The 57671-nt window shown below is 66.5% G+C and carries 43 protein-coding genes, 1 tRNA gene and 1 other RNA gene (1 of these 45 running past the window's edge); 24 read left to right on the top strand and 21 right to left on the bottom strand.

Annotated elements, in window-relative coordinates; all coding sequences use genetic code 11:
- Positions 1-703: the 3' portion of a formate/nitrite transporter family protein gene (locus tag SOM61_RS14660; RefSeq protein ID WP_320474762.1), read on the top strand. 146 nt of this gene lie to the left of the window's left edge; 703 of the gene's 849 nt are visible here — the last part of the coding sequence; the start codon falls outside the window, past its left edge; its stop codon occupies positions 701-703.
- On the opposite strand, the gene SOM61_RS14655 is transcribed toward SOM61_RS14660, so the two are convergent.
- Both SOM61_RS14655 and SOM61_RS14650 read right to left on the bottom strand, forming a co-directional pair.
- Positions 684-3593 (bottom strand): M16 family metallopeptidase, encoded by a 2910-nt coding sequence (locus SOM61_RS14655; protein ID WP_320474761.1) that lies wholly within the window; start codon positions 3591-3593, stop codon positions 684-686. The two genes, SOM61_RS14660 and SOM61_RS14655, sit on opposite strands and share 20 nt — an antisense overlap.
- Before the next feature lie 104 nt (positions 3594-3697).
- The gene (locus SOM61_RS14650) at positions 3698-6388 is read right to left on the bottom strand and encodes a two-component system response regulator (RefSeq protein WP_320474760.1); all 2691 of its coding nucleotides are present in this window, start codon (positions 6386-6388) and stop codon (positions 3698-3700) included.
- A 329-nt stretch (positions 6389-6717) separates the two neighbouring features.
- On the opposite strand from SOM61_RS14650, the gene ribBA reads away from it, so the two are divergent.
- Genes ribBA through nusB form a run of 3 tightly spaced genes read left to right on the top strand, consistent with a single transcriptional unit; the run spans position 6718 to position 8832 of the window.
- Entirely contained in the window at positions 6718-7830 is a 1113-nt protein-coding gene (gene ribBA, locus SOM61_RS14645) for a bifunctional 3,4-dihydroxy-2-butanone-4-phosphate synthase/GTP cyclohydrolase II (RefSeq protein WP_320474759.1), read from the top strand.
- A 32-nt stretch (positions 7831-7862) separates the two neighbouring features.
- A complete protein-coding gene (gene ribH / locus SOM61_RS14640; protein ID WP_005671273.1) occupies positions 7863-8342 on the top strand; it encodes a 6,7-dimethyl-8-ribityllumazine synthase in 480 nt (159 codons plus the stop codon).
- A 19-nt stretch (positions 8343-8361) separates the two neighbouring features.
- Complete coding sequence (gene nusB, locus SOM61_RS14635; RefSeq protein ID WP_320474758.1) at positions 8362-8832, top strand: transcription antitermination factor NusB; 471 nt, start codon at positions 8362-8364, stop codon at positions 8830-8832.
- A gap of 290 nt (positions 8833-9122) precedes the next feature.
- Here nusB and SOM61_RS14630 read toward each other — a convergent pair whose 3' ends face one another.
- Positions 9123-9974: a transglycosylase SLT domain-containing protein gene (locus SOM61_RS14630; RefSeq protein WP_320474757.1), complete on the bottom strand. Its 852-nt coding sequence runs from the start codon at positions 9972-9974 to the stop codon at positions 9123-9125.
- A gap of 572 nt (positions 9975-10546) precedes the next feature.
- Between SOM61_RS14630 and ubiD the strand changes: the two genes are divergently transcribed.
- From ubiD to SOM61_RS14600, 6 genes are all read left to right on the top strand, one after another.
- The gene (ubiD, locus tag SOM61_RS14625) at positions 10547-12031 is read left to right on the top strand and encodes a 4-hydroxy-3-polyprenylbenzoate decarboxylase (protein WP_320474756.1); all 1485 of its coding nucleotides are present in this window, start codon (positions 10547-10549) and stop codon (positions 12029-12031) included.
- 298 nt (positions 12032-12329) lie between these two features.
- An RNA gene (gene ffs, locus SOM61_RS14620) (signal recognition particle sRNA small type) lies at positions 12330-12428 on the top strand.
- Between the two features lie 160 nt (positions 12429-12588).
- Positions 12589-14742, top strand: a complete 2154-nt coding sequence (locus tag SOM61_RS14615) for a DNA polymerase III subunit gamma/tau (protein WP_320474755.1) — start codon at positions 12589-12591, stop codon at positions 14740-14742.
- 49 nt (positions 14743-14791) lie between these two features.
- Positions 14792-15121 carry a YbaB/EbfC family nucleoid-associated protein gene (locus tag SOM61_RS14610; protein ID WP_123068667.1) on the top strand — a complete coding sequence of 110 codons (330 nt, stop codon included), beginning with the start codon at positions 14792-14794 and terminating at the stop codon, positions 15119-15121.
- Between the two features lie 48 nt (positions 15122-15169).
- Positions 15170-15760 carry a recombination mediator RecR gene (gene recR / locus SOM61_RS14605; RefSeq protein WP_147933438.1) on the top strand — a complete coding sequence of 197 codons (591 nt, stop codon included), beginning with the start codon at positions 15170-15172 and terminating at the stop codon, positions 15758-15760.
- Between the two features lie 103 nt (positions 15761-15863).
- Positions 15864-17057, top strand: coding sequence for a glycosyltransferase (locus SOM61_RS14600; RefSeq protein WP_320474754.1), 1194 nt, complete (start codon positions 15864-15866; stop codon positions 17055-17057).
- On the opposite strand, the gene SOM61_RS14595 is transcribed toward SOM61_RS14600, so the two are convergent.
- Positions 17048-17365, bottom strand: coding sequence for a hypothetical protein (locus tag SOM61_RS14595; protein WP_320474753.1), 318 nt, complete (start codon positions 17363-17365; stop codon positions 17048-17050). The two genes, SOM61_RS14600 and SOM61_RS14595, sit on opposite strands and share 10 nt — an antisense overlap.
- A gap of 281 nt (positions 17366-17646) precedes the next feature.
- Between SOM61_RS14595 and SOM61_RS14590 the strand changes: the two genes are divergently transcribed.
- Positions 17647-20094, top strand: a complete 2448-nt coding sequence (locus SOM61_RS14590; RefSeq protein WP_320474752.1) for a penicillin acylase family protein — start codon at positions 17647-17649, stop codon at positions 20092-20094.
- Positions 20095-20299: 205 nt separating this feature from the next.
- Here SOM61_RS14590 and SOM61_RS14585 read toward each other — a convergent pair whose 3' ends face one another.
- From SOM61_RS14585 to SOM61_RS14570, 4 genes are all read right to left on the bottom strand, one after another.
- Positions 20300-22444, bottom strand: coding sequence for a putative bifunctional diguanylate cyclase/phosphodiesterase (locus tag SOM61_RS14585; RefSeq protein ID WP_320474751.1), 2145 nt, complete (start codon positions 22442-22444; stop codon positions 20300-20302).
- Between the two features lies 1 nt (position 22445).
- On the bottom strand, positions 22446-25325 hold the full coding sequence (locus SOM61_RS14580) for a hybrid sensor histidine kinase/response regulator (protein ID WP_320474750.1): 2880 nt from the start codon (positions 25323-25325) through the stop codon (positions 22446-22448).
- A gap of 221 nt (positions 25326-25546) precedes the next feature.
- Positions 25547-25741, bottom strand: coding sequence for a YbdD/YjiX family protein (locus SOM61_RS14575; RefSeq protein WP_123070577.1), 195 nt, complete (start codon positions 25739-25741; stop codon positions 25547-25549).
- Positions 25741-27807, bottom strand: coding sequence for a carbon starvation CstA family protein (locus SOM61_RS14570; RefSeq protein WP_320474749.1), 2067 nt, complete (start codon positions 27805-27807; stop codon positions 25741-25743). Before SOM61_RS14570 ends, SOM61_RS14575 begins: the two co-directional genes overlap by 1 nt.
- Before the next feature lie 203 nt (positions 27808-28010).
- On the opposite strand from SOM61_RS14570, the gene SOM61_RS14565 reads away from it, so the two are divergent.
- From SOM61_RS14565 to tssA, 7 genes are all read left to right on the top strand, one after another.
- On the top strand, positions 28011-29375 hold the full coding sequence (locus SOM61_RS14565) for a cache domain-containing protein (RefSeq protein ID WP_320474748.1): 1365 nt from the start codon (positions 28011-28013) through the stop codon (positions 29373-29375).
- A complete protein-coding gene (locus tag SOM61_RS14560) occupies positions 29372-30007 on the top strand; it encodes a response regulator transcription factor (protein ID WP_414674993.1) in 636 nt (211 codons plus the stop codon). The genes SOM61_RS14565 and SOM61_RS14560 overlap by 4 nt, the downstream gene beginning before the upstream one ends.
- A gap of 92 nt (positions 30008-30099) precedes the next feature.
- The gene (locus SOM61_RS14555) at positions 30100-31275 is read left to right on the top strand and encodes an HDOD domain-containing protein (protein WP_320474747.1); all 1176 of its coding nucleotides are present in this window, start codon (positions 30100-30102) and stop codon (positions 31273-31275) included.
- Positions 31268-33331 (top strand): putative bifunctional diguanylate cyclase/phosphodiesterase, encoded by a 2064-nt coding sequence (locus SOM61_RS14550; protein WP_320474746.1) that lies wholly within the window; start codon positions 31268-31270, stop codon positions 33329-33331. Before SOM61_RS14555 ends, SOM61_RS14550 begins: the two co-directional genes overlap by 8 nt.
- Before the next feature lie 162 nt (positions 33332-33493).
- A tRNA-Ser gene (locus SOM61_RS14545) sits at positions 33494-33583 on the top strand.
- 404 nt (positions 33584-33987) lie between these two features.
- Entirely contained in the window at positions 33988-34392 is a 405-nt protein-coding gene (locus SOM61_RS14540) for a type IV toxin-antitoxin system AbiEi family antitoxin domain-containing protein (protein ID WP_320474745.1), read from the top strand.
- Between the two features lie 115 nt (positions 34393-34507).
- Positions 34508-35716: a type VI secretion system protein TssA gene (gene tssA, locus SOM61_RS14535; protein ID WP_320474744.1), complete on the top strand. Its 1209-nt coding sequence runs from the start codon at positions 34508-34510 to the stop codon at positions 35714-35716.
- A 24-nt stretch (positions 35717-35740) separates the two neighbouring features.
- Here the strand turns inward: tssA and ptsJ are convergent, their stop codons facing one another.
- The 10 genes from ptsJ to SOM61_RS14485 form a co-directional block, all read right to left on the bottom strand.
- Complete coding sequence (gene ptsJ / locus SOM61_RS14530) at positions 35741-37036, bottom strand: MocR-like B6 salvage transcription factor PtsJ (RefSeq protein WP_320474743.1); 1296 nt, start codon at positions 37034-37036, stop codon at positions 35741-35743.
- 63 nt (positions 37037-37099) lie between these two features.
- The gene (locus tag SOM61_RS14525; protein ID WP_320474742.1) at positions 37100-38272 is read right to left on the bottom strand and encodes an aspartate aminotransferase family protein; all 1173 of its coding nucleotides are present in this window, start codon (positions 38270-38272) and stop codon (positions 37100-37102) included.
- Between the two features lie 4 nt (positions 38273-38276).
- Positions 38277-38516, bottom strand: coding sequence for a cytoplasmic protein (locus SOM61_RS14520; RefSeq protein WP_320474741.1), 240 nt, complete (start codon positions 38514-38516; stop codon positions 38277-38279).
- Between the two features lie 24 nt (positions 38517-38540).
- Positions 38541-39263 carry a glutamine amidotransferase gene (locus SOM61_RS14515; RefSeq protein WP_320474740.1) on the bottom strand — a complete coding sequence of 241 codons (723 nt, stop codon included), beginning with the start codon at positions 39261-39263 and terminating at the stop codon, positions 38541-38543.
- A gap of 40 nt (positions 39264-39303) precedes the next feature.
- Positions 39304-39462 (bottom strand): hypothetical protein, encoded by a 159-nt coding sequence (locus SOM61_RS14510; protein WP_320474739.1) that lies wholly within the window; start codon positions 39460-39462, stop codon positions 39304-39306.
- Between the two features lie 210 nt (positions 39463-39672).
- Positions 39673-42684 carry a sensor histidine kinase gene (locus SOM61_RS14505; protein WP_320474738.1) on the bottom strand — a complete coding sequence of 1004 codons (3012 nt, stop codon included), beginning with the start codon at positions 42682-42684 and terminating at the stop codon, positions 39673-39675.
- 120 nt (positions 42685-42804) lie between these two features.
- A complete protein-coding gene (locus SOM61_RS14500) occupies positions 42805-43740 on the bottom strand; it encodes an SAM hydrolase/SAM-dependent halogenase family protein (RefSeq protein WP_320474737.1) in 936 nt (311 codons plus the stop codon).
- A gap of 18 nt (positions 43741-43758) precedes the next feature.
- A complete protein-coding gene (locus SOM61_RS14495; RefSeq protein WP_320474736.1) occupies positions 43759-46254 on the bottom strand; it encodes a TonB-dependent receptor plug domain-containing protein in 2496 nt (831 codons plus the stop codon).
- 96 nt (positions 46255-46350) lie between these two features.
- Positions 46351-47790: a carboxylesterase/lipase family protein gene (locus SOM61_RS14490; RefSeq protein WP_320474735.1), complete on the bottom strand. Its 1440-nt coding sequence runs from the start codon at positions 47788-47790 to the stop codon at positions 46351-46353.
- A 51-nt stretch (positions 47791-47841) separates the two neighbouring features.
- The gene (locus SOM61_RS14485) at positions 47842-48732 is read right to left on the bottom strand and encodes a LysR family transcriptional regulator (protein ID WP_320474987.1); all 891 of its coding nucleotides are present in this window, start codon (positions 48730-48732) and stop codon (positions 47842-47844) included.
- Positions 48733-49068: 336 nt separating this feature from the next.
- Between SOM61_RS14485 and SOM61_RS14480 the strand changes: the two genes are divergently transcribed.
- The 4 genes from SOM61_RS14480 to SOM61_RS14465 all read left to right on the top strand — a co-directional run bounded on the left by SOM61_RS14480 (position 49069) and on the right by SOM61_RS14465 (position 53212).
- The gene (locus SOM61_RS14480) at positions 49069-50757 is read left to right on the top strand and encodes a diguanylate cyclase domain-containing protein (RefSeq protein ID WP_320474734.1); all 1689 of its coding nucleotides are present in this window, start codon (positions 49069-49071) and stop codon (positions 50755-50757) included.
- Positions 50758-50777: 20 nt separating this feature from the next.
- Complete coding sequence (locus tag SOM61_RS14475) at positions 50778-51515, top strand: helix-turn-helix domain-containing protein (RefSeq protein ID WP_320474733.1); 738 nt, start codon at positions 50778-50780, stop codon at positions 51513-51515.
- Positions 51516-51721: 206 nt separating this feature from the next.
- Entirely contained in the window at positions 51722-52690 is a 969-nt protein-coding gene (locus tag SOM61_RS14470; protein ID WP_320474732.1) for a porin, read from the top strand.
- An 87-nt stretch (positions 52691-52777) separates the two neighbouring features.
- Positions 52778-53212, top strand: a complete 435-nt coding sequence (locus SOM61_RS14465) for a hypothetical protein (RefSeq protein WP_320474731.1) — start codon at positions 52778-52780, stop codon at positions 53210-53212.
- Here SOM61_RS14465 and SOM61_RS14460 read toward each other — a convergent pair.
- The 3 genes from SOM61_RS14460 to SOM61_RS14450 form a co-directional block, all read right to left on the bottom strand.
- Entirely contained in the window at positions 53174-54193 is a 1020-nt protein-coding gene (locus SOM61_RS14460; protein ID WP_320474730.1) for an SDR family oxidoreductase, read from the bottom strand. The two genes, SOM61_RS14465 and SOM61_RS14460, sit on opposite strands and share 39 nt — an antisense overlap.
- A 256-nt stretch (positions 54194-54449) precedes the next feature.
- The gene (locus tag SOM61_RS14455) at positions 54450-55451 is read right to left on the bottom strand and encodes a sulfate ABC transporter substrate-binding protein (protein WP_320474729.1); all 1002 of its coding nucleotides are present in this window, start codon (positions 55449-55451) and stop codon (positions 54450-54452) included.
- A gap of 123 nt (positions 55452-55574) precedes the next feature.
- Positions 55575-55787 carry a hypothetical protein gene (locus tag SOM61_RS14450; protein ID WP_123069738.1) on the bottom strand — a complete coding sequence of 71 codons (213 nt, stop codon included), beginning with the start codon at positions 55785-55787 and terminating at the stop codon, positions 55575-55577.
- A gap of 139 nt (positions 55788-55926) precedes the next feature.
- On the opposite strand from SOM61_RS14450, the gene SOM61_RS14445 reads away from it, so the two are divergent.
- Entirely contained in the window at positions 55927-56676 is a 750-nt protein-coding gene (locus SOM61_RS14445; protein WP_320474728.1) for a phosphatase PAP2 family protein, read from the top strand.
- 26 nt (positions 56677-56702) lie between these two features.
- A complete protein-coding gene (locus SOM61_RS14440) occupies positions 56703-57539 on the top strand; it encodes a metallophosphoesterase family protein (RefSeq protein WP_320474727.1) in 837 nt (278 codons plus the stop codon).
- The last annotated feature ends 132 nt before the right edge of the window (positions 57540-57671 follow it).

Genomic DNA, 57671 nt, shown 5'->3' with positions numbered 1-57671 from the left:
CATCCTGGCCGGCGCCTTCATCGGACTGGGCGCGCTGTATTACGTCCTCGTCCGTTCCGATCCCACGCTCGGCTTCGCGGCCAGGCAGGTGCTGGGTGGCGGCGTGTTCTGCCTCGGGCTCGTCATGGTAGTGATCGCGGGGGCCGAGCTTTTCACCGGTAATAATCTGCTGGTGATGGCCAGGGCACACGGGTTGATCACGACCGGCCAGGTGCTGCGCAACTGGACCATCGTCCTGTGCGGCAACCTGGTCGGGGCGGTCGGGCTGGCCGTGCTGGTCCACCTGGCAGGTCAGGCTGCGATGAACGATGGCGCGGTCGGCGACACCTACCTGGCGATCGCCGCCGGCAAGGCCGGGCTGCCGTTCTGGACCGCGTTTTTCAGGGGTGTGCTGTGCAACGCGCTGGTGTGCCTCGGGGTATGGATGAGCATGGCGGGGCGCAGCGTGATCGACAAAGTGGTCGTGCTGATCTTCCCCATCTCCGCCTTCATCGCCGCCGGCTTCGAGCACAGCGTCGCCAACCTGTACTTCTTTGCGATGGCGCTGCTGCTCGAAGGCGGGGCGGATGCGGCGCTGGCAGCCGGCATGGCACGCAACCTCGCCGCCGTCGTGCTGGGCAATGCCGTCGGCGGCGGCGTGCTGGTCGGGCTGGTGTACTACCTCATCTACGTCAGGGGCTTGACTAGCGGGAGGCGTTCCTAGTGCCCGCACCCGGTGCGCTGGCTACCTTGGCCGCCGCCTGCGTTTCCGGATTGAGCACCACCTGCACGTAGTTGTTCGTGTTGAAGTAACGGCGCGCCGCCGTCCTGATGTCTTCCGCCGTCAGGGCCTGCACCTGCTTCTCCACCGAGAGGATCGAGGCCGGATCGGTGCCCTCGGTCAGTGCCGACTGCAGGTTCGCCACCCAGTAGCCGTTCTCGCGCAGCGAGCGCCGGTGGTTCTGGATCCAGCCGGTCTTGACCTTGTCCAGCTCCGCCGCGTCCGGGCCGTGTTCCTGCAGGCGCGCGATTTCGGCGAAGGTCGCGGCGATCACCTTGTCCACGTGTTCCGGTCCGGTCGGCAGGCTGATGCCGACCGAGTAGTTCCCGTATGGGATCTTGCTCAGGGTGCCGCTGGCGCCGCCGCCATAGATCATCGCCATCTTCTCGCGCAGTACCTCGATGATGCGCAGATTGGTCACTTCGATCAGCGCCGACAGGCGCAGCTGCTCGGCTTCGGTGAATTCGGCCGGGCCGGTGAAGTTGAGCGCGATGCTGCTCTTCGGTTCCGACCCGCTGCGCACCTCGCGCTTGACCACGCCGGTGGCCGGGCGCAGGCCGACGTCGCGGAAGGCGACCGGGATGTCGGGCGTGGGCAGGGTGCCGAGATAGGTCGCCAGCAGTGGCCGGATCTTTTGCTCGTCGAAGCTGCCGACGAGGATGAAGGTCAGGTCCTTGGCGCTCGAGAAGCGCTGGCGGAAGATGTCGATGCTGCGGTCCAGGTCGATCTTGGCGTATTCCTCGGCATCGAGCGTGCGCGGTGCGCGCGGGTGGTTGTTGTACAGGGCCGCCACCAGCGCGTCGTTGAAGTAGCGTCCCGGCAGGCCGCTCTGGTTGCGCGCGATCTCGGCCTGCTTGTCGATGTAGGCGTGGAACAGCCCTTCGTCGCGGCGCACATCGGCGAACTTCAGCCACAAGAGCTGCAGCATGGTCTCGATGTCGGTGGCGCCAGACGCGCCCGCGATCACGTCGCTATAGCTGCCCAGGCCCACGGTCACGCCGGCCGCCTTGCCGGCCAGGATCTTGCGCATGTCGAGCGGAGAAAAGTCCTTCACGCCCATGCTGGCCACGATCGCGTTCGAGAAGCGCGCATTGAGGATGTCGCCGTCCGGGAACAGGCTCTGGCCGCCGGGACGGGCCGCGCTCAGCATCACCTGGTCGTTGCGGAAGTCGGTGGGCTTGAGGATCACCTTGACCCCGTTCGACAGGGTCAGGCGCGTCAGGCCCAGCGCCTTGTCGTGCTGCTCGGCGGTGATCTTGCCCGGCTGCGCCGGCCGTTCCATCAGGCGCGTCGCCAGCAGTTTTTCGTCGTGCCGCTCCACCGGCTGGCGCGCGGCCTCGCTGACCGCCGCCAGCAGCTGCGCGCCGGTCGGCGCGTCGGCTTGCTGGTCGCCTTTGCTGACGCCCGTGTACAGCACCAGCTTGCCCGAATCCGCCGGGATCGTGCGCTGTGCGTAATCGTTCATTTCGGCGACCGAAATGCCCGGCACCAGCTGCTGTACGTAGCGCCACTCGGTCTCGATGCCGGGGATCGCTTCGTCCTGCAGGAAGTTGCGGATGTATTCGGCGGCATAGGTCGCCGAGTCGCTTTTGGCGCGCTCGAGCCAAGCCTGCTCGTAGGTGCGCATCAGGTTTTTCTTGGCCCGCTCGAGCTCCTGCTCGCCGAAGCCGTGCTGGCGCGCGCGTTCGTTTTCCTGGACCAGGGCCGTGATCGCCGGCAGGGCGCCGCGCGGGCCGATGGCGGCCGACGAGTTGTAGGAATGGTAGCGCGGCGTCAGCTTGCCGAGCGAGCTGCCCGCGCCCAGGTAGGGCGCGTCGGGCAGCTGGGCCAATTCCGCCAGGCGCTGGTTGAGCATGGTCCCGAACAGCGATTGCACCAGTTCTTCGCGGTAGGCGCCGATGGTGCCCAGCTCGCGCACCGGCTGCACCGGGTAGCGGATCAGGACCGCATTGCCGTTGGCTTCCGGGTCGGTCACGACCAGCGCCTCGGTATCGGCGCGCGCCGGAATGGCGGCGTAGTCTCGTGGGCGCGGATTGGCCGGGTTCTTCAGGCGCGCGAAATGCTGTTTGACGAGCTTCTCGGCGCGCGCCGGGTCGACGTCGCCGACCACCACCACCGCCATCAGGTCGGGGCGGTACCAGTCGCGGTAGAAGCGCTTGAGGGTCTCCGGCTTGAAATTACGCAGCACGTCCTCTCGGCCGATTGGCAGCCGTTCGGCATACTTCGAGCCGTTGAACAGGCGCGGATAGATCTCTTTGCCCATGCGATCCGAGGCGCCTTTGCCGAGGCGCAGCTCTTCCAGCACGATGCCGCGCTCCTTCTCGATGGCATCGGCATCGAAGCGCACGCCATGGGCCCAGTCTTCGAGTACCTGGAAGGCCTTGCTCACGTGTTCCGGCTTGTCGGTCGGGATCGGGAGGATGTAGACGGTTTCGTCGAACGAGGTGTACGCGTTCAGGTCGGCGCCGAAGCCCACGCCGATCGACTGCAGATAGGACACCAGCTCGTGCTTGCGGAAGTTGGTGGTGCCGTTGAAGGCCATGTGCTCGACGAAGTGGGCCAGGCCGCGCTGGTCTTCATCCTCGAGGATCGAGCCGGCCTTGACCACCAGCCGCAGTTCGAGCTTGCGTTCGGGGCGCGCATTGCGCTGGATGTAGTAGGTGAGGCCGTTGTCCAGTTTCCCGACCTTGACTTGCGGGCCGACCGGGATGGGCGATTCCATCTGCAGCGTCGGCGCCTGGGCTGCCTGCGGCGCGCTCTGCGCAAGCGGGGACAGGCCCAGTATCGCGGCCAGCGCCATCAACGGCAGGCCGCGTACGAAGTTGTTGCTCATTCAATGGTTCCCGAAAGACTTGGTTATTGCATTCTACATGGCGCGAGGGCTGGCACGGATGAGCTTAAGTCTGCGCTAAACCTGGTGCCGAACCCGCGCTTGTTTCAGAGGATGACCCGCCCTTTCGCCAGCAGCTGGGCCATCTCGAAGGCCGGCACCGGCCGCCCGTACAGATAGCCCTGCAGGACGTCACAGCCGAGGGAGCCGAGAAAATCGCGCTGGCCGACCGTTTCCACGCCTTCGGCCACCACCGCCAGCGACAGGCCCTGGGCCAGGGCGATCGTGGCCTGGGCGATGGCGGCGCTGCGCTGCTCGGTGGCGATATTGCGCACGAAGGTCTGGTCGATCTTGAGTTTATCGAGCGGGAAGCGCGACAGGTAGCCGAGCGACGAGTAGCCGGTGCCGAAGTCGTCCAGCGACAGCGAGACCCCCATCGCGCGCAGCTCGGCCATCTGGGCCTCGGCCGCGACGCTGTCGCCCAGCATCACGCTTTCGGTCAGCTCGACCTCGAGCCATTGTGCTTCCAGGCCGCTGTCCTGCAACGCGGTGCGCACGACCTGGGCCACGCTGCCGGCCTTGAACTGGCTGGCCGAGACATTGACCGCCACCCGTACCGGGCCCAGGCCGGCGTTTTGCCAGGCCTTGTTCTGGAAGCAGGCCTGGCGGATCACCCATTCGCCGATCGGGTGGATCAGGCCCGTGTCCTCGGCCAGCGGGATGAAGTCGGCGGGCGAGACCGACCCGATCTCGTCGCTGCGCCAGCGCAGCAGCGCTTCCATGCCGACCACGCGGCCATCCAGGCGCGAGACCTGCGGCTGATAGTGCAGCGACAGCTCGTCGCGCTCGATCGCGCGTCGCAGGCGCGTCTCCAGCGCCAGCCAGCGCAGCGCCTCGGCGTTCATCTCGCCCTTGAAGAACCTGAAGCCGTTGCGGCCCGATTCCTTCACCAGGGTCAACGCGGCGTCGGCCGCTTTCAGCAGGTCGCCCGGGACGTCGCCGTCGCGCGGATAGACGCTGATGCCGATGCTGCCGGTGACCACCACGTCGTGCTCGCCGACCAGCAGCGGCTGGGACACGGCTTCCATCAGGCGCTGGGCGCAATAGATCACGTCGTCGGTGTCGTCGAAGCTGGTCAGCAGCAGCACGAATTCGTCGCCCGACAGGCGCGCCACGGTGTCGGTGGCGCCGGCCACCGCGCCGGCGCGGTGCGCCACCTCGCGCAGCACGGCGTCGCCGGCCGCGTGGCCCAGGCTATCGTTGATGCGCGACAGGCGGTCGACGTTAAACAGCAGCAGCGCCACCTGGGTCGCGTCCTTGCGCGCGGCGGCCAGCGCCTGCTGCATGCGGTCGTTGAACAGCGAGCGGTTCGGCAGCAGGGTCAGTGCGTCGTGGTTCGACAAGAAATCCAGCTGGTGGTGGGCCGCCTTGAGGGCCGACAGGTCGGTCGACACCGATACATAGGCCGTGATCCTGCCATCGTCGTCGCGCACCGCGCTCAGGCTGGTGCGTTCGGGGTAGATCTCGCCGTTCTTGCGGCGGTTCCAGACTTCGCCGCGCCACTGGCCATCCCGTTCCAGGCAGTCCCACATCGCGCGGTAGAAGGCGGGGTCGTGGCGCCCCGAGCGCAGCATGGCCGGGCTGCGCCCGAGCACCTCGGCTTCGCGGTAGCCCGTGATTTCCTCGAAGGCCGGATTGACGGCGACGATCCTGGCGTCGGCGTCGGTCATCAGGATCGCTTCCTGCGTGCTGTCGAACACCTGGCGCGCCAGTTCCAGCCGGTGCTCGCTGTCGCGCAGGGCGGCGTCGGAATCGGCGCGCGCCAGCGCCTCGAGCTGCAGCTGGGCGGCGTGGCGTTGCACGACTTCGTACAGGTTCAGGTTTTCGTAGGCCACCGCCAGCTGGGCCGCCAGGGCCGTGGCCCAGCGTTCTTCTTCGTCCGAGAACGGCGCCGCGCCGACCCGGCGCGTGCAATACAGCCAGCCGAGCGGATGCTGCAGGTCGTGCACCTGCAGGCCGAGCAGGTGGCCGACCTCGGGGTGGTGCTGGGGCAGTGTGGCCAGCAGGGCGTCGTCGCCGTCCAGGCGCAGCGGGGCGCGGGCGCGCAGCAGCACGCCGGGCAGGTCTTGCTCGTTCAGCGCGCAGGCATCGAGCAGGCCGCTTTCCACGCCATGGGTGGCCAGGTGGCGCACGGTGCACTCGGTGCTGGCCAGCAGGCACAGGGCGACGCAATCGGCGTCCAGCACGCGCCGCGCGGCGTCCACGAAGGCATCAGCCAGGGCCTCGACGCGGCGCTCGCCCACCAGCATCATGCACATGCGCTCCAGCTCGGACAGGCGCGCGCACAGGTCGAACGGCAGGTCGCGGTCGTGCTCGCGGCCGGAAGGCAGCGCCGGCGCCGGCGCGCCCTGCACCACGCCCAGTTCGGCAGCCACGGCTTCGAGGATACGCTGCGGTTCGGAAGGCTTGCCCAATACCGTGGTCACGCCGCAGCGCGCCGCCATGGCCATCGTCTCGCGCTCCGAATAGACGGCCGAGAAGAAGATGACGCGGGTCGCGCGCAGGGCAGGATCGGCGCGCAGCTGCTGGACGAACTCGTAGCCGTCCATGGTCGGCATCAGGATGTCGGTGATGATCAGCTCGGGGCGCTCGGCGCGCGTGATGGCGAGCGCGCGGGCGCCGTCCTCGGCTTCGAGGATCCGGTGCTCGGTATAGCCGAGCAGGGCGCCGAGATAGCTGCGGTTGCTCGGCCGGTCGTCGACGATCAGGATCGTGGCCATCAGCGCCGCCCTTTGCATGGGGCGGCGCCTGGATGGCTGGCGTGGACGGCTACCGGCATGGCAACTCCAAAAAATGGCCCGCACCGCCTGGACGGGCACGGTAAAGATGTCTTAATAATAATCCAGTTGTGTGTGGACACAGTACGATGTTGCACCTGAAAACATCGAGCTTAACAATTTAAAGCCGCAAAATCACTAGTTGTTGCTCAATCGTAACGCCAGTTGACGCGACAAGGCGGCTGTGCTGCCGAATTGGGGAGAGGCAGGGGCCGACAATGCGGTTGAAAGCCTGTAAATCCATTAAAATAGCGGATTACGCATAACTCTCCCGTTTCAAGGAATCCCGTATGTCTATTTCCAGCACCGAGGACATCGTTGCCGAACTGCGCGCCGGCCGCATGGTCATCCTGGTCGACGAGGAAGATCGCGAGAACGAAGGCGACCTCGTGCTTGCAGCCGACTTCGTCACGCCCGAGGCGATCAACTTCATGATCCGCCATGCGCGCGGCCTGGTCTGCCTGACCCTGTCCGAGGAAATCTGCGACCGCCTGGCGCTGCCGATGATGACCTCGCGTAACGGCACCTCGTTCGGCACCAATTTCACCGTGTCGATCGAAGCGGCCGAAGGCGTCACCACCGGCATCTCGGCGGCCGACCGCGCGCGCACCATCCAGGTGGCGGTGAACAAGGGCACGACCCCGGACGACCTGGTGCAGCCGGGCCATATCTTCCCGCTGCGCGCCCAGAAGGGCGGCGTCCTGATGCGCGCCGGGCATACCGAAGCGGGTTGCGACCTGACCCATATGGCGGGCCTGACCCCGGCCTCGGTGATCTGCGAGATCATCAAGGAAGACGGCACCATGGCGCGCCTGCCCGACCTGATCGAGTTCGCGAAAGAGCATAAGCTCAAGATCGGCACCATCGCCGACCTGATCCACTACCGCAGCCAGAACGAGTGCCTGGTCGAGCGCGTGGCCGAGCGTACGCTGTCGACCGAGGCCGGTGAGTTCCAGCTGGTCGCCTTCCGCGACGCGCCGAGCGGCAGCGCCCACCTGGCCCTGGTCCACGGCGAGCTGTCGCCTGAGAAGGAAGCGCTGGTGCGCGTGCACCAGCCGGTGTCGATCCTCGACCTGCTCGAGAACCGCGCTACCACCCACTCGTGGGACATGGCCTCGGCCATGAAGACGATCAAGGCCAGCGACGCCGGTGTGATCGTGCTGCTCAACTGCGGCGAAAGCGCAGACCAATTGTTCGCCCAGCTGGCGCCGCAGGACGGCAAGACCAGCCGCGCCGGCGCACGCGCCGCGTCGATGGACTTGCGCACCTACGGCATCGGCGCCCAGATCCTGCGCGCCCTGGGCGTGGGCAAGATGCAGCTGCTGGCCAATCCGCGCAAGATGCCGTCGATGACCGGTTTCGACCTGGAAGTGACCGGCTACGTACCGCGCCCGGAAGCCTGAACAATCAACCAATCAACAAGAAGAGGTCAGCCATGACGGTAGGAACTTTTGAAAGCAATCTGCAGGGCGAAGACCTGCGTATCGGTATCGTGCAGGCCCGTTTCAACGCCGACGTGGGCCACGGCCTGCTGTCGTCCTGCCTGGCTGAACTCAAGCGCCTGGGCGTGGCCGACGAAGACATCCTGCACGTGACCGTGCCGGGCGCGCTCGAAGTTCCGCTGGCGCTGCAGCGCATGGCTGTCACCGAGCAGTTCGACGCGCTGATCGCCCTGGGCGCGGTGATCCGCGGCGAAACCTACCACTTCGAGCTGGTGTCGAACGAATCGGGCGCCGGCATCACCCGCATCGGCCTCGACTACGGCATCCCGATCGCCAACGCGATCCTGACCACCGAGACCGACGAGCAGGCCGAGGTCCGCATGGCCGAGAAGGGCGGCGACGCCGCACGCGTCGCGGTCGAAATGGCCAACCTCCTGATGGCGCTGGACGAGCTGGTGCCAGAGGACGAATAACAGTAAAGGCAAGAAAACAATGACTGACAAGAGTACGCACGCCAACCCGAGCAAGAACCGCACGCCGCGCCACCGCGCGCGCGAGTTCGCGCTCCAGGGTCTGTACCAATGGCTGCTGAATAATGAACCGGCGCGGGTGGTCTCGACCAATATCCGCGGCGCCCACGGCTTCGACAAGGCCGACAGCGAGTTCTTCTCGGCGCTGCTCAATGGCGCGATCGGCACTTCGGTCGAGCTGCGCGAGTCGATCGCCCCGCTGATCGACCGCTCGATCGCCGAACTGTCGCCAATCGAGCACGCGGTGCTGCTGCTGGGCGCCTACGAGCTGAAGAACCATCCCGAGATTCCGTACCGCGTCGTGATCAACGAGGCGGTCGAATTGACCAAGTCGTTCGGCGGGATCGATGGGCACAAGTATGTCAATGGCGTGCTGGATAAATTGGCGTCGCGCATGCGGCCGGATGAAGTGGCGGCGAACGAGCGTCGCTGATCGTTTTGCTTTCAGCTTGACGAGAAAAAGCCACCGTGCGCGAGCAGGTGGCTTTTTTGTTGGGGGTGTGGTTTGCGGCGGGCTTGGGTTCCCGCCTGCGCGGGAACGACGTGCTTACGTACGTGTTCGAAGTCGCGTCAATGGCTGTTCGACCGACCCAATCAACGTCGTTCCCGCGCAGGCGGGAACCCAAGTCGCTTGCACAACCCACAGCGCTAACTATATATATATAGCGCAAACGCAAAAACCACCGCCTCAGCGGTGGCATCCAGGGAACTCCCCTCGTAACCTTACAGCCCGGCCAGCGGCTCCACATTCGGCACGTGCGCGCCGGTGGTGGAGGCGGTGGTGGTTTCCTGCAGCGGCTTCGCTTCAGGCTTGGCCGTGTCGGATTCGGTCTGCTTGGCGGCGACGATGGTCACCGGCGCCGGCGTCACGCGTGGGGTGCGCACCGGGACGTTCTGGCCTTTCGAGACCTTCTTGAGCAAACGGTACTCGGTCAGCACCTTGTGACCATAGCCCGAGTCGGTGTCGAAGTTGGCTGCGCCGACGTAGGTTTTCAGGCCGCCTTCGACCGAGCCGGTACGCTTGACGTAGTCCTTCAGGATCAGGGCGCCGACACGGATGTTGGCGACCGGATTCAGGGCCGCCTGCGGGCCGCCCACGTCCTCGAACTTGTCGTGATGGACCTTGGCCATGACCTGCATCAGGCCCTTGGCGCCCATCGCGCTTTCGGCGAACGGGTTCAGGCCCGATTCGATCGCCATCACCGCCAGGATCAGCAGCGGATCGAGTTTCAGCTCGTGCGCCGTCAGATAGGCGGTCGAGACCAGCATATTGGCGGCATCGCCGGCGACGCGATAACGCTTCGACAGCCAGGTGGTGACGTATTGCTGCTGCTTGCTGTCACCCAGCATGGCATGCGAATCGCGCAGGTGCGTCGTTTCGACGGCAACTGCTTCGGCCACGGCCTTTGGCGTGGGCGCGACGATTGCCACCGGCTCTGCAGCGGCGACGACGACTGGCTGCGGATGCAGCATTTCAGAAACGCGCTTGGCGAAACTGTCATTGGTGTACAGCAGCGCCAGCATGGCAACTGCGGTCAGACCGAATACGGTCAGGGTAGTGCGGGCGGTTTTCATGAAACCGCTTGCCGTTTTGCTCACGGAAGACCACGTGATTGGCTGGCTGGCCATGGATTGCACGAGCCTTGCGCTCGTGGTTAAACGATGAAACATCGAATTTTCCCCTTGTCGCGGCGAAAAGAATCCCGTCGTGTCGCTGTGAGCGAAACGCAGAATGTGTTTGCCGTGCATCAGAAAATCGTTTGTCGCCGCGACGCGGCCGACTAACGCCGTCATTGCTTTGCTTCAGCTGGCTGCTAACCCGTAGGGCAGGGACCAGTGGCTCAACAACTGTCTCGGGGGATATGGGCAGACGCCCAAAAAGAAAACACTCCTTAAAATGTCGTGTGGGGCCCCGACCCCGTGAATGCATGAGAACAGCTAAAATTGTGGCAAAAAAGGTAAGGCCGTCTCATCAAGTAGGACGGATTGTAGGGGCGGACCTTATATCAAGTCAACCCTAGCACGCCTGTCTCTTATTACTTTTGGTTCTGATGAAGTGGCCTTCCAAATAGAAATACTTGACGAATCAATCACTTGGCTCCACCCTCTCACTTACGTTCTGCAATCGAAGAAATGCTCAAAACTTGATGAAATATACAGACTTGCGAGATTTTATGGCCCAGCTTGAACGCATGGGCGAGCTCAAACACGTTGACATTCCGGTGTCAACCAACCTCGAAATGACCGAAATCTGCGACCGCACCCTGCGCGCCGAAGGTCCCGCGCTGCTGTTCCGGCAGCCGACCGGGCACACGATCCCCGTCCTCGGCAACCTGTTCGGCACCCCGAAGCGGGTGGCGCTGGGCATGGGGGCGCAGGATTTGAGTGAGCTGCGTCAAATTGGCCACGTGCTTGCGCGCCTGAAGGAGCCCGAGCCACCCAAGGGGTTCAAGGACATCATGGGCATGGGTTCGCTCGTCAAGGCGGTGTGGGATATGGCGCCGAAAGAAGTAAAAGGCGCGCCCTGCCAGGAAGTCGTCTGGGAGGGCCAGGACGTGGACCTCGCCCGCCTGCCGATCCAGCACTGCTGGCCGGGTGACGTCGCGCCCCTGATCACCTGGGGTCTTGTCATCACCAAGGGCCCGAACAAGAAACGCCAGAACCTGGGCATCTACCGCCAGCAGGTGCTGGGGCCCAATAAAGTGATCATGCGCTGGCTGGCCCACCGCGGCGGCGCGCTCGATTTCCGCGAGCACGCGCTGGCCAATCCGGGCAAGCCGTATCCGATCGCGGTGGCGCTGGGCGCCGACCCGGCCACCATCCTGGGCGCCGTGACGCCAGTGCCGGACACGCTGTCCGAATACCAGTTCGCCGGCCTGCTGCGGGGCAGTCGCACCTCGCTCACCAAGGCGATCGGCAGCGAGTTGATGGTGCCGGCATCAAGCGAGATCGTGCTCGAAGGGCATATCTATCCGGACGAGAACCACCCGTCCGGCTTCGAGCATGCGCTCGAGGGGCCGTATGGCGATCACACCGGCTACTATAATGAACAGGACAGTTTTCCGGTGTTCACGATCGACCGCATCACGATGCGGCGCGATCCGATCTATCACTCGACCTATACCGGCAAGCCGCCGGACGAGCCGGCCGTGCTGGGCGTGGCGCTGAACGAAGTCTTCATCCCGCTGCTGCAGAAGCAGTTCACCGAAATCACCGATTTCTACCTGCCGCCGGAAGGCTGCAGCTACCGCATGGCGGTGGTGCAGATGAAGAAGCAGTACGCGGGCCACGCCAAGCGGGTGATGTTCGGCGTCTGGAGTTTCCTGCGCCAGTTCATGTATACCAAGTTCATCGTCGTGGTCGACGAGGACGTCAATGTGCGCGACTGGAAAGAGGTGATCTGGGCCATCACGACCCGCGTCGATCCGACCCGCGACACGGTCATGGTCGACAACACCCCGATCGACTACCTCGACTTCGCTTCGCCGATCAGCGGCCTGGGCAGCAAGATGGGGATCGATGCCACTAATAAGTGGCCGGGTGAGACCAATCGCGAGTGGGGCACGCCGATCGTGATGGCGCCGGAGGTCAAGAAGAAGGTGGATGAGATCTGGGGTCAGTTGGGGATTTGAGGCTGGCGCACCTGCTCGTTCCGTTTCCGGCATCAGCTTGCCCCAGCACGTCGTTCCCGCGCAGGCGGGAACCTAAGCTCGTAAGGCAGCCACAAGCTCATGCTGTAGTGGCTGAGTATGAAACTTGGGTTCCCGCCTGCGCGGGAACGACGGGCGGAGGCTGCGCGGGAACGACGTGCGGAGGCTGCGCGGGAACGACGTGCGGAGGCTGGCGGTGAAACTGCTGCTGAGGCAATTTGCCGGACTGCGTACGCCTGCCATTTCCCCAAACGCCATACGCTAAGGTATAATGAGCGCTGGCGGGCCCCTGCGCATTGTGGCATGGTTTACCTGGTCAGGTCGGGAACGAAGCAGCCAAAGCCGTTCACCGCAAGTGCCGCAGATCAGGCTCGCCTCTTATCTCTTCTCCGTAGTATCTTCCGTAGTACCTTCCCCATATCTCTTCCCAGGCAGTAAGCTGCGCCCGTACGTCCGTCTCTCGCATTTTTCATGCCAGTTGCACAAGAGCCCGACCGTTGAATGTTCGCGACGACCGCCATCTGCGGTAAAATCGTGGCATGTCCTATCAAGTCCTCGCCCGCAAATACCGTCCCAAGAACTTCGAAACGCTGGTTGGCCAGGAGCACGTCGTCCGTGCGCTGACCCATGCCTTGCGCACGGAGCGGCTGCACCATGCCTATCTGTTCACGGGCACGCGCGGGGTCGGCAAGACCACCCTGTCGCGCATCCTGGCCAAATCGCTCAATTGCACCGGGCCGGACGGGCAGGGCGGCATCACCGCCGAGCCGTGCGGACAATGCGAGGCTTGCCGCGCGATCGATGCCGGCCGCTTCGTCGACTACATCGAGATGGATGCGGCGTCCAATCGCGGCGTGGACGAGATGGCCCAGTTGCTGGAACAGGCGGTCTACGCGCCGAGCAATGCGCGCTTCAAGGTCTATATGATCGATGAGGTGCACATGCTCACCAATCACGCGTTCAATTCGATGCTCAAGACGCTCGAGGAACCGCCGCCGCACGTCAAGTTCATCCTGGCGACCACCGATCCGCAAAAGATTCCCGTGACGGTGCTGTCGCGCTGCCTCCAGTTCAATCTCAAGCAAATGCCGCCGGGCCATATCGTCGGCCACCTGGAGAATATCCTGGGCCAGGAAGGCGTAAGCTTCGAGCAACCGGCGCTGCGCCTGCTGGCGCAAGGCGCGCACGGCTCGATGCGCGACGCGCTGTCGCTCACCGACCAGGCGATCGCCTATGCGGCCGGCCAGGTCACGCTCGATGCGGTGCAGGGCATGCTCGGCGCGCTCGACCAATCTTATCTGGTGCGCCTGCTCGACGCCCTGGCGGCGCAGGACGGCGCCGACCTGATGGCGGTGGCCGACGAGATGGCCAGCCGCAGCCTGTCGTACAACGGCGCGCTGCAAGACCTCGGCACCCTGCTGCACCGGATCGCGCTGGCGCAGTCGGTGCCCGGCGCCGTGCCGCAAGACCTGCCCGAGCTGGCCGACATCATGCGCCTGGCCGGCTCCTTCGAGCCGCAGGAAGTGCAGCTGTACTACCAGATCGCCGTGCACGGCCGCAACGAGATCGGCCTGGCGCCGGACGAATATGCCGGCTTCACCATGACCCTGCTGCGCATGCTGGCCTTTCGCCCCGGACAGGGTGGGGGAGAAGCATCGGCCGCTCCGCCCGCAGCCGCGCCGGTAGGCGCATCGCCTGCGCGCGCGGCGGCAGCCGCCGCGGCCAGCCATGCGGCGGTGACGCCGCGTTCGGCCTCACCTTCGGCCGCACCTTCGGCCGCACCGCCTGCACCTGTACCTCCGGCGCCTGTACAGCCCAGTGCGCCGACCGCAGCAGCAGCCCCCGGCGCGCCGGCAATGACGTCGGCGCGGGCCGCGATCAATGCGGCGCTGGAAGCGGCGCGCGCCGCGTCGGGCATCCGCACCCCACCCAAGCGTCCAGGGGCCGAGCCGGTCGCGCCGGCGCCAGCGGCGCCACCGCCCGCAGCGCCGCCGCCAGCCGCCCCCGGACCGTCGGCCGCGTTGCCGTCCGATGGCGTCGGCATGCAGGCACGCGCCGCGACCGCGCCACCGCCATGGGAGGGTGGACAGCCGCAGGCCATGGCCCAGCAGCCGCAGTCACAAGCAGCCATGCAGGCCCGCCAGCAACAGCCGCAGCAGGAAGATGATGTACCGTCCTGGGTCACCGATTTTTCCGATGATACCGCCGTCGCCGCCGAGGCGCCGGCCGTGGTCGTCCCCGCGCCCCAGGTGCGGGCCCCGGCCGCGCCGCCGCACGCCTATGTCGTCACGCCCGTGCCAGAGATCGCCTGGGACGGCAACTGGCCGGCGCTGGCCGGCGGCCTGCCGCTGCGCGGCGTGGCCCAGCAACTGGCGCTGCAGACCGAACTGGTCGCCTGCGTGGTGCATGACGGCGCGGCCACCTTCAAGCTGCGCGTGCCGGTCGATACGCTGCGCGCCAGCGGCAATAGCGAGAAGCTGGCGGCTGCGCTGCAAGAACATTTCCCCGACTTCCGCGTGAATGTGGAGTCCGAGATCGGCCCGGTGTGGTATACAGCCGGGGCCGAACAAAAAGCGGCGCGCGAAGAGCGCCAGCGCCTGGCCGAGTCCATCGTCGCCGCCGATCCTTTCGTGCAGGAGCTCGAGCGACGCTTCGACGCGTTCGTCGTGCCCGGCTCGGTCAAGGTCGCCTGAGCGCGTCGCTGCCGATCAATCACCCATCCGACTTTTGGAGAACCCCACCATGATGAAAAACCAGCTCGCAGGCTTGATGAAACAGGCGCAAGCCATGCAGGACAATATGAAGAAGGCGCAGGAGCAGCTGGCCCTGGTCGAAGTCGAAGGCCAGTCGGGCGCCGGCCTGGTGAAGGTCGTCATGACCTGCAAGAACGACGTCAAGCGCGTCACCATCGACCCGTCGCTGCTGGGCGACGACCGCGACATGCTGGAAGACCTGGTTGCGGCCGCGTTCAACGACGCCGTGCGCAAGGCCGAGGCGACCGCCGCCGAGAAGATGAGCGGCCTGACCGCCGGCATGCCGGGCCTGCCGCCTGGCTTCAAGATGCCTTTCTGACCCATTGAAAGCAGTCCCGGCCGGCGCCTCGCCGGCGGGACGCCCCACATGTCGACCTCGCTCGAATTTCTCATCGAATCGCTGCGCCGCTTGCCGGGCGTGGGTCCCAAGTCGGCCCAGCGCATGGCATTCCACCTGCTGCAGCACGACCGCGAGGGCGCCGCGCAACTGTCGCGCGCGCTCTACCAGGCGGTCGACACGGTGCACCACTGCGCCAAATGCAATACCTTCTCGGACATTGAAATTTGCGAGCTGTGCGCCGACCCGGAGCGCGACCACACCCTGCTGTGCGTGGTCGAGACCCCGGCCGACCAGATCATGATCGAGCAGACGCTCACCTGGCGCGGCCTGTACTTCGTGCTGATGGGCCGGCTGTCGCCGCTGGACGGCATCGGCCCGCGTGACATCGCCCTGGACAAGCTCGTCAACCGCGCCACCGATGGCCTCGTCGGCGAGGTGGTGCTCGCGACCAATTTCACCAACGAGGGCGAAGCCACCGCCCACTACATCAGCGAAATGCTCAAGGCGCGCGGCCTGAAGGTCAGCCGCCTGGCGCGCGGCGTGCCGGTGGGCGGGGAGCTCGAGTACGTCGACGCCGGCACGATCGCGCGCGCGATGCTCGATCGCCGCAGCGCATGATGTTCGCCGTCCAAGCGAGGTCCTGAACACCAGCGCGCACCCTGCGTGCGCGCAAGCCTGATGGCCGGGCCGCTGCTATCGTGGATTTTTCTGCGAGCCGGCCATGCACCTCGTCGACCTCACGATGTTCTATGCCGCCGAGGGCGGTGGCGTCAGCACCTACCTGAACGCCAAGTCGGCGTGGCTGGCGCGCCAGGGCCGCGCACGGCATACGATCCTGAGTCCGAACCGCGATGTGGAGACAGACGTCGCGCGTGCCACGCGCGCCGCGTCGGCATGCCTGCGCGTCCCCAGCCTGGCCTTGCCCGGCTTTCACGGCTACCGCATGCCGCTGTCGGTGGCCATCGTCGCCCGCCGCCTGCGCCGCTTGCGGCCCGACCTGGTCGAAGTGGGCGACGCCGGCCACTGCGCCTGGGCCGCGCTGCGCGCGCGCGACCGGCTGCGCATCCCGGTCGTGGCCTTCTACCATTCCGACCTGCCGCGCCTGGTCGAGAACCGTTTCGGCCTGCATGCCGCCCAGCTTACCCGGCGCTACCTGGCGCAGCTGTACAGCCAGTTCGACCTGGTGCTGGCGCCAAGCCGGCTGATGGTCGCTCAATTGCAGGCGATGGGGGTACAAGGCGCGCTGCACCAGCCGCTCGGCATCGATTGCACCATTTTTCACCCCGACCGGCGCGACGCCGCCGTGCGCGCCGAACTGGGTGTGGCGCCCGGGGCATGCCTGCTGGTGTATGCCGGCCGCTTTACGGCCGACAAGAAACTGGACGTTCTGCTGGCGGCCATGGGCCGGCTCGGCCCCGGCTTCCATCTGCTGATGGTGGGGCCGGGCGAGGCCGCGTTCGACGTCCCGGCGGGCGTCCGGATCAGCCGCCTGCCGTTCCAGCGCGACCAGCGCGCGCTGGCGCGCCTGCTGGCCAGCTGCGATTTGCTGGTGCATCCGGGCGATTGCGAAACCTTTGGACTGATCGTGCTCGAGGCCATGGGCTGCGGCCTGCCGGTGGTGGTGGCGGGCGCCGGCGGCCTTGCCGAACTGGTCGACGACGACACGGGCGTGCTGGCGCGCCCCAATTGCCCTGACAGCCTGGCCGAGGCGATCAGGCATGCGGCTACCCGCGACCTGGCGGCCCTCGGCGCCAATGCGCGGCGCAAGGTTGAATCGTCATTCGACTGGGAGGCGGTGTTTGACGGGTTACTGATGCACTACTGCAAGCTGCTGCCGCAGGATGCAGCGGGCTGCGCGGCCGTGGGCCGCGCGCTCGACGAACAATCCTATGCCCAGGCCGGGTTTTACCAGTAAGGACCCCAGTAGCCGCCGCGATAGCGTGGCCCCCAGGCGCCATATGCCCCGGCGCCATTGCCCATGCGCTGCAATTCCTCGCGCGTACCCAGGTGCAGCACGCATTCGCGCCAGGGATCGGTGTTCGCGCTATAGCCGAGCTGGCTGCATGCCGGACCATAGATATTCATGAGTTCCGCCATCTCGGACTGCGCGCGCGCCGATTTTTCTTGCGGCGTCGAACAGGCCGCGGCCAGCAGGGCCAGGCCGATGGCGGCGGATGTGCGCACGATGGCAGGCATTCTTGCGCCTTTGGTGACGTTTTGCATGACAGTTCCTCCCGCCGCATCGCGCGGCATGATTCCAGAATAGCATCGCCCGCACGCGCCGCGTGTGCGATGGCAAACGAAAAGTGAGATTTCTTCACATCCCTCATTATCGGATATTGGGGCGGATGTGTCCGCCTTCAACGACATCGGTAGCTACGGCGCCGGTGACGTAATGGATGCGCTCGTGACACCGCGTGCAATGAGGTATTTTTCTCGCACCAATTCGCTTTCGGCGTGAATTTTCTGGCAAGATACGCCCCCAAAAAGAGGAGACGCGACGTATGGACAAATCCTTGGGCAAGTCCCGATGGAAGACCTGGACCCTGCTCGGGGCCGGGGCGCTGCTGGCGCTCGTGTTGCTGGCAGTGCTGGCCACCTGGCTATTCCTGCGCGCCAGCCTGGCCCAGCTCGACGGCGAGCGCCGGGTGGCGGGCCTGGTGGGCGAAGTCAAGGTCGAGCGCGATGCCGGCGGAGTCCCCCTGATCAGCGGCGCCAGCCGGCTCGATGTCGCCTATGCGACCGGCTTCGTGCATGGACAGGAGCGCTTCTTCCAGATGGATTTGTTGCGCCGCACGGCGGCCGGCGAGCTGGCCGAGCTGTTCGGCGCGGCAGCGCTGCCCACCGATCGCACCCACCGCCTGCACCGCTTCCGCGCCCGCGCGCTGGACACGCTGGCGCGCCTGCCGGCGCCGGAACGCGCGCTGCTGGAACGCTATGCGCAAGGCGTCAACGAGGGCTTGGGCGCGCTCGGCGCGCGGCCCTTCGAATACGCACTGACCGGCGTGGCGCCGCGGCCGTGGACGGCGCCCGATTCGCTGCTGGTGGTGTGGGCCATGTACATCGACCTGCAGGGCGCCCAAGAGGCGCGCGAACTGGCGCGTGGCTGGCTGCGCGCGCACAGCGACGAGGCGCAGCTGGCTTTCCTGCTGCCCGAGGCGACGGCTTACGATGCGACCCTTGATGCGACCCTGGACCAGGGCGCGGCAAAGGTGGCTAGCGCGTTGCCGCCGCAGGCCCCGGCCTGGTGGGGCGCCGCGCCGGATGCACCCGGCGCACCGGTCAAGCTGGCCGGCCTGGAGGTCACCGATTCAGTCGGCAGCAACAACTATGCGCTGGCCGGCAGCCGGAGCAGCACCGGCGCGGCCATCGTGGCCGACGATATGCACCTGGGCCTGCGGCTGCCGAATATCTGGTATCGCCTTGCGCTGAGTTTCCCCGACCCGGGCGCGCCCGACGGCAAGCGCCGCCTGGCCGGCGTCAGCCTGCCCGGCGCGCCGCCGTCCGTCATCGTCGGCAGCAATGGCCAGGTGGCATGGGCCTTCACCAACAGCTATGCCGATTCGCTCGACCTGGTCGAACTGCGGCTCGACCCGGCGCGCCCGAACCAGGTAGGCCTGCCGGGCGGCTGGGAGACGCCGCGCGAGCACGTCGAGGCGATCGCCATCAAAGGCGCCGCGGCCGAGCGCATGGTCGTGCGCGAGACTTCGCTCGGCCCGATCCGCGAGGTGGCGGGCCGCAGCTACGCGCTGCACTGGATCGCCCACGATCCGGCCGCGCTCAATATGAACCACCTGAAGCTCGAGACGGTGGCCAACGTCGAGGATGCGCTGACGGCCGCCGCCGGCAACGGCATCCCGGCCCAGAACTTCGTCGCCGGCGACGTGCATGGGAATATCGGCTGGACCATCGCCGGCCTGCTGCCGCGCCGCGCCGCAGAAGGCTCTGCGGCCGCCCTTGCTGCTGGATTTCCACTCGCCGCCGGCAGCGGGGCGCAGACCTGGAGCGAGGTGCTGCCGTATGCCGAGTATCCGCGCGTCCTGAATCCCGCCGATGGCCAGATCACGACCGCCAATAGCCGACAGTTGTCCGGCGCGGGGTACGCGCTGCTGGGCGACGGCGGCTACGACCTGGGCCAGCGCAACCGCCAGTTGCACGAGGGCTTGCAGGCCATGGGCGACAAGGTCGACGTGCGCCGCGCCTTCGACGGCGCCCTGGACGACCGCGCGATCCTGGTCGGCCAGTGGCGCCAGCGCGCGCTGGCCGCGCTCGATGCGCAGGCGCTCGCCGGCCACCCACAGCGCGCCGAATTCCGGCGCCTGCTGGAGACCAGCTGGAGCGGGCGCGCCAGCGTGGAGTCGATCGGTTATCGCCTGGGGCGCGACTTCATGTGGGCCGTGCACGACCTGCTGTACGGCGGCGTCAATTCGGCGCTGAAGGAGATCGATCCGAAGGCCAGCGCGGCCGCGGCCAGCACGCGCTGGCCGGCGGTGGCGGCGCGCCTGCTGGACGAACGGCCGCCGGGCTGGCTGCCGGCAGGGCACGCCTCCTGGCGCGACCTGGAGCTGGCGGCGGTGGACCGCGCCATCGCGGCCCTGGTCGATGCCGGCACGCCGCTGGCCGAGGCCACCTGGGGCCAACGCAACACCGCCGACATCGCGCATCCGATCAGCATCGCCGTGCCCGCGCTGCGCCCCTGGCTCGCCGCGCCGAGCCAGCCGCTGGCGGGCGACGCCCACATGCCGCGCGTGGCCGGCCCGAAGTTCGGCCAGTCTGAGCGGCTGACCGTGTCGCCGGGGCGCGAAGAGGAGGGTTTGTACAATATGCCGGGCGGGCAGAGCGGGCACCCGTTGTCGTCGTTCTTCCTGCTGGACCACGCGGCCTGGGTCGAGGGCAAGCCGGCGCCGTTGTTGCCGGGGGCGGTGAAGCATACGTTGAGGTTTGTGCCGTGAGTCGAGGTGTAGCGTGATTTTTGTAGCAGCTTGAACCCGTCGTTCCCGCGAAGGCGGGAACCCAAGTTTGCTCGCACCCAGGCTGCGTTCGATGTAAGTGGCAGCGGTACGGACTTAGGTTCCCGCCTTCGCGGGAACGACGTGCTGGGGCTGCGGGCCGATGATGCAGCTCGTAGTCGCCGCTACTTCGAGCGCCTGCCCACCACTACTTCGCCGGCAAGGCCTGCTGCGCATGCTGCAGCATCTCGGTGATCTTCTCGGCGCTCGAGGGATGGCCGAGGTAGTAGCCTTGCACCATGTCGCAGCCCAGCTCCTCGAGCAGCAGCAGCTGCTCGCCGGTCTCGACGCCCTCGGCCACCACCACCATCTTGAGGCCGTGGGCCATGGCGATGATGGCGCGCGTGATGGCCGCGTTTTCCGAATCCTGGGGCAGGCCGGCGATGAAGCTGCGGTCGATCTTGAGGGCCCGCACGTCGAAGCGCTTCAGGTAATTCATCGATGAGTACCCCGTGCCGAAGTCGTCGATCGACAGGTGCACGCCGATGCCGCGCAGCTGCTCGAGCGTGACCAGCGTGGCGCGCGCATCGTCCATCAGGGTGCCTTCGGTCAGCTCCAGTTCCAGCAGGCGCGGTTCGAGCCCGGTCTCGGTCAGGGCCGACAGCACGATCTGCGACAGGTTCTCGTCCTTGAACTGCTTGGCCGACAGGTTCACCGCGATGCGCAGCAGGCGCCGCGTCAGGCGCTGCCAGGCGCGCGCCTGGCGGCAGGCGGTGCGCAGCACCCATTCGCCGATCGGGACGATCAGGCCGGTCTCCTCGGCCAGCGGGATGAACTCGGTCGGCGGCACCAGCCCGCGCTCGGGATGGCGCCAGCGCACCAGCGCCTCGACGCCCACGATCTCGGACGTGCGCACATCGCGCTGCGGCTGGTAGAGCAGGTACAGCTCGTCGTTCTGCAGCGCACGGCGCAGGCCCACTTCGAGCTTCACGTGGCTCATGATCTGCATCGTCAGCGAAGAGCTGTACAGCTTGGCGTTGTTCTTGCCGCAGTTCTTGGCGTGGTACATGGCCGTGTCGGCGAATTTCAGCAGCGAGCCGCAATCGTCGCCATCCTCGGGGAATAGCGAGATGCCGATGCTGGCCGTGACGAAGATCTCGTTGCCCTCGATGAGAAAAGGCCGCCGCATCGCTTCCTTGACGCGGGTGGCGACATTCAGCGCATGCTCGACCCGCTCCAGGTCGGGAATCAGGATGGTGAACTCGTCGCCGCCCAGGCGCGCCAGGCTGGCGGCATCGCGCTCGACGCCTTCGCCGCGCGAGACCAGGTCGCTCGGGCGGGTGGTCTCGCGCAGGCGTTCCGAGACCATCTTGAGCAGCTGGTCGCCGGCATTATGGCCCAGCGTGTCGTTGATGCGCTTGAAGGCGTCGAGGTCCATGAACAGCACAGCGAACTTCTTGTTGCCCATCTTGGCGCGCTGCAGCTCGCGTTCCAGCGTCTCGAGAAAGGCTTGCCGGTTGGGGATGCCGGTCAGGCCGTCGCAATAGGCCAGGCGCCGGATCTGTTCCTCGGCGCGCTTGCGCTCGCTGATGTCGCGCACCAGGCCCAGCACCTCGGACGGGCTGGTGGCCACCAGGCGCGCCTCGAAATGCAGCACGTCGCCGCAGTCGATCAGTTCGTACTCGACCGAGCGCACCTGCTGGGTGGCGAGCACGGTCCTCATCTGATCGAGCATGCGCGCCGCGATTTCGGGCGGCAGCGTGTCGGACAGGTGCTTGCCGATGAAGCGCGCGCTGGTCGGGGGCGCGCAGGCCGCGCGTCCCGGAAAAGACTGGCGCTCCTGGCCGGGCTCGTAGTCGAGATAGAAGCCGTCCGCATTCAGGCGAAAGAAGGTGTCGGGGATGGCTTCGAGCACGGCGCGGTTCTGGGCATCGGCGATGCGCAGGCGGGCGATGGCGTCGCTGGCGCGCAGCACGTACAGCACGCGGTGGCCGAGGATCGGCCAGTTGATCGGCTTGGAGACGAAGTCGGTGGCGCCGACCTCGTAGGCCTGGGTCACGGCCTCGACGTCGTCGCTGCCGGTGACCATGACGATCGGGACGCAGGCGCCGTCCTTCTCGGCGGCGCGGATCGTGCGGCAGGCCGTGAAGCCGTCCATGCGCGGCATGTCGACGTCCATCAGGATCAGGTCGGGCATGCGCGTGCGCGCCAGCTCGACCGCTTCCAGGCCGTCGCCGGCCTCGACGCCTTCCATTCCGACCTGGGCCAGCATCTCGAGCATCAGGAGGCGCATGACGGGATCGTCGTCGGCGACGAGCACCGTCCCGCGCTGGGTGGAGGCAAAGGCTGGCATGTCAGGATTCCTTTTCAAGCATGGCGTGGAGCGACTGGCGCACCGACTGGAATTCGCGCTCCATGTCGGCCAGCAGGGGCGCGGCGCCGTCGACGCTGCCGCCGCGGCCGAGCTGTTCGAGGTCGCGGCAGGTCGCGGCCAGGCGCGCCGCCCCGATATTGGCGCTGGCCGACTTGAGGCCGTGGGCGATGCGGCGCAGGCTGTCGGCGTCGCGCGTGGTCAATGCCTGGCGCAGCGCCTGCAGGTGGCGCGGGGTGTCGCCCACATAGGCGTTGATCACCTTCTGCACCAGGGCGTCGCCGGCATCGCGGCTCAGTGCGCGGATATTGTCGAGGGCGGCGCGGTTGACCGGGTCACCCTGCTGCTGCGGCGCCGGAGGCGGTGGGGGCGGAGGTGATGGCGCAGGTGACGGCGCAGGCGGGTAGTCCAGCGCCAGCCCGGGCTCGTCGTCATGGTGGCGCTCCGCCAGCACCGGCAGCGCCACCCAGCGCCCGATCACGGCCGCCAGCTGCTGCTGGGTGAAAGGCTTGGACAGGTAGTCGTCCATGCCCGCCGCGAGGCAGGCTTCGCGGTCGCCCTGCAGCGCGTTGGCGGTGATCGCGATCACGGGCAGGGCGCGCGCGCGGCCCATCTCGCGCTCATGGCGCCGGATCTCTCCGGTCGCCGCGAAGCCGTCCATCACCGGCATCTGGCAATCCATCAGCACCGCGTCCCAGCCGCCTTCGTGCACCGCATGCAGCGCTTCCTGGCCGTTGGTGGCGCAGTGGGTTTCCAGGCCCAGGCCTTCCAGCATGGCCCTGGCGACTTCGACGTTGACGGGATTGTCTTCGGCCAGCAGCACGCGCCGCGCGCGCCGCATCGGCTGCTGGAGCGCCATCGGCGTTGGCCGGGGAGCGTCGTACGGCGCCGCAGTGGCAGCGCCGGCCGGATGATGCAGCCGCGCCGCGCGCGCCGTCAGGCAGGCATACAGGTCGGCCGCGCGCGCCGGCTTGACCAGCTGGTAGGCCACGCCGGCCTCGCGCCGCTGGACCGGATCGGCGGCCAGCTTTTCGGGGCTGAGCAGAACGATGTGTGTCGAGCGCGCCACGGCCTCGGCGCGCACCGACGCCGCCAGCGCCAGGCCGCTGGTCTGGGTCAGTTCCATGTCGAGCACCGCCGCGTCATACGGGCGGCCGGCGCGCGCCGCGCTCACCAGGTGCTCGAAGGCGGCCGCGGCGCTGCCCACGCCCTCGCACGCCGCGCGCCACGCTTCCAGCTGCTGCACCAGTTCCTTGCGGCTGGCCTCATGTTCGTCTACCACCAGCACCCGCAGGCCTGCCAAAGTGTGCTGGCGGTGGCCGGGCGCGTCGGGATCGACGCGGCGCTTGTCGAAGCTGAGCGTGAACCAGAAGATCGAGCCCTGCCTGGGTGCGTTCTCGACGCCGATCGTGCCCTTCATGAGTTCGACCAGCTGCTTCGAGATGGCCAGCCCCAGGCCGGTGCCGCCGTACTTGCGGGTGGTGGAATCGTCGGCCTGCGAGAAGGCGTTGAAGATGCGCGCGCGGGCGTCGCGCGAGATGCCGATGCCGGTGTCGTGCACCTCGAAGCGCAGCGCCACCCGCTGCGCGTCCTCGCCGGCCACCCGCACCCGCGCCATGATGCGGCCCTCGGTGGTGAACTTGATCGCATTGCCGATCAGGTTGGCCATGATCTGGCGCAGCCGGTTCGGGTCGCCGCAGATCGCCACCGGGATGTCGTTGGCGATGTCGAAGTCGCAGCCCAGGCCCTTGGCCGCCGCCTGCGGGGTGTAGACGTTGTGGATGTCGTCCAGCAGGTCCCACAGGTTGAAATTGATGTATTCGATGGTCAGCTTGCCGGCCTCGATCTTGGAGAAGTCGAGGATGTCGTTGATGATCACCAAGAGGTGCTCGCCCGAGCGCTTGACCAGCTGCGTGTAGCTGCGCTGGGCCTCGGTCAGCTCGGTGGCGAGCAGCATCTCGGTCATGCCCAGCACCCCGTTCATCGGGGTGCGGATCTCGTGGCTCATGGTGGCCAGGAAGCCGCTCTTGGCGCGGCTGGCCGCTTCGGCCGCGTTCTTGGCCTTTTCCAGCTGCTCGGTACGCACGCCGACCTGGCGTTCCAGTTCGTCGCGGTGGTGCAGCAGGGCCGCGCCGCGGTCTTCGATCTGCGCCAGCATGGTGTTGAAGCTGTCGATCAGCACGCCCAGTTCGTCGCTGCGCTTGTGCTGCACGCGCAAGGCATAGTTCTGGCTGACCGAGACCTTTTGCGCGGCCTGGATCAGCCTGGCGATCGGCTCGGCGATGCTGCGCTTGAGTGGCCGCGCCAGTCCCAGCGAGACCAGCAGCGCGGCCCCCATCGCCAGCCCGATCACGACCATGCTGGCCAGGATGTCGAGCCACATCGGCAGCAGGTCGGCCTCGATCATGATCGCGCCGACCGCCAGTTCGCCATGGCGCACCTCGTGCACCACGCGCATGTGGCGCGACAGCAGGAAGCGGCCGGCGCGGTTGGCGTCGTCCAGTGTGTCCAGCCCGAGGTCTTCCAGCGAGGGCAGTTCGGCGCCCAGGCGTGACGGCGCGCGGTACTCGGCCAGCGAGCGGCCGAAGCGGTCGTACAGCACCGCCGCCGAGATGTGCTGCTGCGCTTCCAGCGCCGCCAGGGTGGCGCCGGCCTGGCGCCGGTCGACCAGCATCAGGTCGCCGGAAGTGGCCGCGCCGATCACGCGCGCGAAGGCGGCCAGTTGCAGGCTCTCGGCCTGGCGGTGATTGATGATGGAGGTGACGGCGAAGGCGCAGAACACGAACAGCAGCGCGGTCGCCGTCGAGAGCAGCGACAGGATGTTCAGCTTCCGGTTCAGGCTCGAGCGCTCGAAGTTCTGCATCGTGATTCCCGCAAACGGCACAGCGCAGCGGATCCGGCAACGGTGCAGATCCTCCTAGCGGGCAAGAACCCGCAGGAAAAAAATATACGCACTAGGGAAGGTGGCAGCTTTGCGAATCCGCAAATGTGGCAAAGGGAACAATTCCATGTCGCAATTAGCATCGACGGGCGCAAAAAAGGGGCGCCCGCAGCGCCCCTTGTCGGATCAGTTCATGCCGCCTGTCAGCAGCACGACGCCCGGCTTCCCCCATAGCGCGCCTCCTGGCGCTCGCGGAAGAATTCCTCGTACGTCATCGCCGGTTTATCCGGATGGGTACGTTCCATATGCGCCAGGTAGGTGTCATACTCGGGCAGGCCGACCATCAGCCGCAGGCTCTGCCCGAGGTAGTTGCCGGCCTGTTTGAGGGTGCCGAACATCAGGGCACCTGTGGCGCCGGCATGGCGACGTAAGGCGACTCCTTGGCGGTCGGCCCGTTCGCGCGGCGCGCATCCATCACCGTGCGCACGCCGTAGAACAGCACCGCCAGCACCACGAACATGAAGAAGCCGGCCAGGCTGGCGTTGACGTAGTCGTTGAAGATGATGCGCTCCATGTCGAGGATCGACTTGGCCGGGGCCAGGATCTCGCCCGCGTCGTGCGCCGCCTGGTACTTGTTGGCGTGCGCCACGAAGCCGATGCGTGGATCGCTGTGGAAGATCTTCTGCCAGCCGGCGGTCAGGGTGCAGGCCAGCAGCCACAGGGTCGGCATGATGGTGACCCACGCATACTTGGCGCGCTTCATCTTGAACAGCACACAGGTGCCCAGCATCAGTGCGATCCCGGCCAGCATCTGGTTGGCGATGCCGAACAGCGGCCACAGGGTGTTGATGCCGCCCAGCGGATCGACCACGCCCTGGTACAGGAAGTAGCCCCAGGCCGCGACGCACAGGCCGGTGGCCAGCAGGTTGGCCGGCAGCGAGTCGGTTTTCTTCAGTGCCGGGTTGAAGGCGCCCAGCAGATCTTGCAGCATGAAGCGGCCGGCGCGGGTGCCGGCGTCGACCGCGGTCAGGATGAACAGGGCCTCGAACAGGATCGCGAAGTGGTACCAGAAGGCCATCATGGCCGGGCCACCCACCAGGTTCGACAGGATCTCGGCCATGCCGACCGCCAGCGTCGGTGCGCCGCCGGCGCGCGAGATGATGGTGTGCTCGCCGACGTTGCGCGCCATCTGCTCCAGCGCTTCCGGCGTGATCACGAAGCCCATCTGCGAGACCGCCTGCGCCGCCGATTGCGCGGTGGTGCCGAGCAGCGCGGCCGGGCTGTTCATGGCGAAGTAGATGCCGGGGTCGATGGTCGACGCGGCGATCAGCGCCATGATCGCGACAAAGCTTTCCATCAGCATGCCGCCATAGCCGATGAAGCGCGCCTGGGTTTCATTCTCGAGCATCTTGGGCGTGGTGCCGGACGCGATCAGCGCGTGGAATCCCGACACCGCGCCGCAGGCGATCGTGATGAACAGGAAGGGGAAGATATTGCCGGACCATACCGGGCCGCTGCCGTCGATGAACTTGGTCATGGCCGGCATTTTGAGGTCCGGAGCGACCACGATGATGCCGATCGCCAGACCCAGGATGGTGCCGATCTTGAGGAAGGTGGAGAGATAATCGCGCGGCGCCAGCAGCAGCCACACGGGGATGACCGCAGCGACAAAACCATACCCGATCAGCATCCAGGTCAGCTCGGTGCCGGTGAAGGTGAACATCGGGCCCCAGGTCGGCGAATCGTGCACCCACTGGCCGCCGATGATGGCGAGCATGAGCAGGACAAAACCGATCAGCGAGATCTCGCCGATGCGGCCGACCCGCACGTAGCGCGAATAAATCCCCATGAACAGCGCGATCGGGATCGTCGCCATCACGGTAAAGGTGCCCCACGGCGAGCCGGTGAGCGCCTTCACGACGATCAGCGCCAGCACGGCGAGAATGATCACCATGATCATGAAGGTGCCGAGCAGCGCGATCAGGCCGGGGATCTCGCCCATCTCGGATTTGATCAGGTCACCGAGCGAGCGGCCGTCGCGGCGGGTCGACATGAACAGCACCATGAAATCCTGCACCGCGCCGGCGAACACGACGCCGGCCAGGATCCACATCATGCCGGGCAGGTAGCCCATCTGCGCCGCCAGCACGGGGCCGACCAGCGGGCCGGCGCCGGCGATCGCGGCGAAGTGGTGGCCGAACAGGACGTTTTTATTCGTCGGGACGTAGTCGAGGCCATCGTTGAACTTGTAGGCCGGGGTCTGGCGCGTGGGGTCGAGTCCCATCACCTTGGTGGCGATGAACAGCGAATAAAAGCGGTAGGCGATCAGGTAGACGCAGCCGGCGGCCGCGACGATCCAGATGGCGTTGATGGTTTCACCGCGCTTGAGCGCGATGTAGCCGAGCGAGAACGCGCCCAGGATGGACAAGGCGATCCATCCGAGCATGCTCGAGAGACGTTTCATGGGTGACTCCTCCGAAGTGGATTGATGCTTTTCGCGCCAGTACGTGCCGACGCCATTATTTACAGCATGCTCTTGAGTATCTTGCACTATTGTCAGTACCGCAAGCGCATGATTACGCAGTCCCTACGTAATGCTACGTAGATCGGCCCCTGCCATCGGACGTAGAATGCAGGCCTTCGAATCGAACCATGCGGAAAAAGCATATGCGGCTGAGGCAAAAAGTGATCGTGCTGGCCGTCGTGCCACTGGTGGTGGCGCTGTGCGCGATCGCGCTCTACGTGCGCCAGCAGGGGGTGACCCTGGCGGCCGAGCAGCGCGCCACCATCCAGCAAGCCTACCTGGCGAGCAAGGAGGCCGAGCTGCGCCACTACGTCGAGCTGGCGGCGCGCTCGATCGCGCACCTCACGCGCACCGGCGACAGCGACCCGGCCACCCAGCGGGAAGCGATCCGCATCCTGTCGAGCCTGAGCTACGGGGAGGACGGCTACTTCTTCGTCTACGACACCCGGGGCAAGAACCTGATGCACCCGCGCCAGCCGGAGCTGGTCGGCACCGATATGTGGGAATGGCGCGACTCGAACGGCGAGCCGACGATCCAGCGCCTGATCGCGCTGGCGGGCGGCGGCGGCGGCTTCCTGCGCTATACCTGGGCCAAGCCCTCGAGCAACCGGCCGGCGCCCAAGCTGGGCTATGTGGTGCCGATCGCGCACTGGAACTGGGTGATGGGCACCGGCATCTATCTCGACGACGTCGAATCGGCGCTGGCGCTGGTGGACGCCCAGCAGTCGAGCAATATCGAAGAGACGCTGTTGTGGATGGCGGTGCTGGCCACGGTGGCGGCGGTGGGCGTGGCCGGCGGCGGGCTGGCCCTGAACATCAGCGAGGGCCGCGTGGCCGACGCCAAGCTGAAAGCGCTGGCCCAGCGCGTGGTGGAATCGCAGGAAGAAGAACGGGCGCGCCTGTCGCGCGACCTGCACGACGGGATCAGCCAGGCGCTGGTCTCGGTCAAGCTGCAGCTGGAGGCGGGGATCATCCGCATCGACGGCGATGAAGCACGGCGCGAGCAGGGCCGCGCGGGGCTGGAGCGCACCGTCGAGCAGGTAAAAACGCTGCTGGGCGAGGTGCGCCGCATCTCGCACGACCTGCGCCCGACCCTGCTGGACGATATGGGCCTGGCGCCGGCGCTGGACCACCTGGCGAGCGAGTTCGGCGAGCACGCGGGCGCGCCGGTGCGCTTCCGCGCGGCCGGCGCGGTGGACGCGCTGCCCGAGATCGTGGGCACGGTGCTGTTCCGCATCGCGCAGGAAGCGCTGACCAATGTCGAGCGCCACGCCCAGGCGCGCCATATCGAGATGGTGCTCGAACGCGTGGGAGACATGGTCAGCCTGTGCATCGCCGATGACGGCGTGGGCTTCGACATGGACGGCGTGGCCGTGCATCCCAAGCGCGGTATCGGGCTAAGGAATATGATGGAGCGCATGGAGGCGATCGGCGGGCGGTTCTCGATCGCGTCGTCCTCCACGGGCACCCGGGTGGTGGCCAGCATCGATTTGAAGGAGCAGCAGTGAATGTTGAAGTGAATGATGAAGTGAAGATCCTGCTGGTGGACGACCACCCGCTGGTGCGCGACGGCCTGCGCGCGCGGCTCGAGTCGGCGCCGCACCTGACCGTGGTGGCCGAAGCCGGCTCGGGCGAGGAAGCCCTGGCGCGGGCCGGGGAATTCCATCCCGACCTGGTGCTGATGGACGTGAACATGCGCGGCGGGAGCGGCATCGAGGCGACGCACCAGCTCACCGCGCGCTATCCCGGCATCGCGGTGCTGATGTTGTCGATGCACGACAAGCCCGAATACGTCAGCCAGGCCATGGCGGCTGGCGCGCGCGGCTATGTTTTGAAGGATGCGCCGGGCAAGGACATCGTGCTGGCCATCGAAACCGTGATGGGCGGCGGCATCTACTACAGCGCCGCGCTGGCGCGCCAGCTGGCCAATCCAGCCACGCCGAGCGACCAGCTGACGGTGCGCGAGCACGAAGTGCTCAAGCATATCGCGGCCGGCCAGTCGAACAAGCAGATCGCGCGCGACCTCGATTTATCCGTGCGCACCGTCGAAACCCACCGCCTGAACATCAAGCGCAAACTCGGCATCGAAGGACAGGCGGAACTGATCCGTTTTGCGGTCCAGCGCGCCGGCAGTAACTGAGAGTGAACTCCCAATATCCACCGGGAAACATTGCTGTTGCTTTAAAGTATTCGGTGCAATAAGATTGACTGAATATTATTGAGAAACATCACATGGCCGAGCAGGGACATTTTCCGCTGGTAGCAATCGACCCGGTCGCCAATGCGCAGAACGAATGGGTGGCGCTGAGCCTGCGGCTGGCGCCCGGCGCCGACCTGGCGCAACGGCTGCAAGCGGTGTTCGCCGGCGCCGACCTGCTCACGGCGATCGCGCCGCTCGACTGCCTGCTGCACCTGGAGGGCCCGGAGGCCCTGACAGTGCCGGTGCTGGCGCTGTTGCCGGCCAACCGCGTCGGCCTGGTGATCGAGGCCGCGGCCCTCGCGTCGAATGGCGCCACGCGCCAGCTGGCCGAGCTGCACGCGATCGGTTACCGCATCTGGCTCGACGGCGAGGTGCCCGAGGGCGCCAAGGCGCCGCCGGCGCTGCGCTCCGCGGCGCGCGATTGCCGCGCCCAGCGTGACGCCGCTCTGCCGCCTGGCCGCCTGGTCGCGCTGTTCGGACCGCACCTGGCCCACGGCGTCGACGGCGCGCGCCGCTTTTCAGAATGCGAGAACGCGGGCTTCGACTGGTTCAGCGGCGACTATCCCATCGATCCCGATGCGGCGCCATCGACGGACGACGACGGCAGTTCGCGCCGCCGCATCCTGACCCTGCTGGGTTTGCTGGCGCGCGACGCCGAATCGCGCGAGCTGGAAGACCAGATCAAGCAGGATCCGGCGCTGGCCTATCACTTGCTCAAGCTGGTCAATTCGGCCGCCTTCGCGGTGAGCACCCAGATCACGAGCTTCTCCCAAGCGATCACGGTGCTCGGCCGGCGCCAGCTGCAGCGCTGGCTGCAGCTGCTGCTGTACGCGCGCCAGCAGCCGGACGGCTTGCCGAACCTGCTGCTGCCGCTGGCGGCGCGCCGCGCCGCCCAGCTGGAAGCCTTGAGCCGGGAGGCGGGCGGCGATCGCGACGCGCAAGACCTGGCCTTCATGACGGGCGTGTTCTCGCTGCTCGACCGGCTGCTGCACATGCCGATGGCGGCGATCGCGGCCGACCTGTACCTGCCGGACGACGTCGCCGGCGCCCTGGTCAACCGGCGCGGCCAGCTGGGCGCCTGGCTGCGGCTGACCGAGACGCATCCGGACGAGGCGATGCTCGAGGAGGCTGGCGTGAGCCCGGCCGCCTGGTGGGGCAGCCAGCTGCACGCCTATCACTGGGCGATCCAGGTGGGCCGGAATGTCTGACCTGCGCGAACTGGCCTCGTTCGACTTCGTCGGCGGCACGACCGCCGTCTGCAACGCCATCCTCCGCCTGCGCGGCGAAGCCCTGACCCTGGAGCTGGGACGCCTGGCGGCCCTGCTCACGGGTAGTCCGGAGGGCCGCTTCGTGCCGGGCGCCGGCCTGATCGACCCCAATCCGCCGGGCGCGCGCATCCTGCGCCACGCGGTGGCGGCCGGCATCGAGCAGTTCGGCTGGTATGAGGTCAGCGGCGGCGAGGGGTATTGTCCCGAGACCGGGCGCAAGCTGGAGGCGCTGGCCCACCTGACGGCCAGCCTGATGCAGATGCACGCGCTGGCGCAGCGCTCCACCCACGCCTATGCGCAGATGGAGGCGCAGCTGGCGCACCAGTCGCAGATCCTCGACCAGATCCACGAATCCGTGCTGACGATGGACCAGATGGGCTACATCACCAGCTGGAACCGCGGCGCCGAGCAGCTGTTCGGCTATACCTCGCTGGAAGCGGTCGGGCGCAACATCCTGTTTTTGTATGCCGACGAAGGAGACGGCGGCAGTGGCGAGGACACCCAGCCCGACCTGTTCGCGGAGCAGGGCGGGCGCATGATGGAAGTGCGGCGCCGGAAGAAATCGGGCGAGGTGTTCTGGGCCAGCCTGTCGCTGTCTCCGCTGCGCGACCTGGCCGAGCGGCCGACGGGCCTGATCGCCTATCTCACCGACATCACCGAACGCAAGCAGGCCGAGGAGCAGCTGCACCACCTGGCCTATTACGACGAGCTGACCGGCCTGCCGAACCGCACGCTGTTCGCGCGCCTGGTCGACCAGGCGCTGGCCGTCTCGCAGCGCAACGAGACGGCGGGCAGCGTGCTGTTCGTGGACCTGAACCGCTTCAAGCGCATCAACGACACGCTCGGGCGCCGCATCGGCGACGAGCTGCTGCGCCAGGTCGCGCAGCGCTTCAAGGAGGCGCTGCGCGACGAAGACGTGGTGGCGCGCCTGTCTGGCGACGAATTCGCGGTGGGGCTGTCGGACATCCGCCAGCACTTCGAGGCCACCACGGTGGCGCAAAAGCTGCAGGCTTCGCTCGACGCGCCGTTCTTCATCGCCGGCCACGACCTGCGCGTGGGCGCCAGCATCGGCATCAGCGTGTATCCGCAGGACGGCAACGATGCCGAGACCCTGCTCGGACTGGCCGACATCGCGATGGAGCGGGCCAAGCGGGCCGAGGCCAATCCGGACCGCAGCGTCGCCTTCTACAGCCAGGACATGAACAAGGGCATGCAGGAGCGCATGCGCATCGAGTCGGGCCTGCGCCATGCGCTGGGCAACGGCGAACTGATTCTGTATTACCAGCCGAAGTTCGAGATCGCCAGTGGGCGCATCGTCGGCGCCGAGGCGCTGGTGCGCTGGGTGCATCCGCAGCGCGGCATCGTGCCGCCATCGGAATTCATTCCACTGGCCGAGACCACGGGCCTGATCGTGCAGGTGGGCGAGTGGGTGCTGGAGCAGGCCTGCGCGCAGGCGGCGATCTGGCAGAGATCCGGGATTTCGCCGTTCAGGCTGGCGGTGAACGTGTCGGCGCGGGAGTTTACGCCGTCGCTGCCTTCCAGGGTGGCCGATACCTTGCGGCGCTACCAGCTCGATCCGTCGTGGCTGGAGCTGGAGATCACCGAAAGCACGCTGATGCACGACTTCGAGCGCGTGACGGCCATCATGGACCGGATCACGGCGCTGGGGGTGTCGCTGTCGCTGGACGATTTCGGGACCGGGTATTCGAGCCTGTCGTATCTGAAGCGGTTTCCGATCCAGACGCTCAAGATCGACCGGTCATTCACGACCGGGATTCCGAGGGATGCGAGCGATTGCGCGATTGCGGGGACTATCGTCAGCATGGCGCGCCAATTGTGCCTGCGTGTGATCGCGGAAGGGGTGGAGACGCTGGATCAGTTGGAGTTCCTGCGCGAAGCGGGGTGCGATGAGGTGCAGGGGTATCTGTATGCGGCGCCGTTGCCGGCGTATGAGTTCGAGCGGTGTTTGCGGGATAACTGGTTGTTGATTGCGTGAGCCGCATGAACTGCGTGCGTGTGCGAGCTGGCCTCGTCCGCATTACCCGCTAGCCTACGCACGTCGTTCCCGCGAAGGCGGGAACCTAAGGTTGCCAGCTTAGCCCCAGCGCGAACAACCTGACCGCCGCAGATGATTTATGTATAATGCCGGTTCCTCACAGGAAGCGTGGCCGAGTGGTTGAAGGCAGCAGTCTTGAAAACTGCCGACGGGTGAAACCGTTCGTGAGTTCGAATCTCACCGCTTCCGCCAAGCATACTGAGCAAGAGCCCCACATGTTGGGGCTTTTTTTCGCCTTCTCATAGGAGAAGCATCAGAATCGGTGTCCACCGACGCCCCCTAAAACCTTCCCGCGTTTGGCCCCGGCGCAGGCTATCGGCCACCCAGTGAGTGCGTGGTAAAGGCTGGCGCTGGCGCGTTAGCGTGCGCATCGCGTCTGAGGTCGCGGCGGCGGCGACATCGTATCCATTGGTCGCAAACCAGGCGACGTCCCTGCCAGGACCTGCACCGACGTCCAGAAAAACTGTAATCGCATGCAAATCTGATGGATTTGAAGCCGTCAGTCAGTATCCAGTTCCGGCAATCCTGGATTAGAGGTATTGAGCAAAATGTCGGCAAATATGGATAAGTGCCGATGTTTTGTGTAGGCTGGCTCCATGAGTCAACATGCTGAACGAATTCTCGAGCTTGCCCGGTCCAAAGGCATACTGCGTACACGAGATGTGGACAGTACCGGTGCACCGCGCGCGTTGCTGGCCTCGCTGACCGACGAAGGCCGGCTGCTCAAACTCGGCCGAGGCCTATACAGATTGCCTGATCGGCCCGCTTCCGAGTACGAGAGTTTTGCCGAGGTGGCGAGACGCAACGAAAGCGGCGTGCTATGCCTGCTTTCCGCGCTGCGGTTTCATGATCTGACCACGCAGCAGTCATCCGACGTCTGGCTCGCCATACCGCACAAGGGCCGTGCTCCGCGTTTCGATTATCCGCCGCTACGGGTGGTTCGCATGTCTGGACCCGCCATGACCGAGGGTGTCGAAATTGCAGACCTTGCTAGTGCCTAGGGCTCTCAAGTCGTACCACCCCCGCAGCATGGCCGAAGACAACACAAAAATACGTGGACCGATCAAGCCATGAGCGCAATAATCAAGCTGGACTGGCCCTCATTCCCTTCGCCACATGACCGACTTCGACGTTTCACAGACACTCTCGCTCCTCAGCGCCGAACAGCGCAGCGAACTCGAGCTGCTCCTCCATCCAATTAGTGATTACAACCCGTCCGGACCGCCGATTCGTTTCGATCCTGTATTTACGGCAATCCGCCTCGCGCGCGAAGAGGACGGTTCTCGCTTGCGGATGGGGGCGTGGGAACATCCGCTGAAACGCACGGAGTGGGCCAGGATCGAAGCGCATTGCAAGGCGACACTGCGCGAGCGCGCCAAGGATCTGCAAATCGCCGCCTGGCTGGCCGAGTCATGGTGCCGCCAGCATGGGATGGAAGGGTTCTTACGTGGCCAGTTGCTGGTCCATGGCCTGCTCGCGCTCTATTGGGATACCGTGCATCCACAGGTGGACGAAGACGGGGACGCCGACCTGCGTGCGGCGCTGCTGGAGCTGATGAATGCCGATTTGTCGTTGACGATCGAAACGATGGTTCCATTGCTCGGCCGTACGGTGAGGCAGTCTGACCGGCTCAGCCTGATGGACTGGGAGCGTATTACGGCCGACGAGGCGGCGCCAAGTCAGGTAAGCGAGGGAAGTGCAGCGCAGGAAAGCGGCGAATCGCAGCAAACCCGTGCCGATTTCATCGATTACGCAAGAGCCAATCTGCGTACCGACGTTGACCGCAGCACCCGGCTGGTCCGTGCTTGCCTAGCCGTTGTCATGGCGATCGAGAGCCTGACGAAGGCCCGCCTTGGCGCAGATGCGCCAGCGATGTCGACACTACGCGAGACCTTGCGTGCGATGGAGCATGCATTGCTGGAGCTGACAGCAGAACGAGAACCCGAGATCGTACAAAGTCAGGATAGCAAGCGGACCCCGGCAGAAGCGTTCGATGACACGGCGCAGCCCAAGAAAGAGGGGGCTGGCGATGTTATCCAGTCGAATCAAGCGCCGCCAGCCGAACCCGCGCAGCCGGATCCGGCTGGCGAGCTTAGCCGACGAATCGACGCCATCTGCAAGGCTGCCGGAATCCAGGCGCCCAGTGGCGCCGAGCGCCTGATGGCGATGCAGATCGGGCTGCTGCACGATCAGAACAGGATATTGCAAGATGTCAGAGCCGGCACGGATAGCAGGAAAAGCGGAAAGGACGGCGGCGATGATGCTGATGGAGACTTTGCTGCGCTCATTGATGCGCTCACGCGCGGCACGGATTCTGCTCAGTGAAACACAGGCATACGGTTCGATGGGTCAGCCCAGACTGCGCCTGATGGCGAGCGCAAGCCGCCTGCATTGCTCGGGTTCGATCGTCGAAATCGTGATGCGCACGCCCTTGACTTCCTGGTCGACCGAGAACCCCTCGCCATGGCGCACCAGCCACCCTTGGCGGGCCAGCGCCAGGGCGACGCCGCGGTCGTCGACCGCCAGCGGAATCCACAGGTTCAGTCCATCGCCGTCGGCCACGTAGCCGATCTCCTGTTCGCGCAGGGCGGCCTCGAGGTCGCGGCGGCGGCGGGTGTAATCTTGCCGGGCCTGGCCGATGAGGCGCGCGCCGTCGGGACTGGCCAGCGTCAGTTCCACCATGTCCTGCAGCAGGTGGCTGACCCACGCGGTGCCCACCGCCAGGCGCTGGCGCAGCTGGCGCGAGGTGGCCGGATCGCTGGCGACCGCCGCCACCCGGATGTCCGGGCCGAGGGCCTTGGCGAACGAGCGGATCAGGGCCCAGCGCCCGGCGCCGCGCGGGATCACGGAGTGGTAATCCGCATTCGACAGCAGCGCGAAATGGTCGTCGACAATGACCAGCACGTGCGGATATCTGGCGAGCACGCGCGCGATGGCGCGGGCGCGCTTGTCGGACAGGCTGCAGCCGGTCGGATTGTGGGCGCGCGGCGTCAGGATGACGGCTTGCGCTCCCTTGTCGAGCGCGCTCTCGAGTTCGGCCACCAGCATGCCTTCGCCATCGACGCCGACGCCGATCGGCTGCAGCCCGAGGTTGCGCAGCGTGTTGATACCACTCAGAAAACACGGGTTCTCCACCGCGACCTTGTCGCCGGCCAGCAGATCCAGGCTCAGCAAACGTTCGATCGCATCCACGGCGCCATGGGCGAGATCGACCTCGAAGCCGGGCGGGCAGTCCGGGGCGCACCATGCGCGGATATGGCTTTCTAGCGCGGCATTCACGGTCGGCTCGCCGTATAGCCGCGGCGGACGGCGCGCGGCGAGCAGGGTCTGCGCAAGGTCGGGCAGCCAGGCCGGATTCGGGTTGCCGCTGGCCAGGTCTTCTAGCGGTGTGTCGGGCATGGCGCCTTCCTGTTCGCCCTGGGCGTACTGATTGCGGATCGTCGTTCCCAGCCGTCCCTGCGTCACGGCGATGCCGGACGTGACCAGGCGCCGGTAGGCCGATGCCACCGTGTTGCGGTTGATGCCCAGTTCATCGGCGAGATCGCGTACCGGCGGCAGCGAGTCGCCGGATGCCAGCTGGCCCGACTGGACCAGGGTGCGTACGCAGTCGACGATTTCAGCTGCGGTTTTACCGTGTAATTTCATGTGTGGCAGGACAGATGTGTAGAGGGGTCAAGCGCGGCCTCGATTCTGCCACACCCGGCGCGCTCAGGTGAGCAGCCGTATCAGCCGCGCTGCGATCTCGTCGATTTCCGCTTCGCTGCAGATCAACGGTGGCAGCAGGCGCACGGTGCGGCCGCGCGTCAGCGTGATGAGCAGGCGCTCGCGCGCCAGTGCGGTGTGCACCAGGTCGTGCGGGTCGGCGTCCAGCTCGACGCCCACCATCAGCCCGATTCCGCGGATGGCGGCGATGCCGGTCCTGCCTTCGAGTCCAGCGCGTAATCTGCGCACCAGGCGTTCGCCCAGCACGGCGGCGCGCTCGTGCAGCCGGTCGCGCGCCATGACGTCGATGACGGTGCAGGCGACCCTGCTGGCCATCGGATTGCCGCCGAAGGTCGATCCGTGGGCGCCGGGCGAAAACAGCGATGCGGCCACGCCGCGCGCAAGGCAGGCGCCGATCGGCACGCCGTTGCCGAGCGCTTTCGCGAGCGTCATCACGTCCGGCACGATGCCGGCATGCTGGTGGCCGAACCAGGCCCCGGTGCGCCCCATGCCGGTCTGCACTTCGTCGACCATCAGCAGCCAGCCACGTTCGTCGCAGATGGCGCGCAGCGCGCGCAGGTAAGCGGGGGAGGCCGGGTGGACGCCGCCTTCGCCCTGCACCGGCTCGACCAGCACGGCGGCGATGCCCGGCTCCCGCTCCGCGGCCGCGCGCACGGCATCGATGTCGTCGTAGGGCACGCGCACGAATCCCGGCATCAGCGGCTCGAAGCCGCGCTGGACGGCCGGATTGCCGGTGGCGGCCAGGGTGGCCAGCGTCCGGCCATGGAAACTGTTCTCCATGACCAGCACCTGGGGCTGCGCGATGCGCCTGGCGTTGGCATGCAGGCGCGCCAGCTTGAGCGCGGTTTCATTCGCCTCGGCGCCGGAATTGCAGAAGAAGGCGCGCTGCATGCCGGTCAGCGCGCACAGGCGCTCGCCGAGCTTTTCCTGCCATCCGATCCCGAACAGGTTCGAGGTATGCAGCAGCAGGCTGGCCTGGTCGGCGATGGCGGCGGCGACTTCGGGGTGGGCATGACCGAGGCTGGTGACCGCCACGCCGGCGATCGCGTCCAGGTATTCGACGCCTTCGGCGTCCCACAGGCGGGCGCCTTCGCCGCGCACGAAGGACACGCTCTGGCGCGCATAGGTGGGCATCAGGTAGGAGGCAGTGACCGGCATCGCCTCAGCCCTCCAGCGTGGTGGCGACGAACAGCGGTTCGCTGCTGACCAGGCGCATGCCGTTCGGCCCGCTCTCGACCAGGCGGCGTTCGTCCCTGGCGAGCGCGAAGGTGAGCTGGTAGCCGTCGGCCTTGCCCAGGGTGGCGGCGATGTCCCGGGCCGCCTCCAGCGACCAGGGCGTGCCGGATTCGAAGTGGCCGAGCAGGCGGCCATGACGGCGGATGTCGATGCGGTAGATAGTCATGGAATGCTCCGGTTGATGATTCGTTCAGACGGTGGGAGGCAGCGCGGCCTTGTCGAGGCCGTCGAGCCAGGCGCGGAACACCGCGGCCGCGGCGGCGGCCAGCGGCGCCTGGAAGCGCTGTGCGTCCTCGCGCAGCGCGCGCGGATCGATGCCGGCCTGGCCGAGTTCACAGGCGTGACCGAGCAGCCAGCGCTCGATGTGGCGGGCATCCGCCTCGAGGTGGAACTGCAGGCCCAGCACCGCGTCGCCTAGCGCGAAGGCCTGGTTGGCGCCGGTCGGCGTGCTGGCGAGGCGTTCGGCGCCGGGCGGGATGTCGAACTGGTCGCCGTGCCAGTGCAGCACCGGCGTGGCGCCGAGGTGGGACAGCACCGAATGCTCGCCCACCCCGGTCAGCGTCAGCGGCGCGAAGCCGATCTCCTTCACGCCCAACGGATAGACGCTGGCGCCCAGGGCGCGCGCGATCAGCTGCGCGCCGAGGCAGATCCCCAGCAGCGGCGTGCCCGCATCGAGGCGCTGCCGGATCAGCGCCAGCTCGCCGGCCAGGAAGGGATAGATGGCCTCGTCGAAGGCCCCGATCGGCCCGCCGAGCACCACCAGCAGGTCCGGCGCCAGCGCATCCAGCGCCGCCAGGTCTTCCAGGGCGGAATCGACATAGCGCAGCGCATAGCCGCGCTCCAGCAACAGCGGCTCGAGGGTGCCCAGGTCTTCGAAATGGATGTGGCGAATGACAGTGGCGGTCTTGTTCATGAAAGGCTCTCCTGGAAGAAGGGTTGGTTGTTGGGGCGGCTCATCCGGGCAGCCTGGTCGCCAGCAGGGCGATCGCCTGGACGACGACCAGCACCGCCACGGCATACGGCATGAGCATGGCGTACACCTGCCGCTCGTCGCTACTGCCATTGGTCAGGCTGGACGCGATCGCCAGCCGCACCGGCGAGAACAGGCACATCGATGCGCCAGTTTGCTGGCGCCGAAGGGCAGCGCGCCGGCCAGGCAGGCGATGACGATGGTTGCCGCCAGGCCGAGGGCAGCCGCATGGGTCGTCTTGACTCGTCCGATCCCGATGGCGCCCGCGACGACCAGCGATGGCAGGGACCATATCAGGTAGCTCATGGCCGGGATTGTACCATGATTGACCTAGGACAAAAATTGGATAGTCCTATTTCATATTTTCGACGCTGCGCGATTCGGCGTGCGCGGGAGCCGTCCGACGGTCGAGTGGAATCGCGAGGGTGACGATGGTGCCGCTGGCGGCGTCGCTGCGGATGTCCAGCCGTGCGCCGATGCGCGCGGCGCGTTCGTGCATGCCGACCATGCCCCAGTGGCCGTCGCGCAAACCTGCCGCGAGCACGGCGGGCGCCATGCCCCGGCCGTCGTCGGAGACCGTCAACACCAGCTCGCGCTTGCCAACTGCAGTCTGGACGGCGATATTGCGCGCCTGCGCATGCGTGAACGCGTTACGCAGCGCTTCACAGGCGATCGCGCCCGCCTCGTCGATCAACGCCTGGTCGAGTTCGGCCAGCGCGGCCTGCTCGTGCAGCGCGAAGCGGACCTCGGGATGGATCACCTGCAGGCCGCTCGCGCATTCGCGGACGGTGTCGGCCAGGGTGCGGCCGGTCCTGGCGCGCAGCTCGTGGACTTGCTCCCGCCCTTCGTCCATCACGCCCTGGGCTTCGCCGAGGACCGTGCGCAGTTCGTGGCGGGCGGTCTCGTGCTCGGGCAGCCTGGCCTCGATTTTCCTGAGCCGCAGGATCAGCAGGTAGAGCGATTGCAGGAATGAATCGTGCAAGGTCCGGGCGATGCGCTCGCGCTCGGACAGCTTGATCTCGGCGCGTTCCAGGATCCGGCGACCCAGGTGGCGCACACGCAGGCGGTAGAGCAGGACGAGCAGGGCAAGCAGCAGGAGCGCCAGCGCCACCCTGAACGCGAGGCTTTGTGCGAGCGTGGGTTCGATCGTGATGGGCAAGGTGGCGTCCTGGCGGCTCGCGACGCCGTCCTCGTTGAATGCGCGCACGCGCAAGACATAGTCGCCGGGGGCGACATTGGTGTACGAGGTCGTGCGCCGGTTGCCGCCGTCGCGCCAGGCGGCGTCGAAGCCATCGAGCCGGTATTCGAAACGGATGCGCTCGGGCTGGCGCAGCGACGGGGCGGTGAAACGCACCCGGAAGTCCTGCGATCCGGGCGGCAGCCGAAGATCGGCAGCGGCAGCGAAGCGCTGTGTTTCGGTGCTGAGGTCCAGCACCACGGGCGTCGGCGGCGCCGCGTTGCGGTGCAGGTCGGCGCTATCCAGGCCGACGATGCCCCGGGTCCCCAGGAACCAGACGTGGCGGCCGTCGGGGCTGAATGCGCTGGGCACACGCCACATGACGCTCGAGCGGCCCGGATAGCCGTCGCTGGCGCCGAACAGTTCATGGCGCAGCAGTGCGCCTGGCCGCTCCAGCGCCCTCTGCCAATCCGCCGCGCGCACATGGACCACGCCGCGCACGCCATTGAGCCAGCGGTCGCCATTGGCGGTAACGGCGATACCGGACACGCCGCGCAACGCGTCCGGATCGCTGCTGCTCAGCAGGTGGAATTTGCCGTCCCTGAGCACGGCAAGCCCTTCCGCGCCTCCGATGACGAGCTGCGTGCCGGGGAAGATACCGGTCACGGTGCCGACCGGCGGCTTGCCATGCGGCGTGAGCTTGCCGTTGTCATAATGGACCAGCGTGTCGTCGAGATGCACCAGCCATAACTGCCCCGGCCCGTCCGCCTGCAGGAAGTAGATCCGTATCGGCAGGCCGAGTTGGGCACCGGTCTGCCATTTTCCGTCCGTCCAGGCGATCGGGCCCGTATCGAGCGACGAGGTCCAGAGCCGTTTGCCGTCGTCGAGCATGCCGAACAGCTGCCGGTCGACCGGTTTTCCATCGCGACCGGGCGGCAGGGGGATGATCTCGGCGCTGTCGCCGCGCACGCGGGTGATCTTGTGCTTGTCCGCCTTGAGCAGCGCGCCATCGCGGCCGCTGGCAAGCATCCGTACCGGCTCGCCCGGCTCGGCGACCGGCGCCCCGTCGGGGCCCAGGCGCCACAGCGTGCCGCTCACCGTCTCGGCCACCCAGAACTGGCGGTCGCCAGTCGCGGCAAGGCTGTAGAAATAATCCGTCAGGTCGAGCTTCGGCGCCGGCACCAGGAAGCGCTTCGGCCGGAACTGGTGCAGGGTGCCGTTCGCATTGATCCAGATATTGCGCTCGCGGTCTTCGAGGATGATCGGGAACTCCTTGCCTTGCGCGCCATCGTCGCTGGCAATGCGCTCGTCGGCAGCGCGCCTGGGATCGACGGCGCCGGGGTGGCGGGCCACGTCATGCACCAGGCAGGCGGTGTCCGGACAGCCGAGCGCCCACAGCGTGCCGTCGGCGGCGAACTGGCCGGCCACGCGCGAGACCACCGCACCCGCGCGCGCCGGCCGTGGCTTGCCCGACAGCGAACCGGCAAGGCGCACCGCCGGCCCGCCATGGCGGCCGATCACCCACGGGGCGCCGTCGGGACTGAGCGCCAGGCCGCCGCCCTGGTCGGACACCTTGTCGAAACGGCCGCGCGCGCGGTCCAGCAGCCAGGTGCCGCTCTGGGCGGCGGCCCACAGGCGCCCATCCTGGTCGAGCAGCATGCTGTACAAGTCACCGCTCACCCATGCCGGGTCGTTTTCGACGGTCGTCCAGCGGCCATTGGCGAACCGGCGGATGCCATGGCCGATCGTCCACAGGCTGCCGTCATGGTCGAGGACCAGCACGCCCGGAGGCTGCTTGCGGAATTCGTCGGGCGACGGCAGCAGCGTGAAGCTGCCGTCGCGGCCGATGACGGCCACATCGTTGGGGAAAAAGGAGACATACAGGTCGCCGTTATCCGCGGCGTGCAGGTCGACGACGCGTGCGTGCGCGCTGCCTCTCGGCCCCGGCGGCAGGTAGGGTTCGAAACTGACGCCGTCGAAGCGGAACAGTCCATCGTCGCTGCCCACCCAGAGCCAGCCGTCGGTGGTCTGCGCCATGGACATGATATTGCTCGGCGCCCCCTGTTCCTGGGTCCAGGCGATGCGCTGGTAGTCTTTCAGGCCGCGCGCGCCCGCGGGTGTGCAGAACAGCGCCAGCGCGACCATGCAGGCCGGCAGCAGGCGAAGCAGGGCGTTGGGCAACACCATGGATGACGTCCCTTGTCGGTCGAAGCGATGCTGTAACGTAGAGTCTGTATTTACTTAATTATGTGGTAAATGGACATTGTTGTAAAAATATTTCGCTGATCGATGCAGCCTGGCGTCACGTCATCGCGCGGGACTGGCCGGCGCCACCTTGGTGACCTCCACGCTCCAGTCGACGCCCGACTCGATCTTGTGCTGCTGCGCGAAACTCCCCTGGCTGATCGCGACCGCCACGTCGAGCAGGCTGTTCAGGTACACCAGCGGCTGGCCCTTGGCAACGCCACCGAAGGTGTGCTCGTAGGGCGCCACCACTTCGGCCACCTGCGTGCCCTTGTGCAGGAAGCGCACCCGCACCCGGTCATGCGCGCCGATCTTGAGTTCTTCGAACAGCGACTTCGGGATATTGGTCCACACATTGCCGTATCGGACGTCCAGCACGGGAATGATCCCGCGAATCACATCCCCCTTGCGCTCGGCCTTTTGATAGGGAATCTTCACCACCGAATCGCTCGGCAGCACCGGCCCCACCTGCTCGAAGGCGATCGCGCCCGAGGCCAGCCGCGCCCCGACGAAGGCATAGACGTCGCGGCCGTGGAAGGTGTATGACTCCGACGATCCTTCCAGCCGGTTCACCTTTTCATCGATCTCGCGCAGCTCGGCCACGCCATCGCGTTCCGCGATCAGGGTGAACAGGCCGTTATCGGGCCCGACGAAGTAGCGGCCCTCGCGGGTCTTGAGCACCACCGATTTGCGCGCGGTGCCCACGCCCGGATCGATCACGTTCACGAACACGCTGCCCCGGGGCCAGTAATTGGCCGTCTGGTACAGGCGATAGGCGCCGAGCCAGATGTCGTACTCGGGAATGTTATGGGTCAGCTCCGACACCTGCAAGGTCGGGTCCACGCCGAAGGCGACCCCGCGCATGGCGGAAGCGGCGCCGTCGGCCGTGCCGAAATCGGTCATCAGCACCAGCGCATGCTTTTGCGGCGCCTGCGCCTGCGCCGGCGCCGCCAGCAGGGCGCCCAGGCACAGGGCGCCAATCAATCCAGACAGTTTCATGATGTCGTCCTCGCCTGTTCAGAAGGTATAGCGCAGGCGCCCGTAGTAATAAGCGCCGTTCAAGCCGATCGGATTGATGAAGTTGTAGGGCAGGGCGCCGCCATAGGTCGCGTTATTGGTCTCGCGCACGCGCTGCGGATAGCGGTCGAGGATATTGTCGCCGCCGACCGCCAGCGTCAGCTGTTTACTCAGCTTGTATTGCGCCTCCAGGTCCAGCGTCCATACCGCGCCAAAGCGTTGGGCATGCACGCCGTCGATCAGTTCCGCCTCGTCGTCATACGAGAAGTCCTTCAGTTCGCCGAAGCGGGTGGCGCGCGCCTGCACGCCCCAGCGCGCGGCCTGCCAATCGGCGCTCAGCACCAGCTTGTTGCGTGGCGAGGCATTGCGGATGCGGAACAGATTATTCTCGGTCAGCAGTGTCAGCTCCGGATCGATCTGCCCCAGTGCAGCCGAGCTCTGGCGCACGCCGTCGACCTTGGTCTTGTTCAGGTTGAGCGCCGCATTCAGGTCCAGCCGGCCGCCGGCAAACGGCAGGTCGTGATGCACCACCACGTCGAGCCCGGTCGTGGTGGTATCCAGCAGATTGGCCAGGTAGGCCACCGACTGGATGTCGCTGCGGCCGATCCCGGCCAGGTAGGCGGTGGCGGCATCGCTTTGCAGGTCGCTGGTGCGCGTGATGCGGTCCTTCAGCTTGATGCGGTAGGCGTCCACCGTCACATTGGTATTGCGCTGCGGCCGCCAGGCGGCGCCGAGCGAGAGGTTGGTCGATTTTTCCGGGTCGAGGTCCTGGGCGCCGAAGGCGCGCGCCAGCGCATCGCTGGCCGGCAGCAGCGACGCCGTCTGCAGTGCGGTGCCGTCGCTGTTGAAGTTCAGGGTCGAGAAACGAAAGCCCGTCTGCACCAGGGCCGGCGCGCGGAAGCTGTTCGACAGCGAACCGCGCAGCAGGAAGGTGTCGGAGAGCTTGTAGCGCGCCGACAGCTTGCCGGTGCTGGCGTTGCCGAAGTCGCTGTAGTCCGAATAGCGCGCCGCCAGGCCCACCAGCAGGCGAGCGGTGAGATCGCTCTCGATGTCGGCATACACCGAACGCACCGAGCGGCTGCCGTCGAAGCTGTCCTGCGGCCGCAGTCCCGGCCCGGCCTGCGCGCCCGGCGGCGCGCCGATCGCCGGCCCGGCGGCGTACGACGCCGGATCGCCCGGCGAACTGGTATAGGTCTCGCGCACGTATTCGGCGCCCAGCGCCAGGTTGACCGGCGCGCCGATGCCCAGGTCGAGCTCGCGCGTCAGGTCGGCATTGACCGCGTTCTGGTCGTAGTCGAAGGTCGACAGGTGGAAGCGCGTCGGGCTGGCGGCGCCGAGCGAGGCGTTGACGGAATGGGCCAGGTCGTAGTGGAACTCGTTGCCGCCGTGGCGCGCGCTCAGGTCCCAGTTCCAGGGCCCGCTGGCAAAGCGCAGGCCGGCCACGACGCTCACGTCCGTCATGTCGCCCTTGGTGGTGGGCCGGTAGCCGTTGGGGTAGAGTTCCGGCACGTTGGACGGATCGCCCGGATAGCGGAAATAGGCGCTGCCGTCCGACTTGCGTTTGTTGATGGTGGCGAAGGAATAGGCGTCCACGCCGTTCGCGATCTCCACTTGCGTGTTGTAGAAGGCGTAGTGGTTGCGCTGCTCCGAATCGCCCGACTTGAACAGCACCTGGCCGTCAAGCGCCAGGTCTTGCGGCGTTGAATTCCACGAGGTCCAGCCGGCATCGCTCCTGCCGGCGCGGTTGGTCGGATTGCGCTCGCGGGTCTCGGCGCCGAAGCGCAAGAACCCGTTGTCGCCGAGCGGCACGCCGTAGTCGGCGTTCACGATGACGGTCTGGCCATCGGTCTTGCGTTCGTCGGTCGGCTGGAAGTCGGTGTGGTTGGCGCCATAGCTCACCGAGGCCGAGCCGCCCGTGCGTGCCTTCTTGAGCACGATATTGATGACGCCCGCCACCGCATCGCTGCCGTACTGGGCGCCGGCGCCGTCGCGCAGGATTTCGATGTGGTCGATGGCGCCGGGCGGGATGGCGTTGACGTCGACCGGGACGATGCCGGCGAAGCTGCTTTCGGTGTCGAGCACCGAACTTGCATGACGGCGCTTGCCGTTGACCAGCACCAGCACCTGGTCGGGCGCCAGGCCGCGCAGCTGGATGCCGCGCACCGAGTCGGCGGCGCCGCTCGATTCGATGCGCGGAAAGTTGATCGACGGCGCCAGTTCCTGCAAGGCCGCGCCGAGGTCGCCGCTGGCCAGCGCATTGTCCACCTCGCGCGGGCCGAAGCGGTCGACCGGCACGGCGCTGTCGAACACGGTGCGGTTGCGCGCGCGCGAACCGACGACGGTCACCTGGTCGATGGCCGCCAGGTTCACGGCGGGGGCGTCGGGGCTGGGGGCGTCCTGCGCCTGCGCGGCCGGCATGGCCGCCAGCAGCGCGGCGCAGGCGAGGGCGCTGCGCCGCAGTGGCAGTGGTAGCGCCGGGAGGGTCGAACGTGGCATCTGGAGTCCTTGCGTGGTCTTGGCTGAACCACAATCTTACTAACAAGGAATTTCGGCACCAACAACCAATTGTCTATATGCTTATGAGATCCAGACTCAACGATCTGCGCGCGCCTTGCTTGCCGCGTCGATCTCGGCGCCCCACGGATCCTTTTGCGCCACCGGCTTGCCGTCCGCCGAGAAATCCATCAACCGGTCGCCCGCGCGCGCATAGCGCGGCCATGCCGGCAAGCCCGCGCCATTCGGATCGCCACGCTTGGCGAAGTTCACCATATATGTGCTCATCGCCTTGCCGACGGCGACGTCCTTGCCGGTTGCCTGCTCGCCGTACTTGACCGCCACGGTATCGAAGAAGAAGGGGATGTCGGTCGCATGGCCGGCGCCGGCGCCCGGCTTGGCGTTCGATTCGGCCACGTAGGAGAAGCGGTAGGCCCAGACCGGCACGCCGTGGTCGGCCAGGGTCGCCGCCAGGCTGCGCGCGCCGGCGACCATATAGCCTGTCTTGCCGCCGATGTCGGCGCTGGTGGCGCCAATCATCACCGGCACCTTGTGCATGCGGCCGGCGGCGAAGGCGGCGCCCGAATCGATCGCCAGCTTGCCGTCGGCGAACGGCCCGTGGTAGGTCGGCATGCCCTGCATCCTGAAGTTCGCCAGGTTCAGGCCATCGACCACGCTGTCGGCCGGCAGCGCGCGCAGTTTTTCCAGGGCCTTCGGATCGTCGGCGGCGATGCCCTTGCCGGTCGCGAAGTTCAGGCCGATCTTCTCGGCGTCGGCTGGCGGCGTCGGCGCCGTGCCGCCGTCCCCGCCCGACATCACGACGGCCTTGGCAAACAGGCCCCGGCTGTGCGGAGACGTGAGCAGGAAATTGACCGACATGCCGCCGGCCGATTCGCCAGTGATGGTGACGTTGGCCGGATCGCCGCCGAAGACCGCAGCATTGCGCTTGACCCATTCCAGCGCCGCGATCTGGTCCATGAAGCCGTAGTTGCCGGGCGCGATCTGCTGGCCGGCTTCCTGGGTCAGTTGCGGATGGGCGAAGAAGCCGAAGCGGCCGATGCGGTAATTGAAACTGACCACCACCACGCCCTGTTTCGCCAGCTCGGCGCCGGAATAAGTCGGCGGCGACGAGCCGCCATTGACGAAACCGCCGCCATAGATCCAGACCAGCACCGGGAGTTTGTCCTTGCCTTTGCTCCCGACGTCGGCCGGCTTCCAGACATTGAGGTACAGGCAGTCCTCATCGGGCTTGGTGCCGAGCGGCGCGGCGTCGCTGGGGAAGGGCAGTTGCATGCAGTCCGCCGCATGGCTGGTAGCCTGGCGCACCCCGGTCCAGGGCTGGACGGCTTGCGGCGCGCGCCAGCGCAGGGCGCCTACCGGCGGGGCGGCAAAGGGGATGCCTTTCCAGCTGGCGATGCCGGCGTCGATCTTGCCCTCCACCTTGCCGCTGTCGATCGAGACCACCGGGCCGGCGAGCGACAGTGGTGCGGCAATGGCCAGGGCGGCGGCGAGCAGGGGGGGGAAGGGGGAACGCGGCATCGGGGTCTCCTTATTGAATATGTAATCGTAACTTTATGGTAACCGACGTGCTCAGCCGAAGCCGGCGAACGCGTCCTTGAGGAAATCGACGAACACCCGCACCCGCGGCGACAGCTGGCGGCTCTGCGGATACAGCACGTACACGGGCAGGGCCGGTGGCGCGAGGTCGGGCAGCAAGACCTCGAGTTCGCCCTGAGCCAGCTCGTGTTCGACGCGGTAGCGCGGCACCTGCACCAGCCCCAGGCCCGCGAGCGCGCCGGCCGTATACATATCGGCGCCGGTGACCGAGACCGAGCCAGGCAAGGTCAGCTGGCGCAGGGCGCCGTCGACCAGGAATTCGAGTGGATACGGCTTGCCGGTGGCAGAGGAAATGAAGTTGACGGCCTGGTGCTGCTGCAAGCCGTCGAGCGTGGCGGGCCGGCCATGGCGTTCGAGGTAGGCCGGGCTGGCGCAAGTGACTTGCGCGATCTGCGTGATTTGCTGGGCCACCATCGACGAATCCTGCAGATTGCCGACGCGTAGCACGCAATCGATGCCCTCGCGTACCAGGTCGACCAGCCGGTCGCCTTCGCCGATCTGCAGTTCGATGCCCGGATAGCGCGCCAGGAAGGCGGGCAGGCGCGGCGCCACGACCCGGCGCGCCAGCGTGGCCTGCAGGTTCACACGCAGCAAGCCGGTCGGCGCTGCGCGGGTGAAGACGCTTTCCATTTCGCCCAGGTCGGCCAGCAGGCGCACGCAGCGCTCGTAATACGCCTGGCCGTCGAGCGTCGGCGCAACCACCCGCGTGGTGCGTTCCAGCAGGCGGGTGGCGAGCCGCGCTTCGAGGCGCTTGATCGCATTCGTCACGGTCGCGCGCGGCAGCGACAGTTCCTCGGCCGCGACGGTAAAACTGCGCCGCTCCACGATGCGCGTGAAGATCTGCATCTCCTGGAAGCGGTCCATATGCGTGGTCATCTGTATCGCCCTTGTGCCAGTCGGCAAAAACGGATAGTGACATGGTCGAATTTCTTATTCCCCATATTCGATTTTTCCGAAAATGCCCGTTCTAGAATGGAGAGAAATGAATACAATTTTTTGCTAAAAGAAATGCTACAGCGACTTCGGCTTGCGTTAAAGTGTTGCGTTCTGTCCAAAATCCTCGCTGACTAATAAATTTCCCTTGTGCATTGTTTCCAGGGATGAACTCACCCTTGGTTTCAGCGTTATGATGACGGGTTATTACGTTTACGCAAATCTCTTATGCAAGGTCTGCTCTGCAAATTTCGCCTATCCACCTTGATGACGTTGGCAGTGTGCATCACCGTGGCATTGACCGTGGCCTTGCAACTGGCGGTGGTGAACCATTTCGCCGTACGCCAGGCGAATGCTGAAGCCGAGTTGCGCCTGCAACAACTGTCGTGGCAGATGCGCGATGCGCTCAATCGCGTCGTGGATCAGGCTGTTGGCGACGCGCGCCTGCTGGCCGCCTTGCCGTCGGTGCGCCAGGCACGCAATCCCGCCGTGGCGCGCGTCACGCTCGAGAGCCTGCAGCAGACCTTCCCCGACTACGCCTGGATCGGCATGGCCGACAACTCGGGCAAGGTTGTCGCCTCGACCATGGGGCTGCTGGAGGGGAACGACGTCAGCATGCGTCCCTGGTTCCAGGTCGGCCGCGATGGGGTACGGGCGACCGACTACCATCCGGCGCTGCTGCTGGAAAAGCTGATGCCGCAAAGGCCCGACCCCTGGCGTTTCGTCGACGTGTCGACGCCCGTGTTCAGCCAGGACGGCGAGCTGTTCGCCGTGCTGGGCCTGCACCTGAGCTGGGAATGGGCGCGCCGCCAGGCGCAGATGCTGCTCACGCCGGCGCTGCGCGAGTATGGCGCCGAGATCCTGGTGGTGCGCGCCGACGGCACCGTGATGCTGGGGCCGCAGGAGCTGGTCGAACAGAAAATCGATACCGCCAGCCTGCGCCGCGCCAACCTGGGCGATACCGGCGCCCTGCGCGAAGCATGGCCGGGCGGGCGCACCTACCTTACCGGATTCAGCCAGACCGGCCACGCCGGCAACCCGGCGACGCTGCAGTGGTCGGTGCTGGTGCGGCAGGATGAAGAAAAAGCCTTGCAGGGGGCAAGCGAGCTGAAGCGCCGCATGCTGGCCTGGAGCACATTGCTGGGCCTGCTGCTGGTGCTCGCGGCCGCGCTGCTGGCGCGCCGCCTGGCGCAGCCGATGGCCCAACTGGGCCACGCGATCGAACGGGTGACCGAGGCCACCGCGAGCGGGAAAGACCTGCCGCCGATCCCGCAGATCAGGGGTTTCCACGAAGCGAACATGTTGTCGGGCACGATGCGCGACCTGGTCAGCAGCGAAGCGCAGTACCGGCGTGCGCTGCAGCAGATGAACGAGCATCTCGAAACCGCGGTGGCCGAACGCACCGCCGAGCTCAATGCGCTGCTGCTGCGCGACGTGCTGACCGGCTTGCCGAACCGGCGCGCGCTGATGGAGGCCTTGCCCGAGACCATGGCGCGGGCCTCGCGCAGCGCGATGCCGGCGGCGCTGCTGTTCATCGACATGGATGGCTTCAAGGCGGTCAACGACACCCACGGCCACGAGGAGGGCGATGAGCTGCTGCGCCAGTTCGGCGCGCGCCTGGCCGAATCCGTGCGCAAGACCGACCTGGTGGCGCGCCTGGCCGGCGACGAATTCGTGGTGGTGCTCGAGATGCTGACCAGCCCGGGCGACGCGGAAGATACCGCGCGCAAGCTGCTCGCCTGCATCCGCGAGCCCTATACCTTGCGCACCACCGACGTCACGGTGGGCGCCAGCATCGGCGTGGCGCTGTTCGCGCCCGGCGACAAGCCTGACCTGGACGCCTGGCTGGCACGCGCCGACCACGCCATGTACGCCGCCAAGCGCGGCGGCAAGAACGCCGTCAGGCTGGCCGCGGTTCCGGTCTGGCATGCAGCGGCGACCGGTACCGTTTCCTGATCGTTCCCCGAGTTCCCACCATGACCCAAATCAGCCAGATCATCGCCACCCTCAAGCGCCAGCTGAAGCTGCAAGGCTTGACCTACCGCGACGTCGCCGTCGCGCTCGACCTGTCCGAGCCAAGCATCAAGCGCCTGTTCGCCAGCGAGCAGTTCACGCTCGAGCGCATCGTGGAGATCTGCAGCTTGCTCGGCTTTACCCTGGCCGAGATCGCGCAGGAAGCCCAGAACGGCCAGCGCCGCCTGCGCACACTGAGCGCCGAGCAGGAGAGCGAACTGGTGCAGGACGACAAGCTGCTGCTGGTGGCGGTGTGCGCGCTGAACCATTGGCGCATGCTCGACATGCTCAATGTCTACCGGCTGAGCGAGGCCGAGTGCCTGCAATACCTGCTGCGCCTGGACCGCCTGCAACTGATCACGCTCCTGCCCGGCAACCGTATCCGGGTCAATGTGGCGCGCGACTTCGACTGGCTGGCCGACGGCCCCATCCGGCGCCACTTCAATGGCCAGGGCATGCCCGAGTTCGTCGCCGGCGACTTCAACGGCAGCGGCGAGACCCTCGACTTTGCGCACGGCATGCTCACCGACAGCGCGCGCGCCAAGCTGCAGCACGAGCTGCGCCTGATGCGCGCCCGCTTCGCCCAGCTGCACGAGGAAAGCCTGGCCGCGCCGCTTGCGCAGCGGCGCGGCAGCGGCCTGCTGCTGGCGCTGCGCGAGTGGGAGCCGGGTGCCTTCGCCGCATTGCGCCGTCACGGCTGATATTTCTGCAAATCTCGTAAAGATTGCACCGACTCACCATTCGGTGTACGGTGGACATCAATGCACGAAGCGTGCGACAGATCAAGGCAGGCCAGAAGGCGCTGCGCTGGCGCATGAGTAATACGAAACTGTCCGTTATGTGAGGTATTAGACAGATCAGGTTGCCATAATAGGCGGATAGTAGGTGTCAGGGAGAGATTGACGCCATGAGAATGTCCATCGTCACATTGGCCGTGCTCGGATGGAGCGCGGCGTGCGCTTCGGCGCAAGATAATCCGGCGCTTTCGCAAGGCGCCGGCGCCGGGGCGATCCAGGAAGCCGTCTGCGCAGCAGACTGCCTGGCAGAACTGCAGCTGGCCGCGCGCGCCGATGCGGTGCCGGCGGCGTCGTCCATCTTCACGCTCGAGAGCGCGGCGGATATCGACAGCGTGCGCGAGCGCGCACGCCAGGGCACGGTCACCATCGGACGCCAGTACAACCTCGACTACACCACCCTGAACGACGTCGGCGATCCATTCCACGGCGGCCTGGCTTCCCAGTCGGCGCCGCGCGGCGTGCACGCCGACGACAGCGTCGGCTACGAAGGCCGCTACGCCGGCATCAGCACCGGCGCCAAATGGCGCAAGGGCGACGTCGACGGCTCGCCCTCCGGACGCGCCTGGGGCATGACGGTCGGCGTCAACCTGGGACCGCTGAACATCCGCGCCGCCCACCAGAACCGCAACGTGGCCAAGGTCACGCGGGTCAACGAGATCGACATCACGATGGCGGCCAGGAATTCCATCGTCGCCGCCAATATGCGCTTCGACTGGGGCACGGCCTATACCGCCTATAGCGCCAACCGCGGCTGGGGCAATTCGCCGCTGTTCAATCCGGACAATCCCTATGGCGCCAGCGTCGCCGCCACGCGCTCGACCGACAGCCGCGACGTGCTGATGGGCGTGGCGGTGCCGATATCGCGCCAGACCACGCTGCTGGCATCGTACGTGCGCCGCAACGACCGCGATCCGGCCAACAACGACGCGCGCCAGCTCGCCGTCGGCGCCACCTATGCGGTGTCGCGCCGGCTGGATTTCTATGCCGCCTACTCGCGCATCCAGCACCTGGCCGGCACGCGCATGGTCGAGCCTGGCAGCGGGTCCTCGATGAATGTGGGAATGCGGCGCGCGTTCTGAGTTCCGGCGCGCGGCCCTGCGCTGCGACACCAGGCAGCGAAATTCAGTACTCTGTCTCCATGGTTCATCAACACTTATGGAGGCAATATGACTGGCACCAGCACACTTGATCCGGACAACTTCCCGGAACGCCCTGACCGCAACCTGGGCAAGGGCCATGGCATCGACGCGCTCGGCCCGAGCGATATCTCGGACACCGGCAGCGACGTCGTCGGCGGCTCTGGTTTCGCCGGCAATCTCGACCCCGAACAGATGCTCGACTTCGACGAAGGCACGACGTCTGACCTCGAGGCCAGCCACGCCGGCGACACCGCCGGCCCCGACGTCGGCGACGCCGATTTCTCGGGCGACAGCGATGTGGGCGGCACCGGCGAACGCGCCGCGGCCGGGCGCGACACCGTGTCCCGGGATGGCGCCGACATTGATACCGACCGCATCGAGTCCATTCCCGATCTGCCGCTGACCGAGGAGGACACCGAGTTCTTAACGAGCCGTCCGCCGACTCAGGGCGAAGGCCGCTAGCAGGGCGCCGCCGCCCAGCAGGGCGGTGGCGATCTGCTTCGAGCGCAGCTGGGCCGCGGTGTACGGGCTGCGCTCATGGGTCTGGTAAATGCCCTGGCGCTCGCGCAGCTCGCGCGTGTGGTCGGGCTTGTGCAGCGCATCGCGGCGGCCCGGATCGGCCGGCGCGTCCGACTTCTGGCCCCTGAACATGGTCGCCGTCACGTATTTGTCGAAGGCGCGCGGCAGGAAGCGGGCGCCCGACGAATTCATCCTGGCCGCGCCGCCGACGAACACGTCGCGCTTCGGATGCTGGGCCGCATACAGGATGGCGTCGGCCACCAGCTCCGGCGCATACACCGGCGACGGCAGCTTCGGTTCCTTTTCCATATAGTTCTTGGCGTGCACCGCGAACATGGTGTCGATGCCCGACGGCTTGACCAGGGTGATCGACATCGGCGCGCCTTCCTTTTCCAGTTCCATGCGCAGCGAATCGGTGAAGCCCTTCACCGCGTGCTTGGACGCCGCGTACATGCCCTGCAGCGGGATGCCGTGGTCGGACAGTTCGCTGCCCAGGTTGATCAGGGCGCCGCCGCCGCGCAGCTTCATGCGCTTGACCGCTTCCAGCGAGCCGTTTACGACGCCCCAGAAATTGGTCTGGAACAGGCGGTGGTGGTCTTCGGGAGAGACGTCTTCGATGCGGCCGAAGATCGAGATGCCGGCATTGTTGACCCAGGTGTCGATGCGGCCGAACTCGCGGATGGCGGCTTCGCCGATGCGCTCGACGTCGTCGATCTTGCCGACGTCGGCGGTGACGGCGATGACGTCGGTGCCGCGCGCGCGCAGTTCGGTGACCAGTTCATCGAGCGCAGCGTCGGCGCGCGCCGCCAGCACCAGGCTGGCGCCGCGTTCGGCGGCCATGCGCGCGGTCGACAGGCCGATGCCGCTGGTGGCGCCGGTGATGACCATGACTTGCTCGTTGATCCTGCGGAGTTTGACTGACATTGGTGATCCTTTCCGTGTTCGGGTTAAGCGGGGAAGGACCGCCGCGTTCGCGAGTGCGATGCGCGGCAGGCCATCGATAGTGAATTGTTCACTTCGTGACCGAGTTTGCTATTTCAAGGGAATTTTTGGCGCGCGGGTGAAACGGGATACCAATGATGGCCCGCAACGCAAAAACGTCGTTCCCGCCCTCGCCGGGCGGCGAGGGCGGGAACGACGTGCTCACAGGGTTGGCCGGAAAAGTAGCCGCGCGCTGCGCTTACTTCTTGGTGTAGATCTGATCGAACACACCGCCATCGGCGAAGTGCGCCTTCTGGGCCGTGGTCCAGCCGCCCAGCTCGCTGATCTGGAACAGCTTGATCTGCGGGAACTGCGACGCATACTTCTTGGCGAACTTGTCGACCGCCGGGCGATAGTAGTTCTTGGCGATGATGTCCTGGCCTTCGTCGCTGTACAGATATTCCAGGTAGGCCTGGGCGACCTTGCGGGTGCCTTTCTTGTCGACGTTCTTGTCGACCACGGCGACCGGCGGTTCGGCCAGGATGCTCAGCGACGGCGCAACGATCTCGAATTTATCCGGACCGAGTTCGCGCAGCGCCAGCAGCGCCTCGTTTTCCCAGGCCAGCAGCACGTCGCCGATGCCGCGCTCGACGAAGGTGGTGGTGGAGCCGCGCGCGCCCGAGTCGAGCACCGGCACGTTCTTGTACAGGGCGCCCAGGAATTCGGCCGCCTTCTGCGGATTGCCGCCCGGCTGGCGCAGTGCATAGCCATAGGCCGCGAGGTGGTTCCAGCGCGCGCCGCCCGAGGTCTTCGGATTCGGCGTGATCACCGAGACGCCCGGCTTGACCAGGTCGTTCCAGTCCTTGATCTGCTTCGGATTGCCCTTGCGCACCAGGAACACGATGGTCGAGGTGTATGGCGCGCTATGGTATTGCAGCTTCTTTTCCCAGCCCGGATTGATCAGGCCCTTGTCGCGGATGGCGTCGATGTCGTAGGCCAGCGCCAGGGTGACGACGTCGGCCTGCAGGCCGTCGATCACCGAACGCGCCTGCTTGCCCGAACCGCCGTGCGATTGCTTCACGGTGACGTTGTCGCCCGTCTTGGCTTTCCAGTGCTTGGCGAAGGCCGCATCGAACTCGTGGTACAGCTCGCGGGTCGGGTCATACGACACGTTGAGCAGGTTGACGTCGGCGGCAAATGCCGAGGTCTGCACCAGCAGGGTCAGTGCCGCCAGCGAACGGATGAAGGTTTTGCGAAGCATTTATTATCTTTCTGGAGGGTGGGAAACCGTAGCGTACGGTCTGGGCCCATAGAAAGAAAAGGAATAAATTCAAGCATCCATATGAATTTTTCCAACGTAGATCAGCTTACGCATCGCCGCCTGTCAGTGCGCCTTGGAAAGAATGAGCAGCCAGCGGCGGAACAGCAGGATCTCGACGTGGCCGGCCTCGACGCCGGTATCGCATTCGATGACCGGATTGACCGCATAGAAGCGCTTGCGGAAATCACGGGTGATGAGGATTTCGCGGCGCCCAATGCGCGCCAGGAAAGGGACAGGTGCGTGTTCCAGGCCGAAGGAGCTGTTCAGAGTCGTCATGTTCGTTTCCTTTAATCGTAGTGGTTGTGCAGTGAGGAAAGAATATCACAACTACTGTACAAATACACAGCTACTGTTCGGATATACAGTAAATTTTTGCGTGTGTGGTTTTTTCACCAAGTCAGTCATAATCAATGTCATGAGCAATGTCCTGCCCCGTATTCAGCGTTTTGCCGCCGCCCGCTTCTCGCCGGAAGGCGAGTACGGCCTCCATCTCACTGTCGGCACCGTGTTACTGCTGCTGGCGATGGCGGGCTTTGCCCATCTGGCCGGGGCGCTCAATGCCGGCGCCCCGATCACCCAGCTCGACGTGGTGGTGGCCGACTGGCTGCACGCGCACGCGAGCCAGGGCGGCCTGTTGCGCGATGCGCTGCTGGTGCTGACCCACATCCACAGCACGCCCGGCGTGCTGGCGATCGCCTTCGGCGTCGGCGTCTGGATGGTTCGGCGCGGGCAGCGCTACTGGATCGTGGCGCTGGTCTCGAGCGTGCCGGGCGGGATGCTGCTCAATGTGGCGCTCAAGCATACCTTCGAGCGTGCGCGTCCCCATTTCGAGGAGCCGATCCTCACCCTCACCACCTATAGTTTCCCGAGCGGGCACACGATGGCCGCCACCGTGCTGTACGGCCTGCTGGCCTGCTACGTCGCGCGTTACGCCAGGTCGTGGATCGGGCGCCTGCTGCCCTTCGTGCTGGCGGCGCTGATGATCGGGCTGATCGCGTTCTCGCGCATGTACCTGGGCGCGCACTACCTGACCGACATCCTGGCCGCGCTGGCCGAGGGCTGCGGCTGGCTGGCGATCTGCATCGGCGGCGCGGCGACCCTCAACCGGCGCCGGGCCGCGCGCGAGCGGCGCGCATCGGGCAGGGCGCCGCGGCAAGAGATATAAGTGTCGTAAAAAAAGGAGATTCCCGGATGCGCACCCTCGTTCACCTGTCCGACCTGCATTTCGGCCGCGTCGACCAGGCGTTGCTCGGCCCCTTGCGCGAACTGGTCGAGCGTATCGCGGCCGACGTGGTCGTGATCTCGGGCGACCTGACCCAGCGCGCGAAGGTCGAGGAATTCGAAGAGGCGCGCGCCTTCCTCGATTCGCTGCCCGGCCCGCAGATCATCGTGCCCGGCAACCATGACATCTCGCTGTACAACGTGTTGCGCCGTTTCATGCGGCCGCTGGCGCGCTACAAGCGCTACATCACCGACGAGCTCGAGCCCGTGTTCATCGACGACGAGATCGCCGTGGTGGGCGTCAACACGGCGCGTTCGCTGACCATCAAGGACGGCCGCATCAGCCATGAGCAGGTGGCGGGGCTGCGCGCGCGCCTGGCCGGCCTCCCGCCGCAGGTCACGCGCATCGTCGTCACCCATCACCCCTTCGATTTGCCGGAACACTTCGAAAAGCGCGACCTCGTGGTGCGCGCGCCGTTGGCGATGAAGGTGTTCGCCGAGACCAATGTCGACATCCTGATGGCCGGTCACATGCATGCCAGCCACGCCGGGAGCACGGCGGCGCGTTATCAGATCGACGAATACGCGGCGCTGGTGGTCCAGGCCGGAACCGCCACCTCCACCCGCGGGCGCGGCGAGGTCAATTCGTTCAATGTCATGCGGGTCGAGCCCCAGCGGGTCGAGATCGACCGCTATGGCTGGGACGTGGTGGGCGGCAGGTTCGCGCTGGTCACGACCGAGAAGTTCGTGCGGGCCGGGAGCATCTGGTCGCCGCATAACGATGGGATGCTGGCGGCCGGTCTTTGAGCCGGCCAGCAGCGCGCGCACGTCGTTCCCGCCCTCGCCCACTGGTGTCCGGAATATTTATACGCAAAGTATGCATCGTCATCCCCGCGAAGGCGGGGATCCAAGTGAAATCACAGAATGTTTATGCTCTTG

The organism is Massilia sp. CFBP9012, from assembly GCF_034045115.1.
In the GTDB taxonomy this organism is placed as follows: Bacteria; Pseudomonadota; Gammaproteobacteria; order Burkholderiales; family Burkholderiaceae_D; genus Telluria.
Note: the sequence above shows the minus strand (reverse complement) of the source record. Positions and strands in the feature narration are given on the sequence as shown.

Coding starts and splice junctions, on each gene's coding strand:
- SOM61_RS14595 (WP_320474753.1), bottom strand. CDS start 17,365: ATGCAAAACGTCACCAAAGGCGCAAGAATGCCTGCCATCGTGCGCACA.
- SOM61_RS14510 (WP_320474739.1), bottom strand. CDS start 39,462: ATGTGCCTGTTCTCGCCGGTGCGGCTGGCGATCGCGTCCAGCCTGACC.
- tssA (WP_320474744.1), top strand. CDS start 34,508: ATGACCGACTTCGACGTTTCACAGACACTCTCGCTCCTCAGCGCCGAA.
- SOM61_RS14480 (WP_320474734.1), top strand. CDS start 49,069: ATGACGTTGGCAGTGTGCATCACCGTGGCATTGACCGTGGCCTTGCAA.
- SOM61_RS14500 (WP_320474737.1), bottom strand. CDS start 43,740: ATGAAACTGTCTGGATTGATTGGCGCCCTGTGCCTGGGCGCCCTGCTG.
- SOM61_RS14575 (WP_123070577.1), bottom strand. CDS start 25,741: ATGTTCGGCACCCTCAAACAGGCCGGCAACTACCTCGGGCAGAGCCTG.
- SOM61_RS14475 (WP_320474733.1), top strand. CDS start 50,778: ATGACCCAAATCAGCCAGATCATCGCCACCCTCAAGCGCCAGCTGAAG.
- SOM61_RS14485 (WP_320474987.1), bottom strand. CDS start 48,732: ATGGACCGCTTCCAGGAGATGCAGATCTTCACGCGCATCGTGGAGCGG.
- nusB (WP_320474758.1), top strand. CDS start 8,362: ATGACTGACAAGAGTACGCACGCCAACCCGAGCAAGAACCGCACGCCG.
- SOM61_RS14590 (WP_320474752.1), top strand. CDS start 17,647: ATGGACAAATCCTTGGGCAAGTCCCGATGGAAGACCTGGACCCTGCTC.
- SOM61_RS14440 (WP_320474727.1), top strand. CDS start 56,703: ATGCGCACCCTCGTTCACCTGTCCGACCTGCATTTCGGCCGCGTCGAC.
- SOM61_RS14495 (WP_320474736.1), bottom strand. CDS start 46,254: ATGCCACGTTCGACCCTCCCGGCGCTACCACTGCCACTGCGGCGCAGC.
- SOM61_RS14525 (WP_320474742.1), bottom strand. CDS start 38,272: ATGCCGGTCACTGCCTCCTACCTGATGCCCACCTATGCGCGCCAGAGC.
- SOM61_RS14515 (WP_320474740.1), bottom strand. CDS start 39,263: ATGAACAAGACCGCCACTGTCATTCGCCACATCCATTTCGAAGACCTG.
- ribH (WP_005671273.1), top strand. CDS start 7,863: ATGACGGTAGGAACTTTTGAAAGCAATCTGCAGGGCGAAGACCTGCGT.
- SOM61_RS14650 (WP_320474760.1), bottom strand. CDS start 6,388: ATGCAAAGGGCGGCGCTGATGGCCACGATCCTGATCGTCGACGACCGG.
- SOM61_RS14600 (WP_320474754.1), top strand. CDS start 15,864: ATGCACCTCGTCGACCTCACGATGTTCTATGCCGCCGAGGGCGGTGGC.
- SOM61_RS14630 (WP_320474757.1), bottom strand. CDS start 9,974: ATGAAAACCGCCCGCACTACCCTGACCGTATTCGGTCTGACCGCAGTT.
- SOM61_RS14520 (WP_320474741.1), bottom strand. CDS start 38,516: ATGACTATCTACCGCATCGACATCCGCCGTCATGGCCGCCTGCTCGGC.
- recR (WP_147933438.1), top strand. CDS start 15,170: ATGTCGACCTCGCTCGAATTTCTCATCGAATCGCTGCGCCGCTTGCCG.
- SOM61_RS14655 (WP_320474761.1), bottom strand. CDS start 3,593: ATGAGCAACAACTTCGTACGCGGCCTGCCGTTGATGGCGCTGGCCGCG.
- SOM61_RS14585 (WP_320474751.1), bottom strand. CDS start 22,444: ATGCCAGCCTTTGCCTCCACCCAGCGCGGGACGGTGCTCGTCGCCGAC.
- SOM61_RS14570 (WP_320474749.1), bottom strand. CDS start 27,807: ATGAAACGTCTCTCGAGCATGCTCGGATGGATCGCCTTGTCCATCCTG.
- SOM61_RS14540 (WP_320474745.1), top strand. CDS start 33,988: ATGAGTCAACATGCTGAACGAATTCTCGAGCTTGCCCGGTCCAAAGGC.
- SOM61_RS14465 (WP_320474731.1), top strand. CDS start 52,778: ATGACTGGCACCAGCACACTTGATCCGGACAACTTCCCGGAACGCCCT.
- SOM61_RS14450 (WP_123069738.1), bottom strand. CDS start 55,787: ATGACGACTCTGAACAGCTCCTTCGGCCTGGAACACGCACCTGTCCCT.
- SOM61_RS14470 (WP_320474732.1), top strand. CDS start 51,722: ATGAGAATGTCCATCGTCACATTGGCCGTGCTCGGATGGAGCGCGGCG.
- SOM61_RS14505 (WP_320474738.1), bottom strand. CDS start 42,684: ATGGTGTTGCCCAACGCCCTGCTTCGCCTGCTGCCGGCCTGCATGGTC.
- ribBA (WP_320474759.1), top strand. CDS start 6,718: ATGTCTATTTCCAGCACCGAGGACATCGTTGCCGAACTGCGCGCCGGC.
- SOM61_RS14580 (WP_320474750.1), bottom strand. CDS start 25,325: ATGCAGAACTTCGAGCGCTCGAGCCTGAACCGGAAGCTGAACATCCTG.
- SOM61_RS14460 (WP_320474730.1), bottom strand. CDS start 54,193: ATGTCAGTCAAACTCCGCAGGATCAACGAGCAAGTCATGGTCATCACC.
- SOM61_RS14555 (WP_320474747.1), top strand. CDS start 30,100: ATGGCCGAGCAGGGACATTTTCCGCTGGTAGCAATCGACCCGGTCGCC.
- SOM61_RS14455 (WP_320474729.1), bottom strand. CDS start 55,451: ATGCTTCGCAAAACCTTCATCCGTTCGCTGGCGGCACTGACCCTGCTG.
- SOM61_RS14445 (WP_320474728.1), top strand. CDS start 55,927: ATGAGCAATGTCCTGCCCCGTATTCAGCGTTTTGCCGCCGCCCGCTTC.
- ptsJ (WP_320474743.1), bottom strand. CDS start 37,036: ATGAAATTACACGGTAAAACCGCAGCTGAAATCGTCGACTGCGTACGC.
- SOM61_RS14490 (WP_320474735.1), bottom strand. CDS start 47,790: ATGCCGCGTTCCCCCTTCCCCCCCCTGCTCGCCGCCGCCCTGGCCATT.
- SOM61_RS14615 (WP_320474755.1), top strand. CDS start 12,589: ATGTCCTATCAAGTCCTCGCCCGCAAATACCGTCCCAAGAACTTCGAA.
- SOM61_RS14610 (WP_123068667.1), top strand. CDS start 14,792: ATGATGAAAAACCAGCTCGCAGGCTTGATGAAACAGGCGCAAGCCATG.
- SOM61_RS14565 (WP_320474748.1), top strand. CDS start 28,011: ATGCGGCTGAGGCAAAAAGTGATCGTGCTGGCCGTCGTGCCACTGGTG.
- SOM61_RS14550 (WP_320474746.1), top strand. CDS start 31,268: ATGTCTGACCTGCGCGAACTGGCCTCGTTCGACTTCGTCGGCGGCACG.
- ubiD (WP_320474756.1), top strand. CDS start 10,547: ATGAAATATACAGACTTGCGAGATTTTATGGCCCAGCTTGAACGCATG.